This is a genomic window from Streptomyces sp. NPDC033177, from assembly GCF_055577715.1.
The window spans coordinates 1-57,671 of the sequence record NZ_JBVIPS010000003.1 but is presented as its reverse complement, the minus strand read 5'-3'; the positions used below and the strand labels follow the sequence as shown (position 1 = coordinate 57,671).

36 protein-coding genes and 4 pseudogenes (1 of these 40 running past the window's edge) are annotated in these 57,671 nt (G+C 68.4%); 16 read left to right on the top strand and 24 right to left on the bottom strand.

Annotated elements, in window-relative coordinates; translation table 11 throughout:
* The 5 genes in view from ACZ5U5_RS11365 to ACZ5U5_RS11345 are tightly spaced (at most 8 nt apart) and all read right to left on the bottom strand, a layout consistent with a single transcriptional unit that may run on beyond the window.
* On the bottom strand, positions 1-5,071 hold the 5' portion of the coding sequence (locus tag ACZ5U5_RS11365; RefSeq protein WP_469019509.1) for an amino acid adenylation domain-containing protein. Its footprint begins 743 nt before the window's first position; the window shows 5,071 of its 5,814 coding nt (coding positions 1-5,071); it begins with the start codon at positions 5,069-5,071; its stop codon lies off the left edge, out of view.
* On the bottom strand, positions 5,061-11,387 hold the full coding sequence (locus tag ACZ5U5_RS11360; RefSeq protein ID WP_469019508.1) for an amino acid adenylation domain-containing protein: 6,327 nt from the start codon (positions 11,385-11,387) through the stop codon (positions 5,061-5,063). The genes ACZ5U5_RS11365 and ACZ5U5_RS11360 overlap by 11 nt, the downstream gene beginning before the upstream one ends.
* The gene (locus ACZ5U5_RS11355; protein ID WP_469019506.1) at positions 11,380-11,760 is read right to left on the bottom strand and encodes a hypothetical protein; all 381 of its coding nucleotides are present in this window, start codon (positions 11,758-11,760) and stop codon (positions 11,380-11,382) included. The genes ACZ5U5_RS11360 and ACZ5U5_RS11355 overlap by 8 nt, the downstream gene beginning before the upstream one ends.
* Position 11,761: 1 nt before the next feature.
* Positions 11,762-13,945, bottom strand: coding sequence for a lantibiotic dehydratase (locus ACZ5U5_RS11350; RefSeq protein WP_469020802.1), 2,184 nt, complete (start codon positions 13,943-13,945; stop codon positions 11,762-11,764).
* Positions 13,946-13,953: 8 nt separating this feature from the next.
* Complete coding sequence (locus ACZ5U5_RS11345; RefSeq protein ID WP_469019505.1) at positions 13,954-19,278, bottom strand: type I polyketide synthase; 5,325 nt, start codon at positions 19,276-19,278, stop codon at positions 13,954-13,956.
* A gap of 177 nt (positions 19,279-19,455) precedes the next feature.
* Between ACZ5U5_RS11345 and ACZ5U5_RS11340 the strand changes: the two genes are divergently transcribed.
* Positions 19,456-20,289 (top strand): alpha/beta fold hydrolase, encoded by an 834-nt coding sequence (locus tag ACZ5U5_RS11340; RefSeq protein ID WP_469019503.1) that lies wholly within the window; start codon positions 19,456-19,458, stop codon positions 20,287-20,289.
* Between the two features lie 2 nt (positions 20,290-20,291).
* Here ACZ5U5_RS11340 and ACZ5U5_RS11335 read toward each other — a convergent pair whose 3' ends face one another.
* Entirely contained in the window at positions 20,292-21,041 is a 750-nt protein-coding gene (locus tag ACZ5U5_RS11335) for an aspartyl/asparaginyl beta-hydroxylase domain-containing protein (protein ID WP_469019501.1), read from the bottom strand.
* A 146-nt stretch (positions 21,042-21,187) separates the two neighbouring features.
* On the opposite strand from ACZ5U5_RS11335, the gene ACZ5U5_RS11330 reads away from it, so the two are divergent.
* Together ACZ5U5_RS11330 and ACZ5U5_RS11325 are read left to right on the top strand one after the other, a co-directional pair.
* The gene (locus ACZ5U5_RS11330) at positions 21,188-22,129 is read left to right on the top strand and encodes an ornithine carbamoyltransferase (protein WP_469019500.1); all 942 of its coding nucleotides are present in this window, start codon (positions 21,188-21,190) and stop codon (positions 22,127-22,129) included.
* Positions 22,102-27,105, top strand: a complete 5,004-nt coding sequence (locus tag ACZ5U5_RS11325) for an amino acid adenylation domain-containing protein (protein WP_469019499.1) — start codon at positions 22,102-22,104, stop codon at positions 27,103-27,105. Before ACZ5U5_RS11330 ends, ACZ5U5_RS11325 begins: the two co-directional genes overlap by 28 nt.
* 109 nt (positions 27,106-27,214) lie before the next feature.
* Here ACZ5U5_RS11325 and ACZ5U5_RS11320 read toward each other — a convergent pair whose 3' ends face one another.
* Entirely contained in the window at positions 27,215-28,159 is a 945-nt protein-coding gene (locus tag ACZ5U5_RS11320) for a transposase (protein WP_469020800.1), read from the bottom strand.
* A 101-nt stretch (positions 28,160-28,260) separates the two neighbouring features.
* On the opposite strand from ACZ5U5_RS11320, the pseudogene ACZ5U5_RS11315 reads away from it, so the two are divergent.
* Positions 28,261-28,417: pseudogene (locus ACZ5U5_RS11315) on the top strand (ISL3 family transposase); the annotation flags it as partial.
* 350 nt (positions 28,418-28,767) lie between these two features.
* Here the strand turns inward: ACZ5U5_RS11315 and ACZ5U5_RS11310 are convergent.
* Together ACZ5U5_RS11310 and ACZ5U5_RS11305 are read right to left on the bottom strand one after the other, a co-directional pair.
* Positions 28,768-29,524, bottom strand: a pseudogene (locus tag ACZ5U5_RS11310) (transposase family protein).
* A gap of 172 nt (positions 29,525-29,696) precedes the next feature.
* Entirely contained in the window at positions 29,697-30,551 is an 855-nt protein-coding gene (locus ACZ5U5_RS11305) for a helix-turn-helix transcriptional regulator (protein WP_469019497.1), read from the bottom strand.
* A 262-nt stretch (positions 30,552-30,813) separates the two neighbouring features.
* Here ACZ5U5_RS11305 and ACZ5U5_RS11300 point away from each other — a divergent pair.
* The 5 genes and pseudogenes from ACZ5U5_RS11300 to ACZ5U5_RS11280 all read left to right on the top strand — a co-directional run.
* Positions 30,814-31,606: pseudogene (locus ACZ5U5_RS11300) on the top strand (IS5 family transposase); the annotation flags it as partial.
* 617 nt (positions 31,607-32,223) lie between these two features.
* Entirely contained in the window at positions 32,224-32,766 is a 543-nt protein-coding gene (locus ACZ5U5_RS11295) for a helix-turn-helix domain-containing protein (protein WP_469019495.1), read from the top strand.
* Between the two features lie 188 nt (positions 32,767-32,954).
* A complete protein-coding gene (locus ACZ5U5_RS11290) occupies positions 32,955-33,422 on the top strand; it encodes a hypothetical protein (protein ID WP_469019492.1) in 468 nt (155 codons plus the stop codon).
* Positions 33,415-34,650, top strand: coding sequence for an MAB_1171c family putative transporter (locus tag ACZ5U5_RS11285; protein ID WP_469019489.1), 1,236 nt, complete (start codon positions 33,415-33,417; stop codon positions 34,648-34,650). The genes ACZ5U5_RS11290 and ACZ5U5_RS11285 overlap by 8 nt, the downstream gene beginning before the upstream one ends.
* 28 nt (positions 34,651-34,678) lie before the next feature.
* Complete coding sequence (locus ACZ5U5_RS11280; protein WP_469019487.1) at positions 34,679-35,467, top strand: oxygenase MpaB family protein; 789 nt, start codon at positions 34,679-34,681, stop codon at positions 35,465-35,467.
* 176 nt (positions 35,468-35,643) lie between these two features.
* On the opposite strand, the gene tpg is transcribed toward ACZ5U5_RS11280, so the two are convergent.
* The 6 genes from tpg to ACZ5U5_RS11250 all read right to left on the bottom strand — a co-directional run bounded on the left by tpg (position 35,644) and on the right by ACZ5U5_RS11250 (position 41,528).
* The gene (gene tpg / locus ACZ5U5_RS11275) at positions 35,644-36,138 is read right to left on the bottom strand and encodes a telomere-protecting terminal protein Tpg (protein ID WP_469019484.1); all 495 of its coding nucleotides are present in this window, start codon (positions 36,136-36,138) and stop codon (positions 35,644-35,646) included.
* Positions 36,139-36,186: 48 nt separating this feature from the next.
* Positions 36,187-37,164, bottom strand: coding sequence for a tyrosine-type recombinase/integrase (locus tag ACZ5U5_RS11270; protein WP_469019481.1), 978 nt, complete (start codon positions 37,162-37,164; stop codon positions 36,187-36,189).
* A 477-nt stretch (positions 37,165-37,641) separates the two neighbouring features.
* On the bottom strand, positions 37,642-38,334 hold the full coding sequence (locus ACZ5U5_RS11265; protein ID WP_469019479.1) for a helix-turn-helix domain-containing protein: 693 nt from the start codon (positions 38,332-38,334) through the stop codon (positions 37,642-37,644).
* Between the two features lie 229 nt (positions 38,335-38,563).
* Complete coding sequence (locus ACZ5U5_RS11260) at positions 38,564-39,886, bottom strand: DNA cytosine methyltransferase (RefSeq protein WP_469019478.1); 1,323 nt, start codon at positions 39,884-39,886, stop codon at positions 38,564-38,566.
* Complete coding sequence (locus ACZ5U5_RS11255) at positions 39,873-40,853, bottom strand: TRM11 family SAM-dependent methyltransferase (RefSeq protein ID WP_469019475.1); 981 nt, start codon at positions 40,851-40,853, stop codon at positions 39,873-39,875. Before ACZ5U5_RS11255 ends, ACZ5U5_RS11260 begins: the two co-directional genes overlap by 14 nt.
* Positions 40,854-40,865: 12 nt before the next feature.
* Positions 40,866-41,528: a hypothetical protein gene (locus ACZ5U5_RS11250; RefSeq protein ID WP_469019473.1), complete on the bottom strand. Its 663-nt coding sequence runs from the start codon at positions 41,526-41,528 to the stop codon at positions 40,866-40,868.
* Positions 41,529-41,908: 380 nt separating this feature from the next.
* Here ACZ5U5_RS11250 and ACZ5U5_RS11245 point away from each other — a divergent pair, with 380 nt between their 5' ends.
* From ACZ5U5_RS11245 to ACZ5U5_RS11225, 5 genes are all read left to right on the top strand, one after another.
* On the top strand, positions 41,909-42,664 hold the full coding sequence (locus tag ACZ5U5_RS11245; RefSeq protein WP_469019471.1) for a hypothetical protein: 756 nt from the start codon (positions 41,909-41,911) through the stop codon (positions 42,662-42,664).
* A 362-nt stretch (positions 42,665-43,026) separates the two neighbouring features.
* Positions 43,027-43,365: a pilin gene (locus ACZ5U5_RS11240; RefSeq protein ID WP_399397524.1), complete on the top strand. Its 339-nt coding sequence runs from the start codon at positions 43,027-43,029 to the stop codon at positions 43,363-43,365.
* Entirely contained in the window at positions 43,362-45,395 is a 2,034-nt protein-coding gene (locus ACZ5U5_RS11235) for a hypothetical protein (protein ID WP_469019469.1), read from the top strand. The genes ACZ5U5_RS11240 and ACZ5U5_RS11235 overlap by 4 nt, the downstream gene beginning before the upstream one ends.
* Positions 45,392-46,297, top strand: a complete 906-nt coding sequence (locus tag ACZ5U5_RS11230) for a PrgI family protein (protein WP_469019466.1) — start codon at positions 45,392-45,394, stop codon at positions 46,295-46,297. The genes ACZ5U5_RS11235 and ACZ5U5_RS11230 overlap by 4 nt, the downstream gene beginning before the upstream one ends.
* Positions 46,297-49,170 carry a VirB4 family type IV secretion system protein gene (locus tag ACZ5U5_RS11225; RefSeq protein ID WP_469019465.1) on the top strand — a complete coding sequence of 958 codons (2,874 nt, stop codon included), beginning with the start codon at positions 46,297-46,299 and terminating at the stop codon, positions 49,168-49,170. The genes ACZ5U5_RS11230 and ACZ5U5_RS11225 overlap by 1 nt, the downstream gene beginning before the upstream one ends.
* A gap of 14 nt (positions 49,171-49,184) precedes the next feature.
* On the opposite strand, the gene ACZ5U5_RS11220 is transcribed toward ACZ5U5_RS11225, so the two are convergent.
* The 8 genes from ACZ5U5_RS11220 to ACZ5U5_RS11185 all read right to left on the bottom strand — a co-directional run bounded on the left by ACZ5U5_RS11220 (position 49,185) and on the right by ACZ5U5_RS11185 (position 54,630).
* The gene (locus ACZ5U5_RS11220) at positions 49,185-49,379 is read right to left on the bottom strand and encodes a hypothetical protein (RefSeq protein ID WP_469019463.1); all 195 of its coding nucleotides are present in this window, start codon (positions 49,377-49,379) and stop codon (positions 49,185-49,187) included.
* Between the two features lie 660 nt (positions 49,380-50,039).
* Complete coding sequence (locus ACZ5U5_RS11215; protein WP_469019460.1) at positions 50,040-50,519, bottom strand: ATP-binding protein; 480 nt, start codon at positions 50,517-50,519, stop codon at positions 50,040-50,042.
* 491 nt (positions 50,520-51,010) lie between these two features.
* A complete protein-coding gene (locus ACZ5U5_RS11210) occupies positions 51,011-51,691 on the bottom strand; it encodes a class I SAM-dependent methyltransferase (protein WP_469019458.1) in 681 nt (226 codons plus the stop codon).
* Between the two features lie 40 nt (positions 51,692-51,731).
* Positions 51,732-52,550, bottom strand: coding sequence for a phosphotransferase family protein (locus tag ACZ5U5_RS11205; RefSeq protein ID WP_469019457.1), 819 nt, complete (start codon positions 52,548-52,550; stop codon positions 51,732-51,734).
* 86 nt (positions 52,551-52,636) lie between these two features.
* On the bottom strand, positions 52,637-52,774 hold the full coding sequence (locus ACZ5U5_RS11200) for a hypothetical protein (RefSeq protein ID WP_469019455.1): 138 nt from the start codon (positions 52,772-52,774) through the stop codon (positions 52,637-52,639).
* Positions 52,771-53,874, bottom strand: coding sequence for a radical SAM protein (locus ACZ5U5_RS11195; protein WP_469019453.1), 1,104 nt, complete (start codon positions 53,872-53,874; stop codon positions 52,771-52,773). The genes ACZ5U5_RS11200 and ACZ5U5_RS11195 overlap by 4 nt, the downstream gene beginning before the upstream one ends.
* A gap of 40 nt (positions 53,875-53,914) precedes the next feature.
* Positions 53,915-54,256 carry a hypothetical protein gene (locus ACZ5U5_RS11190; protein ID WP_469019451.1) on the bottom strand — a complete coding sequence of 114 codons (342 nt, stop codon included), beginning with the start codon at positions 54,254-54,256 and terminating at the stop codon, positions 53,915-53,917.
* Entirely contained in the window at positions 54,253-54,630 is a 378-nt protein-coding gene (locus tag ACZ5U5_RS11185; protein ID WP_469019448.1) for a DUF6415 family natural product biosynthesis protein, read from the bottom strand. Before ACZ5U5_RS11185 ends, ACZ5U5_RS11190 begins: the two co-directional genes overlap by 4 nt.
* A 582-nt stretch (positions 54,631-55,212) precedes the next feature.
* Between ACZ5U5_RS11185 and ACZ5U5_RS11180 the strand changes: the two genes are divergently transcribed.
* Positions 55,213-56,226 carry a DNA-binding protein gene (locus ACZ5U5_RS11180; RefSeq protein ID WP_469019446.1) on the top strand — a complete coding sequence of 338 codons (1,014 nt, stop codon included), beginning with the start codon at positions 55,213-55,215 and terminating at the stop codon, positions 56,224-56,226.
* Here ACZ5U5_RS11180 and ACZ5U5_RS11175 read toward each other — a convergent pair.
* Positions 56,223-57,251 carry an NAD-dependent epimerase/dehydratase family protein gene (locus tag ACZ5U5_RS11175; RefSeq protein WP_469019444.1) on the bottom strand — a complete coding sequence of 343 codons (1,029 nt, stop codon included), beginning with the start codon at positions 57,249-57,251 and terminating at the stop codon, positions 56,223-56,225. The genes ACZ5U5_RS11180 and ACZ5U5_RS11175 overlap by 4 nt on opposite strands.
* Before the next feature lie 156 nt (positions 57,252-57,407).
* On the opposite strand from ACZ5U5_RS11175, the pseudogene ACZ5U5_RS11170 reads away from it, so the two are divergent.
* Positions 57,408-57,671 (top strand): annotated as a pseudogene (locus ACZ5U5_RS11170) (hypothetical protein); the annotation flags it as partial.

Below are 57,671 nucleotides of genomic sequence, written 5' to 3'. Positions count from 1 at the left end.
GGTACCAGTGCGCGCTGCCACCGCCCGGGTGCACGCAGTGCAAGGTCGCGGTGCCGCCCGTGTCCCGGAACCAGATTATGTCGGCACCGGGCGCCGTGCGCACCAGCGACAGCATGCCGACCTGGGTCTCTTCGCGCGGAAGAGGTACCGGCACGCTCTCTGTCACGGCTTCCGGGCCGCCTTCCAGCCAGGCCACAAGACCCGCGATGGTGCGCTGTGCCAGCACGTCGGTCGGTGAGACCGTCCTGCCGATCCGCTTGCTCACCTTGGCGGCGATGCGCATCGCCGTCAGCGAGTCGCCCCCGGCCTCTACGAAGTCCTCCCCGACACCGAGCGCACCGGCGCCCAGCTCCTCCCGCCAGACCGCCACGATCTCCGCCGTCAGTTCAGAGTGCGCGAGCACGCCGAACCCGACCGGGGCACGTTCGGGCGTGGGCGGCCGCACAGCGCGTTCCGTCTGCCGCATGAGCTCGGCCGGCACCGGCAGCGGTTCTGTCGCCTTGCCGTCTACGTCGGACAGTATCTGGCGCAGCACCAGGCAATAGGCATCGGCCAGCCAGTCGAGCGGTTCCGGCCGCACCCGCTCCGGCGCCGCCGTGAAGTCGATCGCCCCGGGCAGCACGGTGACCTCGAGCGGAAACTCGTTTGGGCTGTCGTCGTCGGTGCGATACACCTGCACGCCGCTGCCTTCGAGCACGTAGTAGTCGAGATAGTTGAACACTGCCTCGACCAGCGGCCGCGTTGTGCCAGCGAGGCTTTGCAGATCGGCTAGCGGGAACCGCCGATGGGGCAGCAGGGACACCTCGGCGGCCGCTGCCGCGTGAATTAACTCGCGCCACGTGCCCGTCGGCCGGACGGCGGTAAGCGGTGGCGTATTGAGGTACATGCCGAGCACCTCGTCGCCGCCCGCGGCCTCGGGACGCCCGTTGGACACAAGCCCGCAGAGGAAGTGGCTCTTGTGTGTCAGCGAGCTCAGTGTCTTGAAGAAGACAGCGAGGTACACACTCTTGGCGGGCACGCCCACAGCAGCGGCAAGTTCCCTGACACGCTCCACGTCGGCGCCGATCAGTCGCAGCACCGTGTGGGAGGAACCCTGCTCGCCGCCCCACTCCCCGGGCAGCCGCAGACTCTCGTGGCTCTTGAGCACACCCCGCCAGTAGTCGCTCCCCGAGGCGATCGCGCGCCGCTCCATGGCGATGAACTCCGCCCAGCGGCGGGCCGGCGGCGTGGACGGCGTCGGCGCCGCACCGTCGCGCAGGGCCTGGTAGCGCCCCATCAGCTCGCTCAACAGCGAGTTGTGGCTCCAGCCGTCCAGGATGACGTGGCACTCCACCCATGCCAGACACCACGTCGCGAGTCCGGTCCGGTACGCCAGCAGCTTCCACAGCGGCGCCGCACCGAAGTTCATGGGCACCGAGCGCTCTGCCTGAGCAGCGGCCCGGATCAGCTCACTCTGCTCGTCCTCGGCCATCCCCTGCAGGTCCTGGACGACCGCGTTGACGTGGGCGGTCGCATGCACCAGTTGCAGGGGCTCACTGAAGGTCGTCAGGCTGAAGGAGGTACGCAGCACGTCATGGCGGCCGATAACCTGCTCGACCGCTCCGCGTAGGGCCGCTGCGTTCAGCGGTTTACCGTCGTCGACGTAGTAGAGAGTGACGTTCTGATAGGGTCGGCGCCGCTGATCGGCCATGAGCTCGTAGAACATCCCGGACTGCACCTGCGACAGCGGATACGCGTCCGTTACCCCCGACGGCAGCAGTGCCCGGTCTTCCTCCGCGATCTGGGCGAACGGCGCAACGGCCAGATCCTCACCGTGCTCCGTGCCGACGGCCGGCGTCCCTATCGCCGACGCGGCGACGAGCCCGGCGATGGAGCGGTACTGGAACAGGTCCTGCAGGCTCACGACGATGCCGCGCTCATGCAGCCCTCCCACAAGCCGGACGGCACGCATGGAGTCGCCCCCCAGCGCAAAGAAATCGTCGGTGACCCCGACCCGGTCCAGGCCGAGCGTGGTGGCCCAGACCGAGGCCATGAGCCGTTGCGTCGCGTCGCCCGGTGCCACGTATTCGTTCCCGGTCTCGCGCTGGGACTCGGGGGCGGGCAGCGCGCGCCGGTTCACCTTGCCGCTGCGGGTGAGTGGCAGCTCCTCGAGGAAGACGTACCGCGCGGGCACCATCGACGCGGGGAGCACCGCGGACAGGTGGGCACGCAGCTCTCCCGGCTCAAGTCCGGAGCTGGCGCGCGGAATCACGTAGGCGACCAGCTGTCCCCGGCGTATCGCCGCCGCGGCCGCGAGCACGCCTGGCCTTCCGGCGAGCCGTGACTCGATCTCGCCGAGCTCGATGCGCACACCGTTGAGCTTCACCTGGGCGTCGATGCGCTCCAGGAACTCCAGCGTGCCGTCGGCCCGCCAGCGGACCAGGTCGCCGGTGCGGTACATGCGGGCCCCGGGCTCCGCAGCGAACGGATCTGGGACGAACCTATCTGCAGTGGCCTCGGGCCGGTGCAGATATCCGCGGGCGAGCCCGATACCCGAGACGTAGAGCTCGCCCGGGCAGTTGATGCCCACACGGTTCAGGTGCGGGTCGAGCACGCGGACCACGATGTTGCTGATCGGAGCGCCGATCGGCACGGTCGCGCCAGTCCCCGGCGTGTCCACCCGATGCGCGGTGACGTCGATCGACGCCTCGGTCGGGCCATAGAGGTTGTGCAGCGCCGCCGCAGACTTGGAGGCGAAGCGCCGCGCGGTCTCCGTCCGCAGGGCCTCGCCGCTGCAGAGTACGTGGCGCAGCTGCGGGGGCACCGCGTCGATGGCGGCGAGATAGGCGTCCAGCATCACCGGTACGAAGTGCACATGAGTGACAGACTCGGCACGGATCAGAGCGTCGAGCTGCTGCAGGTCGCGGTGCGCACCGACAGGAGCGACGACGAGCGTGGCACCGGTGATCAGTGGCCAGAAGAACTCCCAGACCGACACGTCGAAGGTGAACGGCGTCTTCTGCAGCACGCGATCACCAGGACGCAGGCCGTACTCCTCCTGCATCCACTCCAGCCGGTTGACGATGCCAGCGTGCTCGACCATCGCACCCTTGGGACGTCCGGTGGAGCCGGACGTGTAGATGACATAGGCGAGATCGCCCGGGCCGACGTCTGGCAGCGGCTCTTCGCCGGTGGTCGGGTCGCCGTGGAAGTCGGTGCCGGCGTAATCTCCGGGCGCCACGGTCCTTGCCACCTCGGTGAAGAGCTCGGCCCGACCGGGGTCTACGACAACCACTGCCGCGCCGGAGTCGGCGACGAGGTCGCGCAGCCGCCCCGCCGGATCCTCGGGCTCCAGCGGCAGATACGCGGCCCCCGCCTTGAGCACGGCGAGTAGTGCGAAGACCAGGTCGGCGCTGCGCGGTAGGGACACTCCGACCACATCGCCGCGCACGACGCCCGCATGCCGCAGTGCGCGCGCCAGGCGGTCCGTCCGCTCGTCCAGCTCACGGTAGGTCCAGCTCACTCCCTCGGCGACGAGCGCACCGGCGTCGGGGGTGAGCGCTGCTCGTTGCCGCACGAGCTCGTGCAGGGGCAGCTCGTTCCTCGGCGTAACGTGCCCGCCCGCGGCCTGCTCGAGCCAGGCCCGCTCCTTGTCATCGAGCAGATCCACCCGGCACAACGGTTCGTCCGGATTGGCCACCGCGGCCTCGAGAAGCCGCACATATCGGGCGGCTAATTCCTCGACACTCGTCGCGTCGTACAGGGCGGTGGCGTAGTCGAGTGCACCCAACAGCTCGTCCGCGCCGCCCATGCGCAGGCCGAGGGAAAGGTCCACCTTGACGCCGGCGGGCGGCACCGGCACATCAGCCATTTCGAGCCCGTCGAACGAGGCGGGTGCGCCTCTGCCCGCCTCTTCGAGCAGGAACAGCGTGGACACCAGCGGATTGCGTGACAGGTCTCGCTCGGGGCGCAGCACCTCTACGAGGTGCTCGAACGGCACCTCCTGGTGGCTGACGGAGGCGAGCAGCGACTCACGGACCCGGCCGATCAGTTGGCGGAAGGTCAGCCCCCCCGGGCAATCACAGCGAAACACCAGCGTGTTGACGAACGGACCAACGATCTTCTCGGTCCCCGGACGGGTGCGGCCGCCGACGGGGGCGCCGATCGACACATCGGTCTGGCCGGACTGCCGGGAAAGTAGTGACGCGAACGCGGCCAGCAGAACGACATAGGAGGTCGACTTGTGCTCACGGGCCAGCCCCGCCACACCGGCCGCTGTCCGGGCCGGCACGGTGAACACGACGCGGGCGCCCGCCGGATCCCGGGGTGCCGTACGCGGCCGGTCCGTGGGCAGATCCAGCTCGGTGGAGTCGGACAGCCGATCCGTCCACCAGCTGACGGCCTGCTTCGCCTCCGGTGAGCCCAGGTAGGCGCCCTCGCGGCGCGCATGCTCGCGGAATTGGGCCTGCGGTGGCGGTGGCAGGGCCGTACCGGCGCGCAGGGCGGTGTATAGCCTGCCGAGGTCGTCGCAGAGCAGGTCGATGGACCAGCCGTCACAGACGATGTGATGCAGATGGCAGGCAAGCACGTGATCGTCGGTGTCCAGCCGCAGCAGCCTCGCCCTCCATACAGGGCCGGCGGCGAGGTCGAAACCGCGGTCGCCCTCCCGGGCCAGCAAGGCCGGCAGCTCGGACTCGTGCACTTCGGTCAGGGGAAGATCCACGTCGGACGGCGCTTCGGTGACCTGCACCGGTTCACCCGAGGACATGGGGTAGCGGGTACGCAGGACGGCGTGGCGTTCCTGCAGGGCCGTAAGCGCGCATCGCAGCGCACCGACATCGAGCGGGCCGCGGAGCCGCAGCACCAGCGGCACCAGGTAGTCCACGCCCTCGGGGTTGAGGCGATCGAGGAACCACATCCGCCGCTGTGCCGAGGAGAGGGGCACCGGGCCGTCGTCGGCGCCGCCGACCGACTGCTTCCCTTGTCCTGCGCCGCCACGTTGGCCAGCCAGGCGCCGCTCGATGAGGCGCCGACGCAGCTCCGCGCTGTCCGCCGTGGTCGGGTCCGGTGTCATGGGCGCCTTACCTTCCATCGATAGCCTCCTGTTCACCGGCGCTGCCCCCGGTATCGCCGAGCATCGCCGCCACGTCTTCGTCGCCGAGACGCGTCACGTCCTCGGTCACAGCAGCGATGACGAGCTTCGTCTGCTGCTGGAGAGTGGTGTTCTCGAAGACCTCTCCGAGCAGGACGGTGACGCCGAAGAGATCCTGGAGCCGCATGTGGATCCTCGTCGCCATCAGAGAATTTCCTCCGAGTTCGAAGAAGTCATCCCTGTCACCGAAGCGATCGGTCCCGAGCACGTCCTGCCAGACCGACCTGATCAGACCGGCTACTCCGTCGTCCGGCCCGCCCTGCCCGGCAGCCGGTCCCGGTGCCGCCGGTGTCATTGGCGGCAGGCGGCTGATGTCTACCTTCCCGCTGCCGGTCAGGGGCAGCTCTTCGACCCGGGCCCAGTGCCGCGGCACCATATACGCTGGCAGCCGGTCGCGCAGGTGCGCACGCAGCTCCGCATCCGTCGGTGCGGTGTCGCCCGGCACGACGTAGGCGGCCAGGCCCCCGTCGAACGCGGTGACGCTCACAGCTCGAACACCTGGGTGCGTGGACACATGAGCCTCGATCTCGGCCGGCTCGACCCTGTACCCATCGACCTTGGCCTGGCGATCGGCGCGCCCATGGAAGTCGATCACCCCGTCGGCACGCCGACTCACCAGGTCGCCGGTGCGGTACATGCGCGCGCCGGGCACCAGGGTGAACGGATCGGGTACGAAGCGCTCGGCGGTGAGCGTGGGGCGGTGCAGATATCCGCGCGCGAGGCTCGGCCCGCCCAAATAGAGCTCACCGACTTCTCCCTCGGCCACTGCGTTCAGTTCGGGCCCGAGAATGTAGCCGGTGGCCGGGGCGACTTCAGTGCCGATCGGAGCCACGGCCTGCGGCGCGAGCTGCCGTGCCCCGGCCGCCGACGGCTCGTGGAGCGTGGAGGTCACTACCGCTTCGGTCGGCCCGTAGCTCGCGATGAAACGGGGACCTTGGCTCGCGTCGCGCCCTGCGTGCTCCCAGAGTTCGAGCCAGTGTTGGATATCACTGCCGCGGACCACGTCGGTGCCTACATTGACCACCCGCAGCCGCTCGACGCGCGGATCCCCCGCGCCGAGCCGTTCCACCATGTCGCGCCAGGCGACCGGGGGGAGGTCGAGATACGTCACGTCCTGCGCAGCGATCAGGTCCGGCAGCTCTGCCGGGCTCCACGGCTCCGGCCCGGCGAGGACCAGGGTGGCACCGGCGACCAGCACCATGCCGAGATGTTCCAGCATGACGTCCACGAACGGTGGGCTGCTCATCAGCACCCGGTCCACGCCGGTCAGTCCGTACCGCTCTAGCACGCTCTCGCAGTGCTCCAGGTAGACCTCGTGCTCGACCATGACGCCCTTGGGTTCGCCTGTCGAGCCGGAGGTATGGACGACGTACGCGAGTCCGCCCGCCGTGGCAGCGGGCTCCGGCAGCACCGGCGCCACCAGGTGTGTCGCAGTGAGCACATGAACGCCGTCGGTCCTCGGGCCGGTGTAGCCGTCGGGCACGATCAGAGCCGCCGGCTGTATCCGTTCCAGCTGCTCTGCGAGGCGACGCGGCGGCGCGGCCGGATCGAGCGGCACGTAGGCCGCTCCGGCCCACATCGCTCCGAGCGCGGTGACCGCCATGTCCATAGAGCGTGGCAGGCATGCCGCGACGAGAGTTCCCGGCACCGCGCCCTGAGCGCGCAGCGCGCCCGCCAGCGCGCCGGCCCGCTCGGCCAGCTCAGCGTAGCTCAGCCGCTCGCCGCCCTGCGCGACAGCGATCGCCCCCGGTCGCTCAGCCGCCCGGTGTGCCAGGATCGCCGGGAGCGTGCGCGGCGGCGCCGACACCTCAGACAGAGCTAGGAGCCGGTTCAGCGGTGCCTCGGGAGCGTGCGCGAGCAAGGCGAGCAGCTCCACGTAGCGGCGCAGCAGGCGCTCGATGGACGAGCGTCGGTAGATGTCTGTGGCGAACTCGGCGATGCCCAGGTACCCGCCGTCCGGCTGTGGGACGAGTGTGACCGTGAGGTCATACATGGCGGTGGGCCAGGGAATCCTGAGAGACGCCGGATCGGTGCTGCCAGTCAGGTCGCGCAGGTATGACGGAGGTTCCTGCGCAACCTCGAACATGATCTGGAACAGTGGATTCCGCGATCGATCACGCTCGAGGCGCAGGCTGTCGACCACCCGGTCGAACGGCACGTCCTGGTGCGCGTACGCCTCGAGCGCGGCCCGCCGGGTCGACGCCAGAGCGTCGAGGAAGGAGCCGTCCGCATCGACCTGCGTGCGCAGCACGAGAATGTTTGCGAAGTATCCGACGAGGTCGGCGACTCCGGCGCTCGGGCGACCGGCGGCGGGCGTGCCGACCACGATGTCGGCGCGCTCCGTGACCGCCGTGAGCAGGCAGTTGAAGGCTCCGAGGAACGTTATGAACGGCGTCGCGCTCCGCGACCGGCCCAGCCGTTCCAGCTCGGCGGCCACCTCAGGCGCGATGGTGAATGCGAACGACTCCCCGTTTCCCTTCCATACAGTCGGCCGTTCCAGATCCGCAGGCAGTTCGGTGGCGTCGGCGCCAGCCAGCCTGGTGCACCAGTAGGCGAGCTCAGCTCCGTCCCGGCCAGTCGCTGGGTCCGCCTGCCATGCGGCGAAGTCGGCGTACTGCACTCGCGGCGGCTCGGCGTCGAGGGTGCCCGCGAGCGCCTGCTCGAACTCGGCCTCCAGCGTGCGCGTCGAGGCGCCGTCCCAGGCGATGTGGTGCACGAGAAGCACGAGGGACTGCCGGCCCGGCGCGGCTCTCACGAGCCGGCCGCGCAGCACGGGGCCCTTGGCCAGGTCGAAGGGGATCGCGGCAAGCCGCTCGATCTCCTCTGGCGCCGTCCCGGCGGCGTCCTCGACCTCGGGCTCGAAGGGCGGGCCGATCACCTGCGCCAGACCGTGGTCCTCCAGCGCGTATCGGGTGCGCAGAATCTCATGCCGGGCAACGACACGCCCCAGCGCGGACCTTACCTCGGAGAGGCTTGCGGTTGCTGGCACGTCCAGCACGACCGGGACCATCTGCGCCGGGCTGCCCGGCCGCAGCCGCTCGGCCATCCACAGCCGCTGCTGCCCGCTGGAGGCCGACAGCGCACCTGCGCGCGATATTCGCGGAATCCGGTCGTCCGTTGCTGAGCGCTCCTCGGCCGCACGCAGCAGACGCGCCTGGCCTGCCACGGTCGTCTCTGCGTAGAAGTGCGTCAGCGGCAGTTTCACGTCGAGACGGGTCGCCAGCAGCCCGATCTGGAGCGAGTGGCCGCCCAGCGCGAAGAAGTCGTCGTGCACGGACACTTCGTCCAGCTCGAGCAGCTTCTTCCACTCGTCAGCGATTGCCCGCTCCACGTCATCACGCGGCGCCACCTGTTCCGCACTCGGCGTCCCCGGCACTCCGCGCTCGCGCAGCGTGGCGCGGTCCACCTTGCCGCTCGACGTCAGCGGCAGCGCCTCCATCAGCACGAAGACCGCCGGCACCATCGCCTCGGGCAGTCTGCTCAGCAGGTGCGCACGCAGCTCGCTCTGGTCCGGTCGGGAATCGGCGGTCAGGTACGCCACGAGTTGCCGCCCACCGTCCGGCAAAGGACGGGGGATCACCGCGCCGGCACGCACCGTTGGGTGGGTCAGCAGGGCCCGCTCCACCTCGGCTGGCTCCACGCGTACGCCGTTGACCTTCACCTGCTCGTCGACGCGGCCCACGAACTCCAGCACCCCGTCGGCCTTGATCCGTACCAAGTCACCCGTGCGGTACAACCGTGCTCCCGGCGGGCCGGCCGGACTCGGGACAAAGCTCTGCGCGGTGCCGTCCGGCATGCCCGTATAGCCGCGGGCCACGCCCACGCCACCGGCATAGAGCTCTCCGACCGCATACGACGGGACCGGATTGCCCTCCGGGTCGAGCACGAGGACGCGCATGCCGGGCAGCGCGGTGCCGATCGGCACCGGCCCGGCCTCCTGCCGTGGGTCCCACCGGTGCGCGGTCACCTCGATCGAACACTCCGTCGGACCATAGCCGTTGATGATTCCGGCGTCGGATAGCGTGTGCACCCTTGTGCAGAGCTCCGCGTCCAGTGGCTCGCCCCCGACGTGGAGCAGCCGCAGCCGCGTGCACGCCTCCCAACCCTCGGCGGCGACGAGTTGTCGCAGCACCGAGGGCACCACCTGGAGCACGGTGATTTCCTCCGCCGCGACCGCGGCCAGCATCGCCTGCGGGTCCCGCTCCAACCCCGGCTGCCCGATCACGACGGTGGCGCCGGCTACGAGGGGCGAGGTCATCTCCCACACCGAGGCGTCGAAGGTGAGTGCGGTTTTGTTGAGCATCCGGTCGCCCGGTGCGAGATCTCCGGCCCTGACCGGCCACTGAGCACGATTGGCAATGCCGGCGTGCGCCACGACAACGCCCTTGGGCGCACCGGTGGAGCCCGACGTATACATGACGTACGCGGCCTGCCCCGGATCCACCGCCCGCGGCCGGGCTGTGCCTTCGGCCGGCTCGTCCACGCAGATGACGGGCGCGTCGACGCCGTTCAGCTTCCCGGCGTGGGCACGTATGGTCAGCACCGCCGCGACATCGGCGTCCTCCATGAGGTGCCGGGTGCGGGCGAACGGGTGCTCGGGGTCAAGCGGTACATAGCACCCACCCGCCCGCCAGATCGCCAGCACCGACGTGATCGCCTCGGCGCTGCGCCCGATGTAGACACCGACACGCGCTTCCGTGGGAAGCCGCAGCCTCGCGGCCAGCAGCTCCACGTCCTCCTGCAGCTGTGCATACGTCAGCGTCCGTCCGCCGTCGATGAGAGCGATCGCCTGCGGAGTGGCCTTCGCCTGTGCGGCGAAAAGGGCCGGCAACGTGGACTGGTCCCGTTGTTCCTCGGTGTCCCAGCCTTCAACCGGCTCGAGCGGTGGCCGCTTCACCTCGACGGAAGGATCGACAGTCAACGTGGCTACGAGCGATACGAAGTGTTCGAGGATGCCCGTAGCGGTTTCCTTGTCGAACAGTGCCGTCGCGTACTCGAGCTCGAGCCGGATACCGCCGTTCCCGATTGGCACGGCGTGCAGCGTCAGATCGAGCTGGGATCCCTGTGGCGTGATCGGCAGCGGCACCGAGGTCAGCGCTTCGGCGTTCTCGCCGAGCGGCATGTTGAACCCTACCTGCGCAAGCGGCGGGCGGTTGCGTCCGTATCCGGGCCTCAGCTCGCGGACCAGCGCGTTGTAGGGGAGGTTCTGGTGCTCCAGCGCCCCGGAGACTTGCTTCCGGAGCTGCAGCAGCAGCTGCCGGAACGTGGGGCTGCTGTGCAACGACGCCCGGATCGCCACCATGTTGACGAACATGCCGAGGAGGCGCTGCAGCTCCGGCCGGTTACGACCGGAGACACTGGCGCCGATGACCAGATCTTCTTCCCGGGAGTACTGGTGGAGGAGAACCGCGTATGCGGAGAGCAGGACCATGTATGTGGTGACTCCCTCATCCCGGGCCACCTCACGCACCCGGGCGACGGTTTCGGCCGGGAGTTCGCGCTGGACGGTGCTGCCGGAGAGATCACGCACGGCGGACCGCGGCCGGTCCGTGGGCATCTGCAGCGGCTGTGGCAGCTCGGCCAGCTCGCGCCGCCAGTAGTCCAGGTCGGCCCGAAGCGCGCCGCGCTCCACCTGATCCCGCTGCCATACGGCGAAGTCCGCAAAACCGAGGGGCAGTTGCGCATCGGGAAGGACACCGGTCACCTCTGCGGCGAGCAGCCCGAGGGAGCCTGCATCCAACACCATATGGTGGGCGCCGATCACGGCGAGCCGCGCTCCGGAGGGGACAGTCACGATGCCGGCACGCCACAGTGGCGCCTGGTCGAGCCGGTACGGACGGGCACCGAACTCCAGCGCCGCCTCCTGCGCCGCCGCGTCCGGATCCTGCCCGTCGGCGGTGAGCTCGGCGATCTCGACCTCGACAGAATCGGACACCGTGAGGCTGGGAACGCCATCGTCCGTGCGAAGTGCCATGCGCAGTGCATCGTGCCGGGTGGAGATGCGCCGTAACACCCGCCGGAAGTCCTCGACGGACGTCTGCGGGGGCATCCAGTCGGCCGCCACGAGATTGAACAGCGGGACTTCGTCGGCGAGCCGCTCGACGAGCGAGACCGCTTCCTGAGCGTAGGAGAGCGGCACCGGGCCCGTGGTTCCGCGCCTGGGGATCATCTCCGCCACGGGTGCTGCCGAGGCCGCGCCACCGCCTCGGATCAGTCGTTGCAGTAGCTGCCGCTGCAGCGTTGAGAGCTCAGACATGGCCGCGCTCCCCTGCCGGCAGAAAGTCCTTGACCTTGACGCCTGCGCCGGCTGTCGTTGCGACGTCGTGTACCCGAGAGGCCACGGCCAGAGCGGGGATGCCCAGGCCGAACGGTGAGAGGACCGTGCCCCGGCCAAGATCGCGCGGCTCGATTCTCTGCCCCGCGGCGGCGAGCCGTCCGAGCGTCTTCGTGTCGAAGTCGCGGTGCCCCTCCTGCTGCTCCACGAGATACACCGAGGTCGCCGCACGGAAGACGTGGTCAATGTCGTCGACGACGTGCAGCAGGGCGGTGTCCGTCGCGACATGGGTCAGGTAAGCGTCCTCCACGCCACGTAGCGACTCCTGTGCCTGATGTCTGCCGAGAATCGGCATGCTATGTCCCTCTCTTTGCATCGACCGATGCCTCGACGGCTAGTCCAGGGAGCACACGCGCCGCCCGATCGACCGCGACCATCCTGAACTCGCTGGTGTGGCGGCGGTCTTGTGCGTCTCGCAGCCATAGCTGCTCGGGCTCCGGAAGCATCTCCTCGATCCGGACCGGGCCATGCGTCTCGCGGCGCCAGGCCCGGGCGAGATTGCTGACCAGCAGCGGCGCCTGCAGGTCCACGTAAAACGGCTTGGGATCTCTGGGGCACTGCGCGAACACATGCCGGGGAGCTCCCTGATCCAGCAGCCAGTCCCGCAGGACATCCGGCCGGTACCCGCGCTTGCCCACGACGCCGGCGGGCAGCTCATCGGGCCGGAACGTCCAGGTGGCGCGTCGCACCACCAGACCGTCGATGCTGACGCGAGGGCCGGGGGACGGCATCCGGAACTGGTTGACCACCAGGGCTGAGAGGAATTCGCCGAAGTACTCACGTACCGGCAGCGTGTCCCCGCCAGCGGGCCCGGCCACGAGCTCGCCCGACTGCTCGCGCACGTCCAGGGCCACGGCCGGCAGAGCGGCGCTGTCGGCCGGTGCCCCCATGTCGTCGCTGTGCGACCAGTACCGGTACCGCTCCGGCACATGCACTGCAAGAGGCGGGTAGCGACGTGAGTCGATCTGCGGCGAGTAGGGGTAGCACGGGACGATCCGGCCTCCGGCCATGTCTGCCGCGGTGAGGTCATCGAGCCGCTGCGGATCGTCGGCGAGTGTCCGGAAGAAGCGCGACTCAAGCGTGTTCATCGCTACGTGGAGTTCTCCGAGCACCCACAGGGGCTCGCCATCCGTCACCGCGAGCATGAGATCGGGACTGTGCTGGCGTGCCGCAGCCCAACCGGGCTGCTGCGCTGGGAACATACGGCGCACCAGAGGCTGGACCGCGCTGCTGTCGACCCTGCCGGCCTTCGCGTCACCCAGCACCTCGGCCCAGCGCAACCGGAAGTCCTCGCCGATGTCATGGACGGGGGTGCCGGGCGCGCCGGCGAGTACGTCCGCAGACGCGAGATACAGGTCGTTCAGGGCCACCGCGTCGCGACGCCGTGCCAGCTCCGTGTACACCCGGTGGAGCTCCTCCTCAACGGTCTGGGCGAGCTGCGCGGTGAGCCAGCGCGCCGATTGCAGCAGCAGAGGCAGCGGAGCGCTGAGACGGTCGAGCAGCCCCCCGGGGATGGTCACATCGAGGTCGCGCCGGCAGTCGATATACGCGAGGGTACGGCCTGAGGCGGCTTCGGTCTTGGTGCGGGCGGCTGCCTCACCGGTCACGGCAGTGAACGCCCGGTCCAGCTCGTCGAGTGCTCCGGCCAGCTCTTCCGGTCGGTAGGCGAACTTCTCCGCCGCCCTGAGGCTCCGGTTCAGATCCTCCAGTTCGGAAAGCAGGGCTTCCCGCACGACCTTGTCCCGTATCTCGGCGACCTGGGCACGAAGAGCCTCCTCGGGGTGCTCACAGGGCGGCAGCGAGAAGCCGACGCTCAGCACCTCATGGTGCAGCAGCCCCTGGAGCGCCTGGCTTTGAGCGCCGACGGCATGCGGCGTGGCATTCCCTGCGACTACGCGGTCGAGGATGTCCCGCTCTTCGGGGCCGATGGGCAGGGGCGCACGATACGGCCGCAGGACCTGATCTCCGTCGATACTCATCGAAGGGTTGCGCCGCAGCGGGAGCTGCGGCCTCCAATGCTCGTGCGCCTCCCACGCCCGGGCGAGTGCCCGGGCCGCCCAGAGTTCGAGCGAAGCCTCGCCGCGGCGCACCCCACCCGAGCCAGAGATCTCCAAGCGGTCACCGGCGCGATCGCTCAACTCGGCCCAGCCCACCGGGCCGAAGAAGCCGACACTGTCGTTCTTGGCGCAGTACCGCTGCGCGTATCTAGCCAGCACACGGAGGCGAGTCGAGGTCAGCCGGGCGTTTGCCCGGCCGGCCCAGTTACCGACGACACCGGGATTCTGCCAGGTGAGCGCGGCGAGGAAGGCGGGCTGCCGCAGCAGCCACCGGGCCGTCGCCGTCTCGTCCGGCCTGTCCGTGTCCCCGTCTGCCGCCTGCTCCCGCGCGGCACCGGCGAAGCCGGCCAGCCAGTCGAAGGGCAACCCGGCGCCGCGCACGGGCGCCACCGGCCACAGGCCCCAGTCCTCGTCGAGCGGCACCAAGTGCTTCATCGTGCCCCTTGTTCCCACAGCAGCGTGCTCAGGGTGGCGATGGTCGGGTAATCGAAGATCGCCCCGATCGACAGGTCCACGCGGAATTCCTCCCGAACGCTGCCGATGAGCGTGATTGCCGTGAGCGAGTTTCCGCCGATCTCGAAGAAGTCGGCCTCCTCGGAAATCTGCGGATCACCGATCGCCTCGACCCACAGCGCCTTCATCCGCTCCTGCAGGGCCGACGGGCCTCTGCCCAGTGCCGAGTTCCCGTCCGCCGCCCGCGCGCTTGTGTCAGGCCCGGATGTCTTCGCAGGCTCCGTGCCGGCTGCCCCGGGAGCGGCACCGGCCGACCGCGCGCCGACCGCGGGAGCAGGCGTCGCCGTGCTCCGCCCAGTGCGCTTCGTGCCGGTGAACGCGCGGGCTTCCGGTTCCACCAGCACCTGTCCGGCATGGGCGGAACCTAGAATCGCCAGCATCAGCTCGACACCGTGCCGCGGGTCAATTCCGCGGCCTGTGCCGCCGGAGCCAGCGCTCGAAGATGTGCCCCTCGGCCCTGCGGTGACCGCCCCCGGCTCATCCACCTTGCGTAGTGCGTATCCCATGGCCCGGCACAGCACCCGACCGTCGGAGGCGATGAGATCGATGTCCGCGCGTACCACCCCGTCACCGCTGCGCTTGCGTCGCACATGCGCGAAGAGTTCGGCTGGCAGGCTGTCGTAGAAGACCATCGACTCGCAGCAGAACGGCAGGTAGAACGCGCCGTCGGCGCGGCGGAAGGACGTGGTCGCCGAGTCGAGCAGGGTCGGATGGACCAGGTATGCGTCGAGGTCACCGTGGAACTGGTCCGGCAACTTGAGCGAGAGCAGCAGGTCGTCGGTGTCTGCGGCGGAACGAGCCCAGGTACCGGCGATGTTGTCCCAACGAGGGCCGAGGTGGAACAGGTGCGGACCGTCCGCTTCGGCCTCGACCAGCGGATGGGCCATCGCTTCCCGCAGCGCCCCGAGGGACACCGGATTCACTGGCGCCCTGGCCGGTGCCACCTTCGCACTGGCGTGCAGAACCGGCTCTGCACTCGGGTCGGTGAGCGAGCGTGACCACGACTCAAGCACGCCATCTGGGTGCAGCCGGATCTCGAGTCTGCGCTGCTGTTCGGTCGCGAGCACCTGGTGGTAGACCACGTCGGTGAGGTGCACCGGCAAGGAGCTTCCCGTCAGTTCGCCGTACGCCCGCAGCATCAGGTCGAGCTGCCCGGTGCCGGGCAGCACAGCTTCGCCCTGCAGGCGGTGTTCGTCCATGATCGGGCTCTCTGCCGGACCCATGTCGCACGACCACGCGCGGACGCCGTACTCGGCGGCCATACCCACGCCCGCCCAGGACGGCCAGTTGACCGATACGGCTGCGATGCCGGTGCGGCGCAGCACGAGACTGATCGCGTCTTGAAAGGCATTGGCGGCGGCGTAATCGGCGCTGCCGACGAGCCCATCGACCGCCGCGCGGCTGGAGAAGCAGGCGAAGAAGTCCAGCGCGGCAGCCCCGCGCAACTCCTGCGCGAGCAGCACGGTTCCGGCGACCTTGGGCGCGAGCACGCGCCTGGTCTCCTCCGCGTCTCGGGTGCGCACCAACCCGTCGCCAGGGACGCCGGCCAGGTGGAACACGCCGTTGAGCGGGCCGAACCGGGCCGCCACCGTGTCGAGCGCCCGGCGTAGCGAACGCTGGTCGGCGACATCGGCGGCCAGCACCCGGACCTGGGCACCGAGGGCGGTCAGCGCGGTGATTTCGGAGCGCAGCCGCGCGGATCGCTCGTCGGTGGCATCGCCCGCGAGCCCGCTGCGGCTGAGCAGAATCAGGCGCGGGCGCACTCCGGTACCCGCCAAGCCGCGAGCCAGCGCCATGCCCAGCCCGCCGGTCCCTCCGGTGATCAGATACGAGCCCTGGCGGCGCAGCGCCGGCTGCGGCTCGCCGATGTGGAAGGCGGTCCGCTCCGCCGTCCAGCGGCGCGCTCCACGCAGAGCGACGACGTCGTGCGTGCGCCACTGGCCGACCTCGGCGGAGAGTTCACGTTCGCCGGCCACCGCGATGTCGACAACGCGGCAGCCGAGCCGGGGCGCCTCGGCCGCCAGCGACCGGGCGAAACCGGTGAGCATCGCGGCGGCCGGGTCGATGGCCTCGGCGCCGGTCACATCGACCGCACCGGAGGTGACTATCAGCAGGCCGGGGGTGGTCGCGCCCGGAGGCGAGCCGACCGCCTGCGCCACCGCGAGCAGGCTGTCGAAGCTCCGCTCGACCGCGCCCTCAAGCGTCGCGTGGGTGACCTCGCGCGGTCCGTCCAGGGTGAGCCCGTGCACGACGAGCGTCGCAGGTGTGCCGCGCCGGGAGAGCTCTGCGAGCAGCCTCTCGTAATCGGCGCGCTTCCCCGGGCGCACGCGGAACTCGCCGCCCGCCTCCCCGTATGCATCGCCCGGTCGGGCGATCACCACTCCGGCACCGGCCTGCAGCGCCGCGAGCACCAGAGGCAGGCCGGGCTCCGTCTCAGACGGGAGCAGCAGCAGACACGCTCCGTCCACCGGCAGCGCAGGAGGGTGTTCCGCGGGCATCCAGTCCACTTGCGACAAAGCTGTGGCCGGTACGTCGGCGGGAACCCGTACTCCGTTCCGGGCGGCTTCACCCGGCAACTGCACGCTGCGTCCGGCCGGCTCGAGGGCCTCCGCCGCCTGCTGCCGCCGGCGCATGTCGGGCGGCTCGACCCAGTGCTTGCGCCGCTGGTAGGGGTAGCCGGGCAACGGCACCCGGCGCAATGGCCCGGCTTCTGCCTCGTCCGCCCAGGAGACGTCGTGGCCATGGACCCACGCGTGTGCCACCGCGGCGAGCAGCCCCTCGCGGCCTACGTCCGGAGTGGGCAGCACCGGGACGAACACCGCGTCCGATGTGCTGCCCGTACGCCCCAGCCGGGTAAGGACCTGGCCGGGTCCGGCTTCGAGCACCAGCCACCGCCCATCGGCCGGCAGGGCGGACAACGCGCGGTCGAACCGGACCGGCCCCGTGAGCTGGTCGGACCAGAAGTACGGGTCGGTGGCCTGATCGGCGCCGATCAGGCCACCCGCCGCGGCGCTGTAGAAAGGTATCCGGGGCGCTGCGAGCGTCACCTCGTCGAAAGCCCGGGCGAAGCGCTCCGCCGCCGGGAGCATCAGCGGGCTGTGGAACGCACCCGCGGTCTTCAGCAAGGTGCACCCGACCTTGCGCTTGCGCAGCTCGGCCTCGGCAGCCTCGATGTCATACCGGCTGCCCGACAGCACGCACTGCCGGGGGCCGTTGACCACAGCCAGTGTCACACCACTTGGCAACTTCCGCCCCAACTCCTCAGCCCCGGTCGCCACGGCGAGCATCGCGCCCTCGGGAGCCTGGGCCATCGCCCGCGCCCGCGCGGTCACCAGCGCCGCACCGTCGGCGAGCGACAGCACCCCTGCGACCACCGCCGCCGCGAGTTCGCCGACGCTGTGCCCGATCACCGCCGCTGGTCGTATTCCTTGTGCCACCAGCGCTTGAGCCAGCGCATACTCCACCGCGAACATCAACACCTGGGTGGGAACCGTGTCCAGGACCCAGCCAGCCTCGTCGGAGCCCCAGTCGTCCCGCACATCGACCCCGCGCGCCGCGCACTGCTCCAGCGCCTCGTCCATGGCGGCCGCGAAGGCCGGATCCGTTCCATAGAGATCGTGGGCCATACGCGGTTGCTGCGAACCCTGACCTGGAAAGGCGAAAGCGATGTCACGCCGACCACCACCTGCTGAGGTGATAATGCCCTCTTCGGACTGAAGTCCACCGGCCGCCTCGGCCGCATCCGCCGCGATCAGCGCGGACCGGCGCGCATGTGGGCGCCGGCCCTGCTGCAGGACGTGCACAGCGGCACAAAAGGCAGGAGCGTGCTGCGGGTCTGCGAAATAGCCAGCGAGGTGCGCCCGGTACTCGTCGACTGCTTCATCGCTCTGCGCGGACCAGACCACAATCCGCGGCCGACGCGGCCCGGCCTGGGGGGCGCGTACAGGCGGCTCCTCCAGCACAACGTGCGCATTGGTGCCGCCGACTCCGAAGGAGCTCACGCCGCCGACCCGGGGGGCACCCGGCAGCTGAGCGAGCTCACGAAGCTTGTCCCCGATGAAGAAGGGGCGGTCATCCAGCTCCAGCTTGGGGTTCGGCTCGCCGAAGTTGACTGTCGCGGGCAGTTCGTGGTGACGCAACACAAGAATGGACTTGATAAGCGAGGCCATGCCCGAAGCATGCCCCAGGTGCCCGACGTTCGACTTGACAGAACCCAGCGCGATCGAGGCGCCCGCGACCGGGCCGATCGCCCGCAACGCCTTGTACAGCGCGGCCACCTCCATTGGGTCTCCCAGCGGAGTGCCCGTCGCATGGCACTCCACAAAAGACAGATCCCGCGCGGTTACCTCGGCCATGGCGAATGCCTCGGCCAACATGCCTGACTGTCCCTGTATCGACGGGGCAGTGAAACCAGCCTTTGCGGAGCCGTCGTTGTTGAGCGCGCTGCCCCGCAGCACCGCGTGGATGGTGTCGCCGTCGGCTAACGCGTCCTCGAGCCGCTTGAGCACCACAGCCCCCGCGCCGCTGGAGAAGAGTGTGCCGTCGGCCTTGACGTCGAACGGCCGTACGTGACCGTCACGGGTGAACGGGCTGCCCTCGGACCACAGATACCCATGGCCGAAGGGCAATTCCACCTCCGCGCCGCCTGCCAGGGCGAGATCACACTCTCCGTTGCGCAGCGCCTGGCTGGCCAGATGCACCGCGACCAGGGAACTGGAGCACGCGGTCGACACCGTGATCGCCGGGCCACGGAGGTTCAGCTTGTACGCAGCCGTGATCGCCGCATAGTCGGTGTTGTTGAGCGCGGTCAGCGCGAAACTCGCGCTCGCGGAGACATCAGCCGTGAAGTTCAGGTTGAGGTCGAGATATCTGTTGGCACCCGCGGAGCCGTATACCGCAATCGTCTCCGCGCCTTCGCGGTTTGAGTCGTATCCCGCGTGCTCGAGCGCGGAGTGCGCGCACTCAAGGAACATGCGGATCTGCGGATCGGTATGACTCGCCTCGCGCGGCGTGTATCCGAACAGCGTAGAGTCGAACTCCTGAATGCCCGGTGCATTCGCGAATGCCTTGACGTAGTCAGGGTGCTGGAGCATCTCCGCAGAGACGCCGTAGTCGCGCAGCTCGTTGTCGGTCGGAAAATAGATGCTTTCTACGCCGTCGCGAAGGTTCTGCCAGTAGCGGTCGACATCCGGCGCTCCCGGGAACCGGCCCGACATTCCTACGACGGCGATGTGGTGTGCCATAACTAATCCCTCCAAAGTTGCGCAGGGTGCCCGCATCCGCGTGGTTCGCACTGAAGCCCCGGGCCCACCGCGGTCCAGTCTCGCTCGGGAATACGCACAACAGGACGCTACGGGCCCAGGTTGGCGACAACTCGTCACCCGCTTGACCGCCCCAACTCGCCACGTTCTACTGGGCGAATGTCATCCCCTGCAGCCGCTGCCGGCAGCGTTTCACGCCCCTTTTCGGTACCGCTCGCCTGGCATTCGGCCGGCGATGGCTTCCCGGTGATAATGCTGCCGCCGGCGGCGACGCCGGGCGAGATCTGGAATGCCCATCAGGTGCCTGCACTGACGCGCTCCGGATTCCGGGTCATCACCGTGAATCATCGGGGCATGCCGCCTTCTCCAGTGCCGCCCGGCCCGTACCGCATCGACGGCCTGGTCGCGGACGTCGTAACGCTCATCAGGGAGCTGAAACTGGGCGAATGCCATCTCATCGGCGCCTCGCTCGGTGCATTCGTGGCCCAGGAAGTAGCATTGGCGCAGCCCGAGTTGGTGCGCTCAGCGGTGCTGATCGGCACCCGCGCCCGCACCGACCAGTACCGGCGGCGCCTGACCCGCGCCCTGGCGGTGCAGGCCCGCCACTCCGCCTCCCCATCCGAGTTGGATGCGCTGATGCATCTGGCTCAGCTCTTCGGTCCGCGGACGCTTGCCGACGATCGCCGGATGGCGGATTGGCTTGAGCTGCGGATGCGATTCCCGGTGAGTGATGCAGGCGCCGGAGCTCAATACGATGTCAGTGTTATAGGTGACCGACGCCAAGCCCTCACAGGCATCCGCCGCCCCTGCCTGGTCGTAGCATTTGATGCGGATGTCATCACGCCGGTACAGGATTGCCGGGAGGTGTTCGAGGCCATACCCGGAGCCTCCTACGAGGATTTCCCAGGGCTGGGCCACTTCGGCTTCCTCGAAGATCCCGACTTCGTCAATGCCAGCATCATCGAGTTCCTACGAAAGCACACCGGACAATAGCATCATTCGCCCATCAGCCTACGGATCTCTGTGATCAGCGCCGTGAGCGCCTTTCTCTCGGGCAGAGTTGTCTCCGGATGCCAGAGGTCCATGAGTAGGCAGGTGCGCGGTCGTTCCGCTCCATTCCACGCCTCGTGGACAAAGGAGTAGTCGAAGAGCAGGCACTTTCCTTCCTGCCAGGTCCGCGTCTCCCCGGCCACGGTGATTCCGCACCCGGCTGGGATGTCGATGGCCAGATGGAGGTTGATGCTGAAGTTCCACAGGTCACTGTGCGGCCGGATGGTGGCCCCGGGCAGCAGTGTCGAATAGTGGCACTCCAGCAGTGGGCACAGCAGCTCCGTCGCCACAGCGAAGTCATCCAGGACGCGGTAGGCGGTGGGCGCGGCGGCCGCCGACTCCGGCACAAGCGCACCGCCCCTGAACAGGTAGAGCGCCTGCCAGTTCTCCTGCCGCGTGAGGTAGTGCTGGTAGTCGGAGAACTGGTGGCGCTGGGCCACCCAGGTCGCCTCGTGATCCTTCTTGATCATTTCGTGCGATGCCTCGAGTTCGCGCACCAGAGGCGCCAGTTCAGGGTGACCATACGGGTTATGCCAAGGCTGCTGCGAGATGCCCGGAAGAATCCACTTGGCCCCCGTCTGCAACTTGTGCCGATCCCGGCTCCCCTCGTACACCATCTCCTCGACCCGGGATATGGATTCGCCACCGTACTCTCGCCTGATTTCGGAGAAGATTTCATCTATTTCCGGCGTCAAGATGGCTCCCTCGCTAATCAATTCCCTGAGTATTCGGAGATGATCGCGCGCCGGGCGATGCCGGTCAAGCGCCCTGTCGACTTCTCGCCAACTGGCCGCAGTCACCTTGTTACAGCTCAGCACCGCGGTATGTATTGATGCGATCCATGGCTGGCCTGGAGGTATCTTTCGTGCGTCACTTTCTTTCCTTGAAGGACCTGCGGGTCGATGCTACCGACTACACCCGCGGTGCAAAGCATGCTGGAGAAGCCGAGACCAATAGCACACTTTCCGGGCGTGTGACCGGGAGCTTCTTCCGTGTCACGTCTACCCGCACTCGCACGGCTTTCACCTTCGAGGCGCTGGCGCTGGGCGCCGGTCACATCTCCTACGGCCCCAGCGACCTCCATTTGAACACGAGCGAATCGGTGTGCGAAGCCCCCGAAATTCTCCCCCGCATGCTCGATGCCCTGGCCGTCTGCGCGACCGGCGACGCCGAAGAAGTCGAGGCACTGACCCAGCAGAGCCGAACGCCGACGATTAATGCCATGAGCGCAGACGAGCATCCAACCCAGGCGCTCGCCGAACTGACCACCCTGCGCCGTTACTTCGGCGGCTTCGAAGGGCGGCGCCTGCTGTGCGTCGGGGAAGGGGACAACACCGCTGCCGCACTGGCTCCCGCGCTGCGCAAGATCCCTGACGTCGAGGTGTTTTTCTGCACACCGCCCGAATACGGCCTCGATGCAGCCGTACTGGAATACGCGGAGGCGACCTCGAAGGCGCGGGGCAGCCGCACCGTCCAGTGCTTCGACATGTCGGAGTCCAACGATGACGCCCACGTCGTCTACACGACGCGCTGGCAGACCACAGGGACGTGCAGGATGGACTCAGACTGGCGACGGGCGTTCCAGCCGTTCCAGGTCAACGAGCAGTTGATGCAGCGGAACCCGCCGGCTGTCGTCATGCGCGATCTGCCCACGCACCACGAGGACGAGGTCATGGGAGCCGTACTGGACAGTCCGGCCAGCATCGTGTTCGAGCAGGCCGGGAACGAGCTGCACAACCCCAAGGTGGTGCTCGAATGGTGCATTCTGGGCCCGGGCGCATGACCGGCGACCACGGCATGCTCGCGCACGAGTGTTTCCGGGACGTGGTCAGCCGCTGCTGCGACAGACCTGCGGTGATCTTCGAGGAGCGGGTCGTCACCTATACCGAACTGGACGCACTGGCAGACGCCCTGGCAGCGCGACTGGCAGCCGCGGGCAGCGACATCGACCGGGTGACAGCGATCTTTGTGGAACGTTCGGTTGACCTCGTGGTCACCGTGCTCGCGGTCTGGAAGTCCGGTGGCGCCTTTCTGGCCGTGTCCCCCGAGACGCCCCGCGGGCGGCTGCGATCACTGTTCGACCAAGTCAATCCCTGTGCGGTGGTGACGCAGGCCGGGCTGCGAGACCGGCTGGAGGGATTCACAGGGCAAGTCATCCTCACGGACGGCGAGCCTTCGCCTCTGCCGCCCACGGCCCCGCCACAGCGGGCGGCGGCGCCCGACAGCCTCGCGTACGTCATTCACACCTCCGGAACGAGCGGCACACCCAAGGCAGTAGCCGTCTCCCACCGCGCCCTGGTGAGCTCCTACCTGGGCTGGGAGAAGGCGTACGGGCTCGGCGACGAGGTGCGGATACATCTCCAGGCGGCGGGGTTCGGCTTCGACGTGGCCACCGGCGACCTCGTCAGGGCTCTGCTGTCCGGTGGCACCCTCGTGCTCTGTTCGCGGGAGACCCTGCTCAGCCCTGCCGCCCTGTACGAACTCATGAGCAGGACCGGCGTCGAGTTCGTCGACATCACCCCGACGATGCTGCGACCTCTGATCGAGCACCTCGTCGAGTCCGGTCAGCAGCTGGACTTCATGCGCATCATCGTCGTCGGTGGTGAGAACTGGGTTCCAGGTGACTACCGTAGCCTGCGTCGCGTGGCCGGAAGCAGCACCCGGCTCATCAACTCGTACGGCGTCACCGAGGCCGCCGTGGACAATACCTACACCGACATCATCGGCGACGACCCCGAAGAGCTGCCGATCGGCGCACCTTACGCAAACTCCCAGGCCCTGGTGCTCGACACGGAGCTGCGCCCCGCCGACGAAGGGGAGCTGTACCTCGGCGGCCCCCAGCTGGCCCGAGGATACGTGGCAGATCCCGCTGCCACGGCCGAACGATTCGTGCCCTCGGCAGCCGGACCACCTGGCGCGCGCCTCTACCGGACTGGCGACCAGGTCAGCCGGACCCCGTCCGGCGAACTGGTTTACCGTGGCCGACTCAACAGTCAGGTGAAGGTCGGCGGTGTACGAATCGATCTGCTAGAGGTCGAGGCCGTGTTGAACCGGCACCCGGACGTGCAGAGCGCGGTGGTCACGACGAGAAGCCAGGAAGGCCGACTGGAACTCGCCGCCTACGCGGTCCCGGCGCCCGGCGCCCGGCGCCTTACCTCGCAGGAGCTGCGGCGCTGGGTGTCAGGCCCACTGCCCGCTGCCATGGTGCCGAGATTTGTCACGCTGGTCGCCGAGTTCCCGATGTCCCTGAACGGCAAGGTGGACAGGGCCCGACTGCCGGAGCCTGACATGGAAACTGCGGCGGCTCCGGTCGACCCGCAGCTGGGCCGCTCCGAGGAGAATGTGCTGGGCGCGATCTGGGCGGAGGAACTGCGCCTGCCGGCCGTAACACCCGACCAGGACTTCTTCGAGCTGGGCGGCAATTCGCTGCTCGCGGTACGGGTGGCGGCGCGAGTATCTCGGGAGACCGGAGTCTCGCTGAACTCCCGGGTGCTCTTCGAGGCCCCCACCGTCGCCGAGCTGGCTCGTATAGTGCGGGTCGAGCGGCAGGACGACAACGTGCGTGTCCCGGTCGACCCGTTCCGTATCCGTGCTCCACTCGCCCCTGGCCAGAATCGCCTCTGGATACTGGACCGTATGCACGGTGACCTCGCGTCGTACAACGTCCCGGTCATCGTCCGCATGACGGGCCCGGTCCACGAGAACCTTCTGCGACGCACGCTCGACCACGTCCTACACCGCCATGAAGTGTTGCGCACGGCCATCCGGGAAACCCCCTCAGGTGTCGTCCAGGAGGTGCGGCCGGCTCAGCCAGTCCCTTTCGAGCGCGTCGACTGCGCGGGTGACAAGGACCAAGCTGAGCGCTGGGCGGAGGAATTCGTCCTCCGGCCCTTCGACCTGGCAGCACCACCGCTGCTGCGGGCGGCTCTGGTCAGGATCGCGGACGAGGAGCACCAGCTCGTGCTCAGCGCACATCACATCGCGTTCGACGGCCGGTCGGCTCGCGTGGTCCTCTCCGAGGTCGGGGAGATCTACTCGACGCTCGCCGAAGGACGCGAGCCACGACTCACTCCACCACCGGTCCGCTACGTCGACTACGCGGTGTGGGCGGCCGAGCGGCTCGCGGCCGGCGAGTTCACCGAGCAGCTGGCCTACTGGGCTCAGCGTCTGGCCGACCCGCCCCCCGCGCTGGACCTACCCATGCGAGGGGCGACGGGCAGCGCGCCCGCCCGCCAGCAGAGGCGCCTGCTCGGTCCGGCGCTGTCGAAGTCCGTCCGGGGCCTGGCCCGTGAAAAGCGCACCACACTCTTCATCGTGCTGTTGGCCGCTTACTACTCCATGCTGAACCGGTGGTCACTGCGTGACGACCTGATCGTGGGCGTGCCGTTCGCCGAGCGGACCGCGCCGGGGACCGACGACGTCGTCGGCTTCTTCGTCAACACTGTAGGGCTGAGGGTCGACTTCACCGGGGAGCCTACCTTCGATGAGGTGATCAGGCGGACCCGCACGGCTGTCGCCGGGTCGTTCGCGAACCAGGACGTACCCTTCGAGGCCGTGTACCAGGAGCTGGGGCTCTCCGGGACCGGCGAAGGGCTCTTCAGCTCGTGGTTCAACCTGCTCGGCGCCCCCTATACGGCGCCGCAGCTCGACGGGATCGTCTCAGAGGTCCTCGCACCTCCCCCGGTCGGTGCTCTGTTCGACCTGAACATGTATGTCACTGAGCTCCCGGACGACTTGAGGATCGAGATCGTCTACGACGGCGACCGCCTTGAAGAGGCCGTGATCGGCGAGTTTCTCGAGCAGTACGCCCTGCTGCTGGAGCATGTCGTACGGTGCCCGGACCTCCCGCTGTGCGGGCACGCCCTGGTGAGCGAGAGCGCGCGGCGCGTCCTGCCGGATGCAGGCGCAGCGCTGCCACAGTCTGTGCCCGCACCTTCGTTGCCCCAGGCCGTCGGCGCATGGGCTGCGCGCGACCCGCAGCGCACGGCGGTCCGTGCGCCCGATGGGACACTGACCTACGGCGAGCTCACACAGTGGGCAGCGGGCATCGCCGCCCGGCTGACCGAGCGCGGCATCGGCCCGGGAGATGTGGCCGCCGTGCATGCGGAACGCAGTGCCGCACTGGTCGCCGCGCTGCTCGGCGTCCTGGAGAGCGGCGCCGCGCTGTGCGTGCTCGACCCGGCCTACCCGACCGCCCGGCTGGCCGCGCACGTGTCCGCGGCGCAGCCCAGAATCCTGGTCGGTCAGAAGGGAGCTGGCGAACACCCGCCCGGCTTCGGAATCCCGGTGCTGGACATCGGGAAAGCCACCGATCAGGACCAGCGTGACCTGGTCGGGCCCGGCGGACCTGTTGCCTACGTGGCCCTGACTTCGGGTACCGGAGGCGTCCCCCGAGCGGTGCTGGGCGAGCAGGCGCCGGTGACCCACTTCCTCCAGTGGTACGCCGAGCGCTTCGCGCTGTCGGAGGCGGACCGCTTCGCCATGCTCTCCGGTCTGTCCCACGACCCGCTGCTGCGGGATATCTTCGCCCCGCTGTGGGTGGGCGCCGAACTTCGTGTGCCGCCCCAGCAATTCCTGCGCGCGCCGGATCAGCTGCTGGACTGGCTCGCCGATGAGGGGGTGTCAGTGGCCCACTTGACCCCCCAGCTCGGACGGTTGCTGACCGCTGAAGGCCGCAGGTCGCACCTTCCCCGGCTACGGCTCGCGGCCTTCGGCGGCGACCTGCTTCGCTGGGACGACGTCGAGCGCATGAGGGACCTCGCAGCGGGGGCGAGGGTGCTGAACCTGTACGGGACGACCGAGACGCCTCAGGCGATGAGCTGTTACGAAGCCACCGAGGGTCCTCGGCGTGGGCGGTACGTCCCGGTCGGCACCGGCATCGAGGGCGCCCAGCTACTGGTCAGGAACCGAGCCGGAGATCCGACTGGGATCGGAGAATCCGGTCGGATCTTCGTGCGTACGCCCTTTCTCGCGCGAGGCTACGCCACCGGGGAGAACACCCGGTTCTCCCCCGACCCGGTCCCGGGTCACCGGAGCTTCGACACCGGCGATCTCGGACGCCGCCTGCCCGACGGGTCCGTTGAGATCATGGGGCGTGACGACGGCGATCTCATGATCGCAGGCTTTCGTGTCGCACCAGCTGAGGTGGACGCGGCGATCCGTCAGCAGAGCGGCGTCCGGGACAGCGTCACGGTCGGCCGGCCGACCTCGTGGAGCGAGACCGAGCTGGCCTCCTACGTCGTCTGGCGGGGCACCCCCAACCGGGAGAAGCTGCGCGGTCGGCTACGACGCCAGCTGCCGCAGCACATGCTGCCAAGCACAATCGTCACGCTGGAGCGGCTGCCCCTGACGCCGAACGGCAAGGTCGATCGGGAGGCGCTCCCGGACGCCGTACAGGGCGAGGACGAGCCGGCGCCCTCCGTACTGCCGCGCACCCAGACCGAGGCGGTGATCGCCGAGGTCTGGCGGGACCTACTGCCGGTCGTCGACATCGACATCGACTCGAACTTCTTCGACCTCGGCGGCTCCTCGATGTTGCTGACTAGGGTCAGGGCCCGACTGGCCCGTGAGCTGGGCCAGGATGTGCCGATGCTGAAACTGTTCGAGTCGCCAACCGTGCGCAAGCTGGCGGAACTCCTGGCGTCCGAACCGGAACGAGACCAGCAGCACAGCGCCGCTCGCCACTCATTAGCGAGGCTTCCGCACGCTTGGCCGGATAGCCCCCAGCGACTGGCCGTCAGACGCAATCTTCGGGGCTAGAAGAGTGTGCGGTTCCCTAACGATCTCGCCCGGTTCAAGCGAGCAATCGCTAACGAGCTCGTGCATGGTTGGCGGTGGCGCGTTGAGAGCCGCGGATTCGCTGCTTAGTTCACTTTCGCGGACTGCTTGCCCGGGCAACGGTCTGTTGGTGGGAGAGGAGTCCGGCGGCGGCTTGGACGATGTCGCTCATGTGCTCACGGCGGCCGTGATGGCGAGCGAGGGCTCGCCAGTTCTTCAGATGACCAATGCCGTGCTCGACCCGGATGCGGCGTGAGGAGTGTGCTTTGCGCTGCCGTTCGTGCATCTGCTCGTACCACTCGGGCGGGTTCTTCTTGAACTTTCGGTGCGGTGGCGTCACCACACGCCCGCCGGTCTGGGCGCCCAGTCCCTGGTAGCCGGCGTCGGCCAGGATCTCCACGGCGGGTCCGTCGGACAACAGTTTGACCAGGCCCAACTTCCGGGCATGCGTGATGTCTGCGCAGCTAGCCGGCTCGGCCGGGCTGCAGAACAGTAGCCGCCCCTCTGCGTCCGTGACGACCATGGACTTCACGGCGTTCTGTTTGTTCTTGCCGGAGATGAACTTGTCGCGGTCCTTGCGCCCGGCGGCCGGCCTGCGCACTCGGATCTCGGTCCCGTCGATGATTCCGGTCTGTCCATCGGTGCCGAGATGGTCGATGACGTCGGCGAGGGTACGCAGCCGCAGGCCGGGTGCGACGGTGCAGCCACGCTCGGCGAGCAGGGGCCGAACTTCGCTGATTGCGCGTGTGATGGTGGAGCGGTCGACACCGAACCAGCAGGCCAGCACGTCGTGGGTGGCGCCATGTCGGAGGTTGACCAAGGTGGCCAACAGCCGGTCGACGAAGACCAGTTTGTGCTTCGCTCCGGCGCCGACGGCGCGGCGACGAGGTCGCGCCGCCAGTCCGGCCTGATGCCGCTCGTGCCACAACGGGCCGATCTCGGCTACGAGTTCAGCAATCACCTCAGGGCTCAGCCCGGTGATCCGCTGGCTTCGGATGATCGCTGCACGTGCCCGGTTCCCCACCACACAGACCATGATCAACGATCAAAGTCTCAACGCGCCACCGCCACCCATGCACGAGCTCGTAAGGCAGGGCCGACACCGAAAGTGGTCCTGGAGGCCACACCCGGCTGGTACTGGAACGAGACCTCGACGCCGTGAACGCCGCACTCACGCTTCCGTACAGCTACGGTCCCACCGAGGGCGTCAAACACCAAGACCAAGCGGATCGCGCGCCAAATGCACAGCCGAGCAGGCTTCGCCCTGCTTCGCCATCGCATCCTCCTCGGATAGCGCCACCCTCCGTCACCACCGAATACGAGAGAGGACCATTGAGTTTACACACCCCAACCACAGACAACGGATCATGCAGCGGCATGACGACGCAGCCGACCCTCAGCCGCACCCTGTGCGTCCTCGCGGCGAGTGCCGCGGCGCAAGCGCAGGATTCGGATAGGTATCACAAAATGGGTGGAAGTGCCGCTCAGGCAGCCACACTGCCGGGAAATCATACTGATCGGCAAATTTTGCTGTCTCGAACAGAAGTCATGCTCCCACGAGCCGTCCACCGTCTCGTCATTGACGAAGTAGAGGAGACTGAAGTCCAAGTCAACCCCTCTTGGTGCCAGTGAGCGTTTTCAACTTCACGTTGAGGCGTGGTGAAGGACGACGACGGCCTTCACGATGTCGGTGATCCGGTTCGTGCTGCAGCGGAGCTTTCGCAGCAGGCGCCAGCCCTTCAGGACGGCCATGGCCTGCTCGCCGACGCACCGGATCTTGGCGTGGCTGCTGTTGTGCCGTCGCTTCCATCGCTTGAGCCGCCGTCCCCGGAAGGGGCACGCGGACAAGGCGGCCGGCACCTTGGTATGCCTTGTCCGCCCAGCATTTCAGCCCAGCGGCGGCGAGGGTGTTGATGATTCCGTGGCTGCGAGCGGCGGTCAGATCGTGGGTGGCTCCGGGAAGGGCAGAGGATGCCCACAGCAAGCGGCCGAATGGATCGGTGAGGACCTGGACGTTGATGCCGTGCCGCTTGTGCTTGCCGGAGTAGTACGGGGCGTCGGCGGCGATCCGGTCGATCGGCAGCAGCGTGCCGTCCAGAATCACGTATGCCTTCGCCGAGGCCGTCGTCATCACCTCGGCCAGGGTCGGCGCCATGGCGGCCAGTACCTCGATCGCTTCGCGTATGTAGCGGTAGACGGTCGCGATGCCGATACCGAACCCGGCAGCAAGCTGGGCGTAAGTGTCACCGCACCGCAGATGGGCCAGGGCGAGCAGGGAATGATGGCTGACGGGCAGACGCCGCCATCGCGTGCCGATCTCCCGCTGACGAGCAGCCAGTTTCCTGGTCAGGTGCCCCAGCGTGCGGCTGGACAGATCGATCGATGACGGGCAGACAAGCACGCGAAGCTCCTGGCGGACACGGGTGATCTTGGTCGAGAACCCGTCTACCAGGAGCTTCGTCGTTCCGTACAGCCCAAGCCCACCAACGCCCCGGCACTGCCATTAGGTTGGAAAGGGCTCAGTGCGAAATTCCGGCAAATCGGCTGATGTGGCGCCTTCGCACGTCGTGCGTCTATCCGGCCTGCGTAGTCTGATGAGCGTTCACTTCCCTGTGATGGCAGCTTGGTTGACAGCGACGAACCAGCACCGCTCCTCCCTGAAACCTGGTGCTCACTTCCAGGTGCTCGAGCAGTTCCGCGACGCGCCGGCTGTACGTGCGTGGCGAGATACCGAGCTTTCGGCTGGCCGTTTCATCCGTCTGTCCGGACAGGAGGGCTTCGACGATTGGGATCAGACATCGAGGCAGGTCAGTTAGGCCGCAGGGTGACACGCGCTGTTGGGATCGCTGCAACGCGTCCTGTGCGGAGACGAGACTCTCTGATGCCACCCTAGCGGAGTGCTGTTCTACCAGGTGGGGGGCTGCCGAGTACCCGGTGGTTCCGCGGGTTTTCCGCCAGGCAAGGTCACGGTCGGCACCGCTGGGGAGATCCAGGGAGGAGAAAAGCCCGATGAAGTCGGCATTCGCAAGGGCCGTAATGGCCGATCCGTAGACCAGGTTTACCTCGGCTTGTTGTCCGCTGTCGCATCCACCGCTGAGAGAAGGCGGTGGGCCGTAGGCGGTGACCGCGTCGCCGGACCAGTACAGCGGTGCGTGCGCGACAGTCACGCCAAGGTGCTGCGCCAAGTTGGTGAGCTGCGTGACATGAATGGATGGGGGCGGACCCATTTGCAGCCATAGTGTCCTGCGCCGGGCGGCGGGCAGGACATGGGGCACAATGACCGATTCGAGAATGTAGGGGTCATCGAATAGGGTGAGGATGGTGCTACAGCCATCCAGTTGCCGGTCCCAGGCCGGGACGGACCTGGCGAGTGCGCTGGCCTTGTGTGCCGGATGACGGCTGGGCAGTATCCAGCTGCGGACGGTCAAGCCGACGCCTAACAAGCCACGAGTGACCGCGTGCGCAATGGGCGCAGAGCCCAGAACAGCGACAACGGGTAGTGCCGTCAACGGATTTCCCTCCCGGCGCTCCTGCCACGCGGAGAATGGCGCATGGTGGCGATCGAGCCCGCACGCCTGACCGAAACGATCATTTCGTTGATCTCCACGGCCTTGCGGGGCAGAAAGCAGGCGCTGTTCAGCGTCCGCGATGTGCAGATCCAGCTAAGAACGATTATTACAATGAGGTGCGATGGCCCTGGTGGGCTTGCCTGGCAGGCGAGTTGGGCGTTGTCCGGGCCTGGGGACGTCACCGTGGATCGTGCCGGACGACTTGTGGGAGCGGATCGAGCCTCTGCTGCGGAAGAAGCAACGCTACTTCCGATATCCCGGCCGACTGCCGGTTCCCGACCGCCAGGTCCTGTGCGAGGTCCGCTGCGTGCTGCACACCGACATCCAGTGGGAACACCTCTGGAAGGACCTTGGCTTCGACTCGGGCAGGACCTGCTGGCGCCGCGGGGCTGGAACGAGGCCGGCATGTGGCAGCGAGCCGCTTCTGGTAGAGCTGAACGCAGCATCAAGTCTCGAATGGTCCCGCTGCGTAGCCGACTCCTCTCACGTCAGGGCCCTAAATGGGGGATCCAGGCAGGCCCCTCACCAGCCGCCCGCCGTGCCAGCTCCAAGCACCACCTGATAGCCGACAGCCACGGAACTCCGCTCGCGGTCCTTCTCACCAGCGGCAACCGCCACGACGTCACCCAGCTGGTACCGCTGATCGACGCCATACCGCCCATCCGCAGCCGCACCGCCACCCGCGCCGCAAGCTGGACTCGCTCTTTACCGACCGCGGCTACGACCACGCTGCGAACAAGTCCGCGCCCGCCAATGCCCGCCGAAATACCCGGCACAGCACAGGACATGGCATCTACCGATGCGTCGTCGAGAAAAGTTTCTCCCGGCTGCACGGCTTCCGACGACTCCGTGTCCGACGGGAACGCCGAGCCGACATCCACGAAGCCTTCCTCAAACTGGCCGGTTGCTTCATCACCCACCGGCAACTCCAGTCGTGCAGACAGCCATGCCGTCGCCAGCCCATCGAGTCCGTCCCCAGGCGTGAGAACAACTCGTCGTCACCGAGGGTGCCCTCCCCTTGACCCACCAATGCGGCAACCTCGGAGCGAAGCCATGTGGATACGCTTTCTGTCGTACCTAGATCAACACTGATCGGCGTTTCAGCGGTATCACTAAAGGACACCGTTCACCCCCGCCCTAACAGCGCAGGGCGCTGGGCGCCCGCATAGGAAATAGACGATGATCGAAAGTTCAAATCGATTGAAGCGTGAAATTTATTCATGGGAAACGAGAGGGCGATGGCCGGTCGGCCTCACCCCCAGCCCAGAAGGGGGAGCGGGGCTGGGGGCGATTGATCGATACGGACTCCCCTATTCCGAACCTCTTCCCGGGAGAACAGGCGGAGCGGTTGGGAGCCGTCCTCTCGGGGCCCGATCCTTCGCACCCGGCTGCACCATGTCAACCGATAGGGTGACCCTCCTCCGAACGTCGCAGGTGAGAGCCTCGACACGCATCTCCTGGAATCAACTATCGTGTAATTGGCGAAAATTGACGGTACCGCAGTTATGTTGATCGGACTTAAGATGCCGCCATGTCCACTCCAAACCGGGGCGCGCCCGCGTCGCCTCCTTCGCTGGGAGAAGAGGATGCTGCGCTGTTCGCCCAGCGGTTCCAGCGCTTGATCGACGTAATCTATCCGGCCTCGTTGGGGCGGCCGTACACGGACACCGAGATCGCTAAGCGCTGCGGGTTGTCCAACCAGTACATCGGAAAGCTCCGCAAAGGGGGGTCCGTCCCAAGCTTGGCCAACGCCGGGCGGCTGGCCAAGATATTCGGGGTCTCGACGGACTACTTCCTCAATGCTCAGGATCATCCCGTCGTCCGAGCCGTCGAGCGCAATCTGCAGATGATCGAGAACCATCGGGCAGGCAGAGCGCAACGCATCCAGCACAGGGCCGCCGGAGGAGGAGTGGAAGCCGATGATGCTGCGCTCCTCAGTGACGAGGACGTACGGCAGATCGCCGAAGGGGCTGCGGAACTGCCGCCGACCATGCGAGGGCCCGTTAGCGCGGTCATCGACCAGCTCCGCAAGGCGCTCGGCTTGGCGGGAGACAACGAGGCCGGGCGTACATGATTGCGGAGCCTATGTGTCGCAACCCTGCCGTCGCTCCGCGTCCCAAGACTGCGTTGCACGGTTGAGCGGCAACTTTCGGAGAGACCTAATCGGCCAGAGACGAGAGGACGCCCGTGAGTACGGCAGGTATGCCCTCGGGACATGTGGTGACTCGCTGGCGACTTCCTGGAGAACCGGAGATTGCTCTCGTGGGCTTAAGACGCGCCCGGCGCAAGTGCCGGGCTCTGCTGGCGCAGGTCAACCTGCCGCCCTACTCCACAGTGATGGAGCTGTGTGAACGTCTCAGTGATCAGCGGGGGCGTCCCATCGTGCTCATAGCGAGCGAGCCGACGCCCGGGCAAGTTTCGGGGCAGTACGAGCAGCACCTGTCCGAAGACAGGATCTACTATCCGCAACACACCAGCGTGTCCCATCAGGCACACATCATCTGCCATGAGATCGCGCATCTCCTGCTCGCCCACATTCCCGAACTCGACGCCCTGGAACCAGAGGTGGCCCGCCTGGTTCTAGGACGCTCCCACTACGCCGACCCAGCTGAGGAACAGGCTGAGGTACTCGGCACCTTGTTGTGGCAGCAACTCGACCTAGCACCAGATGAGTCGGCGAGTGCCGCAGTGGTCACCTCGTTGGAACACCGCAGGAGTCGCCATGTATGAGCGTGTTGCCAACTACGTCTACCTGTTCATCAGCGTCCTGTTGTTCGTGCTGGCGGCCTTCAAACTGCGGGCACGGCGACGGCAGCCTGGCCCAGCACTGCTGGCGATGGGGATCGTCTCACTGGTCTCGGCCATCTCGTTCTTATGCTCGGCACCGGTCATTGCCGACATGCTCAATCAGGCGTCGGGAATCAGCTTCCTCAGTCTGTTGCTCGTCTATGTCACCAGAATGCTGTTCGGCGCTGGTGTGGTGACGCTCGCACTGCTCTGGTCACCGCCTTCCCAGCGGGTGGACAGTAGTCGAGCATGGGCCATCTCCTACGACACGGTGCGTTCCAACGACATACGGCGCAAGGTCCTGTTTGTCTACGGGCCAGTCATCACTGCCATGGTGGCTCTGTTCGCGATCTTCCCTCCGGGCATGGACAGTTCGGTGGCCTTAGACACCACCTACGCAGACAGACCGGCAGTTCTTGCCTACCTGTTGATCTACCAAGCAGGGTTCATTTGGGCACTGTGGCAGTTGGGCCATACCTCCTGGAAGTACTCCACATCCCTAGCCGCCCCCAGTCTGCTGCGCCGAAATCTGAGACGCCTGGCCCTCGGGTGCGTGCTGATCGGCGGCTACTGCCTCAGCAAGATCATTGCCGTTATTGGCGCGGCAACGGGCCATCACGCCTTGGACTGGCTGGGGTCGATCGTTGGGCCTCTGTCGGGCTGCGTGGGTTGTCTGGTCCTCGCTTCGGGATGGGCGGGTGCCGCGGTCACAACGTGGCGTCAGCGTCGATCCGACTACCGTGCCCTGCGCCCTCTGTGGGCGGCTGCCATACAGGTCGACGGCCGTCTGGCCCTGGACAAGCCGCTGCGCCCCTGGGCGGAATGGCTGGCCACTCGGGACCTGGAGTGGCGCATCACCCGCCGCACCCGTGAGATCCGCGACGGGCAGCTCGCCCTGCGACCGTGGGTACCAGTGGACGTTGTCGAAATAGCCCGCCATCGTGCTACGGAGATCGACGGCCTCGCACCCGGAGAACTAGAGGCCGCAATCGCCGCCGCGGCCTTCGCCGGCGGCGTGCGCGCCTTGCGCACTCAACTGCGCCCGGCCCAACACTCCGAACAAACCCCGGGCGTTGATGTCGCCCCGGCCGATGAACGGAACCACCTAGTTCTGGTCGCCCGTCATCTTCACGGACCATTTGTGACCCGAGTCCTGTCCGAGACCAAATGATGGGCAGCACCGAGAAGGGAAGAGATGCGTGGAGTCCATTCCTGGTACACACACGGGATTGGCGCAGGCGGAGGCAATTTACCGACGTCTCGCCTTTGCCGAATTCAGCGAAGATCTCGCATTCGGCCTCAATATCGGATTTTACCGAACCTTCGCCGTGCCCGAAATTGCCAAGATCCTGTCAGGCACCGGCCGGATGTCCAGCCAAACAGAGCTGCGCGCCAAAACAACAGGCCAGATGATGTACACGCTGTTCCGCTACGGCCTGGAGAGCAGCCAGGGTATCCAGACCCTGGCGGCCCTCAATCATATCCATGCGCGCTGGCAGATCTCCAACGACGACTTCCTCTACGTACTAGCCTGCTTCAACATCGCCCCAATGCGCTGGTGTGACGCTTACGCTTGGCGGTCCACAACCGCAGCGGAAAAGGAAGCCTCCCACATCTTCTACCGCAGCCTCGCCGAGCGTATGGGAATCCGCGACGTCCCAGCCACATGGGAAAGCTTTGCTGCCTGGATGGACCGATACGAGCAGCGTCGCTTCACCCCTACCGCGGAGGCCGCCCAGCTGTGGGCCGCTACCAGCAATATCCTTGTCAACCGTTTCCCTGCGGCCCTTGCCCCGCTAATCCGCTCCGTAGCTGACGCGCTCCTCGACGAGCCGCTACGAAGGGCCTTCAGCGCCCGCTGTCCGCCCGCGCCTATTCGCGTACTCGTCTCTGGCAGCATGCGTATACGAGCTCGCCGTATACGCCGTTCCCATGCCCGGCCCGACTACCTTCCGGTCCTGCCGCCGTCTGTGCGTGAGCTCGGGTGAACCTGAGAGGAGGGCGAGCGGCCTGTTGGCCTCGCGGGCGTGGTGCCAGAAGTCGGCAGCGATGTTGGTCTTCCGGGCGAGCTGGAGGACGCCGATGACGAGGTTGCGCCAGGTTGCCCTGGCGCGGGGTGCGGAACTGGTCCACAGCTGGGAGGCGCTCTCGACGAACGTCACCGTCACATCTCGGACGTGGTGAAGGGCTTCGATCTTCCAGTGGCCACGGACCAGCCGGGCGAGCTAGGCGGGTGTTGCGTGCTCAGCGGTGAGGCTGGTGACCGCCTTCGCCAAGCTCTGTGGGGTCGCCCCACTGCCCTCCTCCTCCAGGCATTGATCTGCTCCACGTCGGTGAACTCCGCCCCGAGGCCGTGGGCACGGGAGTTGTTGGCGCGAAAGTACATCTGCGCGAGGCCGTCGGCAGCGATCTGCTGAAGCTGCTGCTCGTTGGCACCTTGCTCGTGAGCGGTGAACAGACGGTCGGCCCCCTGGGGCGGCAGGGCCTGGGTGATGTCGCGGTTCCGGGCGTCGTCGGCCGTGCCCGAGACGGCGGTGAACCCGAAGCGGGCGCGGGCTGAGACGACCAGACCGCCCGTGGGCGCCGTCTTCTTCCTCGCCTCCGCGCGGATCTGCTGGCTGCCACCGCTTCTTGACCTCGTGTGCGACAGCGCACCCACTGGTCCCGTCCGCCACACCTGCCCCCTCGGGTCGGCCCACGCCTCCCTCTACAGCCTTCGGGAGCCTCCGCTGCCGCGCTTGAGGGAGCGTTGCCAGCGGTCTTCGAGCACTTTGAGGATTCGGGTGTTGATCTTGTGTGCGACGTGGGAGTAGATGTCGTCGATCTCGTTGTTCATGGCGTGGCCGAGGCGGCGGGCTTGGGCGATGTCGGGGATGTTGTCCTCGATGAGCCAGGTTTTGTGGGAGTGGCGCAGGCCGTGGAAGGTCAGGCCGGGCTTGATCGGCTTCCAGACGGTGCCGTCGGGGAGGGTGCAGCCGGTTACGGCCGGTGCCCAGTAGCGGCGTTGTGTGGTGGAGCGGCGCAGGAGTTTGCCGGTGACGGTGGTGAAGACGTGGTCGCGGCGGTGGGTGGCGAGGTCCTGGGTGAGGAGCGTGGTGAGGAAGGGGGGCAGCGTCACGGTGCGTACGGAGGCGGCGGTTTTGGGCGGTCCGTAGGAGTGGTGGCCGTTGATCTCGTGGAGGGCGCCGTGGTCGGGGTGGATGCTGAGGGTTGCGGTGTTGAGGTCGACGGCGTCGCGGCACAGGCCGGTGAGTTCGCCCCAGCGCATGCCGGTGTAGGCGGCGGTGATGATCAGCAGGCCGAGGTTGGCGCTGCCTAGGTGGGTGATGCGGCGGGCGATATCGAGGACGTGGTACTCGTCGCACCAGGCGGCTTCTTCATGGCGGGTGCGGCCGCGCTGGCGGGGGATGCGCACGGGGTTGACCGGGATGAGGCGTTCGAGGACGGCGGTGGACAGGATGAGGCTGAGGAGTTTGCCGATCGCGGCGACGGTGGTCGGCTTGTAACGAGCCCGTAGGTGCTTGAGCCAGGTAGTGACGGCGGTGGGGGTGATCTCGTCGAGGGGCATCTCCCCCCAGGCGGGCAGGAGATGGTTCTTCAGCAGACTCTGGTATCCGGCGGCGGTGTTCGGGCCGACTTCGAGGCTGGCGGACCAGGACTCGGTCCAGTGCGCAAGCGTAGTCATCTGCGCGGGGCCGGCTGTCCCATTCGCGTTAGAGCGAGGGAGGTGGGTGGCGTCGCTGCCCTGCAGCTTGGGCTCAGCCACGGACTCAGCGTCGGAGGTTTCGGGCGCAGCCTTCTCGCCTACGGAGGCGGGTGGTTCGGGCAGTTGCATCGCGTCGGGTCCGGAGGGGCGGGGCGGGAGGTGAGACTCCGTGAAGTTGTCCGCGCATTTGGTCGCGTCGTCGCGGGTGTCGAATGTGGCGGCGGTGGCTGCTTTGCCGGATTCCGCCCAGTAGCGGACTCGCCATCGGTTACCTCGGCGTTCAACCCAGGCCATGGTGCTACCTCCTTGGAGAGTACGAGAACGGCCCCGTCGGGAACGTCGGGGAGCGCCACCCGCCGGTGCAGATGGGGCGGGCGGGTCCATGAACGCTCGGTGCCGGGTGAAGCGGAAGCCGCCATCGGCGAACGGGGCGCACCTCGACCCGAACGGGTGGCGTTATGACGGGTCGGTGGGCGGCTCAGCGGGTGGATGCTGACCTGCGTGCACGAGCGCGTGCAGATCAGCGGTCGAGAAGCGAAGGTGGCGGCCGATGCGGGTGTGCGCGATGGCGTGGTCCGCTGCCCTCTTGCGGAGCCAGGAGGCGGGCACCTGCAGCAGGCGGGCGGCTTGTTCGGGTGTATATAGGCGAGGGGCGCTGGCCTCCGCTTCAGGGCTCGGAAGGCCCAGATCGCTGTCGCCCTGCACTCCGCCAGGCACGTCGGCTGACTCGCCGGGATCGGAATTCTGGGCTTGCGCGGCGTCGACTTGTGGTGGGGTTGCCTGCCTGAGTGGGAAGGTGCGGGATCCGGCTTGGTGCTTCGGGATGGAAGCGTTGCTGAGAACAGGTGGAGCCGCTGAGGCGCCGATCGCGGGCGGTTCCCCCCTCCGGGCGGGGGCCGGCTTCTTGCGAGCGCGCTTGCCAGGACGGGGAGGTTCACCTGATGCGGGGTGGGCGGGTGAACGGCGAGCGGCGGGCTGTTCCAGTTGGTCAGCCGGTGACAGCCCCAGGACGTGGTGCAGATCTTCGCGCTTCGCGCGACGGCTCGTGACCCGCCGCGCAGCTCGCTGACCGTTGGTGCCGGTGCCGGAAGGTTCTGCACCACGCGGTACTGGGGTGCCCTCTCGGCCGCTCCGCCCGGGGCGGCTCATCGTTCGCCTGGAGACCGAGTGCGCAGGACCACGGCAGACGCCCGACTCCCCACGGCGTGGTCCCAGGGCGCTGCGATAGGTGCTGCCACTGCGCTGGCAGGCCTGTCCTTCCCTGCATTGCAGGCGGCGGTCTCCACCGCGCGCACGGCGGTGTGTGCACGGCGTGCGTACGTAGCCGGGCTCGAACGCCAGTGCCCAGAGAGACTGGAATGAGGACCTGCTGCCGGGGTCACGCCTCGTCTCCAGGGCAGCGACCGCCGTTTGACCCTGGCGCGTGCAACGGACAACCGTCAGGCAGCAGAGTCCCCAGGGCATAGGCGGCTTGCCGGGGTACGACGCTGTTGCCGAGCAAGCGCAGTTGGGCAGCTCTGGAGAGGCCTCCGGCAGTGACCCACCCTTCGGGCAGGCCCATCATCCATTCGACGAATTCGGCGGATAGCCGACGTGCGCCGGGCACGGTGGCCGTGGGCGCGGCGCGTTCGGTCACTCGCTCCCAGCGTCGGATGGCGGGTAGGTAGTCGCCCCACCAAGAGGCAGGTGAGTGACCGCCGTTCGTAGATTCATGCCGCCCTTGCGTTTCGGAGTCGTGCCCGCGCCGCCCCTCCCGTCCGACGTGGTCGGGGTGGGTAGCAGGCGCTCGATCTCCTGAGCCGGGGTGAAGCCATGCTCGGTGGCCATGCGGGTGGCGTTGGGCGCTGGCGTGACGGGCTGATGCGTTGGGGCAGCACCCGTCGCGATATGCAGCTCTGCGAGTGTCGCCGCGGTGGAGGCCAGGGTGAGGCTGCCGTTGCCGTGGCGCTGGTTCGGGGAGCCTTTGGCACCGTCGCTGGCGGGCGGGGTTGGCAGGAGATGTTCGACCTCGTCGGCAAGCGTGGGGCCGTGCCCGCCCGCTCTGCGTTTGGCAGGGTGCTGGGATCCGCCGATCACACCGAGGTTCGCCGTTGGTGTCTTCAGCAGAGCGCACGGGGGCCGCTGTTGTGGGCCAGGCGGTGACGAAGACCCGCTCGCGCCGGTGCGGGGCGCCGACGTCACTTGCCCGTACGCAGCGCCATGCTGCGTCATACCCGCGGTCGGCCAGGTCGCCGAGTAGCAGTCCCAGCGCTCGCATGGAGGGTTGTCGATGCATGTCTCCCAGCGGCGGCTTTCCGGGTTCCATCGGGCGAAGGGGGCTTGTTCCGGCGCGGGTTGAGAGCAGGCCGCGGACATTCTCGATCACCACCAGGCGGGGTCGCAGGATGTGGATGGCCTCGGCGGCGTACTGCCACAAGCCCGAGCGGGCACCGGCGAGTCCGGTGCGCGGCCCGGCCACCGACAGCTCCTGGCAGGGGAATCCGGCGGTGAGGACGTCGATGGGCTCGGCCCGCCTCCAGTCCGCTGCCCGGATGTCTCCCAGGTTCGGCGCCTGGGGCCAGTGCCGGGCCAGGACCTGTACGGCGAGCGGGTCGTTCTCGGCGTGCCAGGCGACGCGGCCGCCGAACGCGCTCTGCACCCCGAGGTCCAGGCCGCCCACGCCGCTGTAGAGCGAGCCGATCCGTAGCTCAGCGGCGGCCATCGCGGGCCCCCGCCGTGCAGGTGCGGGAGCGGACGGTGGCGGTGGCCGTGGCGGCCGGCTTGGTCCGCCGACCTTGCGGGCTGGCCGGGTGACGGCGCTCGCGAGGTGAGGAAGAGGGCGGGGGCGGGGTCGGGCGGCGTACGACGAGGGCGTCTTCGTGCACGATCAGCGCCAGGGGGACGCCTGCGCGGCGGGCGTCACCGACGTTCTTCATCTGGAAGAACGAGGGACGGGCGACGAGTTGCCCGTCTCGGACGCCGGCGAGGAGGGCGATGTTGCGCTCGACAAGGATAAGCCCGGCGGTTTCGGCGGCGGTCAGGACGGCGGAGGGAAGGTCGATGAGTTCGCCGCGATCGCGCCAGGGGCGTGTGGTGATCACGGCGTGGCCGCCGGGGCGCAGGGCGTGCCGGCACTGGATGAGGATGTCGGTGAAGGCCTCCATGAGGGCTTCGAGGCCGACGTGGGCGAGGTTATTGGGGTCGCTGCTGTAGCGGTAATCCCGTTTCGTCACGCCGCGTTCGCCGGATTCGCGGGTGGAGCGGACCTGGCCGTGCACGCTGGCCCCATACGGCGGGGAGGTGACGACGAGGTCGACCAGGCCGTGGAACGCGGCGGGGATGTGGGCGGTGAGCTGGCGGGCGTCGCCGCAGTAGACGGCTGCGGAGCAGGTGGCGCCCTGGCGTTCGGCGTGACGGAGGTTGGCCTGGGCGAGCTGCGCCCACTTGGGTTCGTACTCGGTGCCCAGGGCGTGCCGGCCGAGGTGGAGGGCTTCGACCAGGGTGGTGCCGATGCCGCACATCGGGTCCAGGACCAGGCCGCCGGGCTCGGTGTAGGTGGTGATCGCGTGGCGGGCGATCGCGGGGAGCATTTTGGCGGGGTGGGCGGCCGAGCCGGGCACGTAGCGATCGGCGCGCTGGGCGGGGGCGGAGGTGGGTGCGGTGTTCCACACCGAATCGGACTTCGGCACGGTGGCGCTCCTTTACTGCGCGCGGACGGCGGACAGCACGATGAGGTCGGAGTGGATCAACTCGGGCGTGGTGGCGTCGGGCGGCGCGGGCGCGATGCGGTCCTCGATCGCGTGGCCGTGGACGACCGCGATGTGCTGGAGGTAGCGGAAGCCCGCGGTGCGGGCGGTGGCGATGAGCAGGCCGAGCGGGTCCGTCAGATGCCCGGCGTCACGACGTTGTCGGGTGGCGAGCAGGAGCAGGCCCTCGGCTCGCAGGAGGCGGTGGGCCCGGTGGAAGAAGCCGGGCCAGCCGTCGTCCATCGCGCCGCGTTCCTCGGTCCCGTAGCCGCTGTGCAGCGGCGCGCAGGGCAGGGTGTCGGGGTGCAGCTCTGCGAGGATCACCGAGGAGCGGGCGTTGCCGCAGGGTCCGGCATTCGCGTCGCGGGGTGGGGTGCAGCGGGAGCGGGCGTCCATCCCGGCCCGGGTGTCATTGATCTCCAAGCGCAGGAGCGGAGCGGGCCGTTCGCCGGGCTGGGGGGTGAACTGGGCGCGGAGCTTGTCGAGGGCCCAGTCGGGCAGCACCCGTCCTGCCGGGGGATCGGCGAGGTCGTCGGGGGCGGGGAGCCAGATCGTCGTCGGGAGCTTTGCGAGTGTGCCTCGACGGGCGGAGGAACTGCTGCGGCGGGAGTGGGTCATGGCGGGTGCGCCGCCACGGGCCGGGCGCTGGTGGTTACGTACTGACACCTCTTAAGGAGGAAATCCCGGCTGATCGTGCCGCCTCCCGGTAAAGACGCTGATCAGCGCCCGATCCGTCACGCGCCGATCCGCGCCGTCGCGTGGCGGGAGCCAGGAGGACCGCGCGACGGGGCCAACGGATTCTCCCGGGCATTTTCGTGCCGCGCAGTGGTGGGTGAAAGTGCTGGTCAGCGGCTCATCCGGCACGCGAATTCCGGGGGTTGGCGGGCCGACGGCGAGGCTGAGGCGAAGGCGCGGCAGGCCGGTGGCGCGGTGGTGGCAGGGCGGCTTGGCGCTATGGGCGACGTCCCGTTTCGCCGTCGCCGGCAAGGAGCCCGCTCATGCGCCGCACCACGTCCGTCTCGCTCTCCGCCGTCTCCCCGTTCGACAAGGTCGATGCCGCTCTGCTGGATCTGGCCTCGGCCCCGCGCCCGCTGACCCTGCCGGCCGTACTGCTCTCGGCAAGTGAGCCGGGCGGAGCCTGGCCAGTCGACCTCGTCCGCGCCCGGATGGCGCACCCCTCCACTCCCGGTACCGCGCGGGCACGGGTGTGGGCCGAGATCTTGCGTCGTCATCTCGCGTTCGGTGAGCCGTGGGGCTCGGTCGCTGTCGCGATGACGGTGCCCGTGCTGCGCCGGGCGATGGCCCGGCTGCCCCGGCTCCGGGAGCTGGAGAGGGGCGAGTTGGAGCAGGAGGTCCTGACCGCGGTCATCGAGCAGCTCGCCGTTCTGACACCGGAGGAGGCGCCCGAGGAGATCGGGCTGCAACTGGTGCGGGCCGGTGACCGGGCAGCCCACCGCCTGCTCTACGCCACCCAGCGCGAACGCCGCCTCGGTCCCCTGCCCCTGGACGAGGGCACGGTCGGGCAGCCGCTGGTTACCGGCTCACAGGCGCAGGTGTACTTGGTCCTGGAGCGCGCTACCCGGGCCGAGGTCATCACGTCGGCAGAGGCCGAGCTGATCGCCGCCACACGGTTGGACGGGCAGAGCGCGAAGGAGTGCGCAAACGGTGCGGGCATCAGCGTCCGCGCGATGTTCCGGCGCCGGTCAGCCGCCGAACAACGCCTCGCGCAGTCCCTGCTCGCAGACGAGCTGTGAGACGAGGCAGGTAGCTCCGTCGGGCTGCTGGCACGATCGGCCGGCTTTTTCTCCTTAAGGGAGTAAGAGCACACGAGGCGCCGGCGCCTGACTGAGCTCCCATCTCACTGAAGGTCCCCAGGGTCCGGGTACGGCGCTTCGTGCTGACACCCGAAAACTCCCGCCCCTCGCGCAATGCGCCCCACTCCTCACAAGGAGGTGGTGCGCCACCGCGGGCCTGCCCGGCCCCTGGGGACGTATCTCGGCTCATATCCGGTGCCGCAGGCGCCGTCATCCCTCTTTCCCTGTCTGCTCTGCTGGAGGTGGTCTTCGTGCGTGCTCTGCCGTCATCCCGGCTGCGGGCAGGGGTCCTCCACCCCGGTCTGCGCCGCCTGGCCCGCATCGCGGCCCGGGCGCTCTTCGTCTTCGTCCTCGTAACGTGCACTCTCCTGGCAGACCCGCCCAGTTCGTGGGCGGTGGCGACCATCCCGCAGGTGATCACGAACCTGCGGAACTGGATCGTCGGGATCCTCGCCGCTCTCGCCACCCTGTTCCTGACCTTCGGCGGGCTGCGCTACCTGATGGCCGGGGGCGATCCGGGAGAAGTCGAGTCCGCCAAGCGGGCCTTGCGGGCCGCCGCGGTCGGCTACGGCCTGGCGATCCTGGCACCGGTCATCGTCACTGTCCTTAAAGGCATCGTCGGCGCCGGGGCGGGGCAATGATCAGCGCCCGCTGTCTCGCGCGCGCCCGGTTACTCCCCGCGCTCCTGCTGACCACAGGTGTCCTGGCCGTTGTGCCCATCGCCAACGCCGCCGTGCCTCCGGCAGCCATCGCGCATGCGCCCGCTGCTCCTTGGGAGCCGGAGCCGCAACCTCAGCCGCAGCCCGGCCCGGTAGTTCCGCCGCCGGAATCCGGGCCCGGCACCGCCCGGCCGGAACCCGCCCCCGGGCCCTCCCCCTCGCCGGGACAGCCCAAGCCTCCGCCGCGGCCCTCGGCGCCGGAGCCGACACCGGGGCCGACGCCGCCCGCAACGCCGTCGGATCCGAATGCGGAGGGGTTCTTCGGCAACCTCCTGGACCTCCCCGGCCTGGTCATCAATGCGATCACCGCGTTCCTCGGCATGCTCCTCGAAGAGGCCATGAAGCCTTTGCGGGAGCTGATTGCCGACACGCTGTTGGCAGCCCCGGACGTCACCAAGCACGCGGACATCAAGCGGCTGTGGACCGCCTCGATGGGCATCACGGCCGGCATCTATGTGCTGTTCGTGACGGCGGGCGGCGTCACCGTCATGGGCTACGAGACGGTGCAAATCAGCTACGCCCTCAAACAGATCGTGCCGCGGCTACTGCTGGGCATCGCCGCCGCGGCCTCCTCGCTGACCGTCATGGGCAAGACGATCAGGCTGGGCAACTCCCTCACCCACGCGATCATGGGTACGGACATGGCGGACGCCGGGCAGGGGCTCGTCGAACGGGCCCTGCCCTTCGCTCTGTTCGGCCCCACCGGCATCGCGATCTATCTGCTGTTGCTCGCCGTCGTCGAACTCGTCCTCATCATTGCGGTGCTGATCGGGTTCATCGTGCGGGTCGCGCTGATGGCACTGCTCGCGGCGCTCGCGCCGCTGGCACTGGCCTGCCATGCCCACCCGCTCACCGACCCCGTCGCCCGGCTGTGGTGGCGGGGCCTGGGCGGTTGTCTGGTCATCCAGATCGCACAGTCGATGACGTTCATCCTCGCGCTGAAGCTGTTCTTCGCCCCCGGCGCCACCGTCCTCGGCATCCCCAAGGCCGATCAGCTGGGCACGCTGCTGGCCGGAGTGGCCCTGTTCTGGGTGCTGTTCAAGATTCCCGGCTGGACTCTCCAGGTCGTCCTGCGCGGCAGCCCGATCCAGCAGCCTCACGCACCAGCGCCGGTGCGCATGCTGCGGCAACTGGCCATGTACCAGCTGATGGGCCGCTACCTGCCCGGCGGTGGGGGTGCCGCCCGCCGACCCCGGCGGGGTGCCATCCCTCCGGGCAGCGGTGGAGGCGGAGGCCCGCGCGGCAGGGGCGGCCCGCGGCCCGGCCGCGGTGGCGGTGGCGGTGGCGGTGGCGGTGGCGGTGGCGGTGGCGGTGGCGTCAGGCCACCCCGGCCCGGGCCCGGCGGTGCAGCCGCAGGCGCTGCTCCTCGCCGCGCCCCTCGCCCCGGTGGCGCCCAGCCCGCGGGGGCAGGTCCGCCCGCCGCAGGTGGAGGCCCCGCAGTCGGCGCCGCGCCGTCGCCCCCAGCCCCCTCCCCAGCCGCTCCTCGCGGAGCTGGCACCCCAGCACGACCCGGCGGCGGCCGGGGAGCTGGCCCAGGTCGACGTGCCGGCGCAGGTCAGCGTGCTGCTCCCCGCCCGCGACCAGCGCAGAGTCCACCTGCCGTCCCCCACCCCGCCCAGGCCCGGCGCCAGCAGCAGTTGGCGCTGCCCATACCCGTTAACCGCACCCCAGCCAACTCAGCCCGCCCAGGTCAGACCTGGCTCCCCATCGCCGCTCCCCACGTCCCCCGCCCTGGCCCCATACTCCCCACCGCTCCACCAGCCACCCCCGTTCCGCCAGCCACGCCCGCCCCCGCTACCCCCGCCGTACGCGCCCCGGCGCCTCGGCGCCGACAACTCGCCCTGCCCATCCCAGCCCCTCGCGTCCGCGTACGTCCCGCCCGCCCTGTGCAACTGCGCCTGCCCCTCGAACCGCCCACCCCGCCGCGCACCCCCCGGAGGCGCACGCCGTGACCGAGCCCGCCGACGACGACGTCCTCACCCCCGCCCGCATCCCCGCCGACGTATCCCGCGAGGACCGTATTCTCGGGCCGTTGACCGCGCGGCAGACCGCGATCCTGACCGTGGCCGCGCTCGTGCTGTACGGCGGTTACTGGGCCAGCCGACCACTGATGGGCCCTCTCGCCTACGTGGCCCTCGTCTCCCCAGTCGCCCTGATCGTGACCGTGGTCGCGGTGGGGCGACGCGATGGCATCGGCATGGATCAACTCCTGCTCGCCGCCCTCCGCTTCCATTCCGCACCCAAGCGGCGGGTGCCCGCCCCCGAGGGCGTTCCCGCACTGCCCGCCATCACGCCCGCCCCTTGGAAGAAGCAGGCCTCTGGGCAACCGGCGGCGCTGCGTCCGCCGTGCCGGGAGGTCGCCGAAACGGGCACGCTCGATCTCGGCGCCGACGGCCAGGCGGCGCTGGCGGTGTGTAGCACGATCAACTTCCACCTGCGCACCGGCGGTGAACAGCAGGCCCTGACCGAGGCGTTCGCCCGCTGGCTGAACTCCCTGACCGGGCCCACCCAGATCCTCATCCGTGCCCACCGCCTCGAGATCGCCCCGTTGGTCGACGAGCTGGCCCAGACCGCGCCCGCCCTCCCCCACCCGGCGCTGGAACGGGCAGCACTCGCCCACGCCTCCTTCCTTGACGAGCTGGCCGCCGAGCGCGATCTGCTCACCCGCCAGGTCCTGCTGGTGGTCCGCGAGCCCTCGGCCACCGGCGCAGCCCGGGCCGGCCACCGCCTCACCGAGGCTGCCCGCGCTCTGGAGACCGCCGAGATCACCGTCTCGGCGCTGGAGGCGCCGGCCGCCGCCGAGGCCCTCCGGCTGGCAGCCGACCTCGATGCCGCGCCCCTGGCAGGTGTGTGATGTTGCGACTGCTTCGCCGTGGCTCCGTGCCGGGCACGTCCGTCGACGCCCGTGACGTGCTGGCCCATCACGGCCCGGACGGGCTCGAAGTCCATGCCCGCACGCTCGCCGTCGGCGGGCACCTGGCCGCCACCCTGGTGGTGACCGGCTACCCCGCCGAAGTAGCACCCGGGTGGCTGGACCCGCTGCTCACCTACCCCGGCCGCTTGGACGTGGCCCTGCACATCGAACCGGTCCCCAGCTCGCTGGCCGCCCAGCAGCTCAAGAAGCAGCGGGCACGCCTGGAATCCTCCCGCCGCACCGGCATGGACCACGGCCACCTGGACGACCCGGACACCGAAGCCGCCGCCGCGGACGCGACCGAACTCGCCTATCGCATCGCGCGCGGGGAGGGGAAGCTCTTCCGCCTCGGCCTGTACATGACCGTGTACGGGGAGAGTGAGGAGCATCTGGCCGACGAGGTGGCCTCGGTCCGCTCGATCGCCGACTCGCTCCTGGTGGCCACCGCGCCGGCCACCTACCGGGCGCTGCCCGGCTGGCTGGCCACCCTCCCCCTGGGTCTGGACACGCTAAAGGTACGGCGCACCTTCGACACCGAAGCCCTCGCCGCCTGCTTCCCCTTCGCCTCCCCCGATCTGCCCGCCGACATCGCGCTGGCGCCCGGCGGCGTGCTCTACGGCATCAACACCTCCAGCGGGTCACTGGTGTTGTGGGACCGCTTCGCCCAGGACAACTACAACTCCATCACCCTGGCCCGCTCCGGGGCCGGCAAGTCGTATCTGACCAAACTCGAACTGCTGCGGCAGCTTTTCACCGGCACCGAAGCCATGGTCATCGACCCTGAGGACGAGTACGTCACCCTGGCCGAGTCGGTGGGCGGCACCGTCATCCGCCTCGGCGATCCCGCCGTGCGGCTCAACCCCTTCGACCTGCCGCCGACGACGAGTGGCGAACAGGATGTGCTCACCCGCCGCGTGCTGTTCCTGCACACCTTCCTGGCCGTCCTGCTCGGCGGTGAACTCTCCTCCGCCGAGCGGGCGGTGCTGGACCGGGCGGTCCTTGCCACCTACCACCACGCCGGGATCACCACCGATCCCGCTACCTTCTGCCGTCCCGCACCGCTGCTCGCCGACCTGGCCACCCAGCTCGCTGCGATGAACGAGCCGGCCGCGGGCGAACTGGCCGTGCGCCTGGCCCCGTACGTGGAGGGATCCCACCGGCAGTTGTTCTCCGGGCCGACCACCACCCGCCCCGCCGGGCATTTGGTCGTCTTCTGTCTGCGGGAGGTACCCGACGAGCTGAAGACGGCGAGCATGCTCCTGGCGCTCGATGCCATCTGGCGGCCGCCCCACCGCACTGACCACGCCAAGGACCGGATCGGGAAGCTTCGCATCCTCGTCCGCCACCGCACGCCCGCCCGGCTCGATGCCCGGCACAACAGCCACCCGCTGCCCGGCCGCCAGACCGGCAGGCAGCATGCCCGCCTCCACCCCGACCACAGCCAACGCCAGCCCCGAAGGAGGAAAGCCCGCCCTATCCCCCACCTGCCCGGGCGCCAGCAACTGTCCCGCCGTCAACGGCACCACGGCCCGCCGCCCGACCACCGCCGCACGCCGCCCGGCCGGAACAACCTGCTGCGCGTCATCCACGCCAAGCCGCACGACGCCGACATCACGCTCCTCGATCACCTCGCCCGCAGCGACCGGCCCCACCACGGACAGCACCGGCTTCCGCTCCCCCGCATTGCCCACCATCCACGCGGCCCCGCCCGCACACGCGACCGCTCCCGCCACACCCAGCGCGACAAGGCCCGGCCGCCAACGCCGTCGCGCCCCCACCAGCCCGTCACCGGCAGGCGGCACATCAACCGGCCGCCGAGACGGATGCAGCCCCGCCCACCCACCGTTCACGCCCGCAGCCCCGGAAGAAGACATAGAGGTACCCACACTCCATCCCATTCGATCAAAGAGAGACTCAGCGCCACCGGCCCCGGCGCCCTATACACCCGCCCTGCCAGAAGGTCAGGACATGACCAACGCCTGCGCCTCAGCCACCCGCAACGCCATCTGCGCCTGCGTCTCAAGCCCCGGAATAACCCCCTCCTCGCCCCCGCCGTGCCACTCCACATCCCAGGTGACGGTCACCGAAATCGTGAACGCCTCCCCCGGCTGGCCCGCCGACGACCGCATGTAGGTGTGCCCGCAGTCCGGGGACTCGGAATCGGCCGCGTACTTCGCCGAGTACGCCGTCCCCGCGCCCTCGCACACCACGGTTTTGCCGTCACCCATGCGCCACGTCGCGCTCCGCGGTATCGCCGTGGCCGTCACCGACACACCCGGGACCTTCGCAGTTTCCGACACCGGCTTCCACATCACCCGGTCCAACCACATCCACGTCGGCACCCGCACCAACTGGGCGTACGTCTCATCGGGATTGGTCCGAATTTCCGGGTCAGGCAGCACCAACTCCCGCACCGCCTGCTGCGCCACGACAGCAGGCTCCGGGCGAGCACCACCACCCCTCTTCCTAGCCGTCGGCTCCTTGTCATCCAGTTCAGCGAAATTCTGGCCAGGCAGGGGAACACCGCGCGGACCGTACATCTGGCCCGGCCGACGCTTCCACTCACTCGCGCCACTACCAGAATCGGCACTTCCACCCGTCGCCGCCGTGCCCCCGGAAACAGGGCCACCACCCAGGCGCCCCGGAGACGGAGGACGCGCCTTGGACACCGCACCGACACCGCACTTGCCTGCATGGCACTTCACGCCAGATGCGTGGCCCCAGGTCGAGTCACCATCGGTCGCCCAGCCTTGGCTTGCCAGCGCCCAGAAGAAGCCCACCGCAACTGCCGCAGTGGCAATGCGAAGTGGTGAAGTACGAGTACGCCTCACTCCATACATGTGCCGGCCTCCGCTGAGTAGAGCTCGGAGACCATCCACTTGCCGGACTTGAGGACGACTGTCGCCTCCGTACGGTAGTGCCCGCCGGGGACGCCACTCGCGGAACTACTAGGCTTGACCTGCATCCACTTGGACCCGTCGAGGCAATCCAGCAGTTCGACCTTGGTTTTGCTCGCCTTCACCGCCCTCGGTGCCACGCTCGCCGCGCCCTGACTGGTCGCCCCTGACTTACGCGATTCCTTCATCACGTACCGCAATAGGCTCAGCGCATCTCCCTTGGCGTGGTCGTTGAGCCGAGGGTGCTTAGGGTCGGACGTGCGCGAGGCAGCCGCGGCGTCCTCCCACATCGCTCTGTACGTCGCGATCGCCTTACTCTCCCCTGCGCGCACAGGGGACGGCGACGAAGATGGAGGAGGCGATGTCGTTGCTCTGACAGCCTGCGAAGCGCTCGCGCCCTTCGGGCCGGGGGTGTCTGCCGCGCACGCGCTCAGACCGAGCGCCAGCCCGACGGCGCAAATAGCTGTCGCCGCCCCGCGCATTCTCTTCATTGTTGTCATACGCCCCCGCTCTCACCAGCCACGCATTACACGGTGTGCACGCATGGTCACCAGGTGGTGGACCCGTCATGCCCCAGGTTTACGGTGCGTTAAACGCACTGCGGAGGGATCGCTTCCCTTTCACTCTTACGGTGTGGGTCGCGTCAAGGGGAGCCCGGTGCTGTCACCCCAACCAGGCTGAAACGAAGGCGAGTTCGCGGTTTCAATCGACTCGCGACAAGCCATAGAGAGTTGGCACCAAGCAAGAGCGGCGAACGTCAACATCACAACGTCCGCCGCTCTCGCTCAGCTATTGCACGAACGCACGTCCACCCAGATGCACTTACCTCCCGAGGTCCGGCGAACGCCCCAGCTCCCCCGGCTGAGGTAGTTCACAATCCCCAAGCCCCGCCCGCGCTCAGACAGTGCCTCGCACAGGGCATCCAGCCCGCCACCCCGGTCAACCTCCCGGGGCTCGAACGGCACGGACGAGAGGGCCGAGGTCACTACGGGCATCCGGCAACACCCGTCATGTACCTCGCAGAGCAGTTCACGCCCCGTTTGCCTCAAGCTGACCACGTACGGTCCACACGCATGCTCGACGGCGTTGGCCACAAGCTCCGAGACCGCAAGCACAGCATTCTCGGCGACATCTCCCGGTACGCCCAGCCTGGCGAATTCGGCACACACAACGGCACGCGCCTGCCCGACCGGATTCTCGACACCCGTGCCCCAGCTGTAGAGCTTCCGAGATTCGGGCGCACCGTGCCCCACTCCTGGCTTCATCGCGCACCTCCACGCTGTGCATGACGACCACTTCCCACGCGGCGGTGACGGCCGGACCCACGGCGAAAGCACACTCGTACGTCATCCAGCGCGCACGCGGCCGAGACAGACAGCGCGCTCAGCAAGAGCGCCCCGGAGAGTGGCAGGGACAGAATCATGGCGGCCTCCCGAGGTCGCGGCATTGGACCGCGACCACCACACCGCCCGCTTGGACAAGAGCGGAATGCCCTGATCCGAAGTGATCGACACTGCCGAAGCCCTCACTGACCAGCTACGAAGAAGCACGAAGTGCTCTCCGACTCCGGCGCTATGGCAAAGTCCCGTGGTTCGGCGCGGGGCTCATCACTGGCGCCCAAACTCGTGCCGCGGTCGCACCCGGGTAGTTCACGGTGAGATTCGGCTTTCTGTACCCAACGAGAGCAACAGAAGCCGCCCAAGGGCAGCGATGAGGCCCGCTTCAACATCGGCGCCGGTGATCTCGGCGCCGCACGTCAAGGTCGCGGGGCAGTGTGAGCGGCGAATACGGTGCTGCGAACACGTCGGTTTCGCGGGTCGTGGGACTGATCGATCGTGTCGACGCGATACCCGTGCTCGGACAGGATCCGTAACCACCCCTGGATCGAATACATCCACCGCACGACGGGAACGCGGCCGGTGGCCGGGGTGTAGACGATCATCTGTCGGCGGCCTTCAGGGGCGCCGGGGGCGCGGGTCATGCAGGAGAAGACGAGCCGCCCGCCGGGCTTGAGGCGCTGGCGTAGGGCGGGCAGGAGTTGGTGGGGGTCGGCAAACCAGAGGCCGCCGAACACCGAGAACGCCGCGTCCAGCGGCGGCAGATGCGGGGCGATGCGCACGGCGTCCCCGAGCCACCACTCCAGCGTTTCGTGCGCGGCGTGCTGCGTGGCGGCATGGTGAATGCGCACCGGCGAGACATCGTTCCCGATCCCGCGGTCGATACCGTACGCCGCGAGATGGGCAAGGTGGTGGCCGCTGCCGCATCCCAACTCAGCGATGGTCGCGCCGCTCAGGGAGCCCAGGAGCTCGACGCCCGGCCCCGGCGCGTCGCGAAAATGCCAGTACAGGGCGGCCACTTGGCCGGTGCGCGTGGTGGTGAGCGTGTCCCAGGCCTTGCGATTGAACGCGGCGTCGTACTCGGTGACGGTGCTGGGCATGCGTGCGCCTCCCGAGGACGAGGGCAGGGCGGTGAACCTGTCACGCTCTGGCCGTGCGGTGGGCGGCCCAGGCCTTCGCGGCCTGGTGGACGCTGTGCGTCCAAGGATCGGGATCCTCTTCTGAGATACCTGCCCATACACTTTCGTTGGCCACGACGAAGGCGTCCACAGCCACGGGCGCGGCATCGCGGAACGCGGTGATGCGGGCGGCCCACTGCTCGGCGTCTGCGGGGGTATGACCACCCTCGGCGATCAGCCAGATCACCCAGTACCCCGCGTCCAGCCAGGCGGCGCCCCTGGTGGCCCAGGCCCAGTCGACGAGACGGGCTCGGTGCTGGTCGACGATGACGTTGGTTGGGTTGGGGTCGGTGTGGCAGAGGGCGTCCCCCGCGAAGTAGGAGAGCGCTTTGGCGGGGGCGTGATGCCGCAGACGGTCTTCGGCATGCTTTAGCTCGATACCGTTCGGGGCACGCTTGACCGACAGCCACAGCAATGACTCGGCGACGCGCGGCAGGTCGGGGCTGTGCGGCTGGTAGCTGGCGTGGTGGCCGTCGAGTGCCTCGAAGGCGACGAGGTTCCATCCGGCGGCTTCGGCCTGCCACAGGACACGCGGGGCGATGTCCTGCACGTGCGCGCCGATCTGCATCTCGCGGGTCTGGGTCCACACGCGTGGATGGTCGGTGGGCAGGCCCTTGAGGAACAGGTCTCCAGACACCGTGGCCAACCGCACCGAGATGGGCGAGTTGAACCCTGCCTGGATGGGGGCGCTGCCAATGATGGGACCGGTGCGCTCCTCAATCGCGGCACGAAGTTCGCGATCGGCGGGCAGGTAGTCGTGGGAGGGGCGGTCGGTCGACATGGGCGGCACCTTTCCAGAGAACGGGTCGGGACATGCCGCGCGCCCGTCAGCAGGCAGGGCGCGCGGCGCGCTGGCGGGATCCGGGTTCAGCGGTAGGGGTTGTCGTCGTTGCAGCCCGGTGTGGCATCGGCTGTCAGGGCTTCCAGGTCCTCGACGACGAGCGGGGCGGTGGGCTCCTCGGGTTCGGCGGGGCGGGGTGTGATCTCTACGGCGACTGCGGTCATACGGCGGCTCCTTGTCCGTGTTGGCAGTAGGTGTGCAGTGGGGCCTTCGCCTCCTGGTAGGCCTTGGCGAGCGGGCGGCATACCCGGCAGGTGCCGGAGAGGGTGCAGCCCGTGCAGCCTCCGGTGCGAAGCATTTGGGTGTCGGCGATGGACGGCAGATTCCGGAGTCCGTCGAGGCCGGTTTCGATGAGGTTGACGGGGTTTTCCCGGCCGACTTTGCACATGGTGGCCAGGCCGAAGGGGTCGACGTGGAAGAAGGTGTGCCCGGCGGGGCAGCCGCCGAAGGCTGTGGAGCGGTCCAGGAAGTCGGGGGCCTGGGTGGCGAGCGGATCGGGGTTGCCGTCGTAGGTGGGCGAGATGTTTGCGTACTCGGTGAACGACGTCCCGTAGGTGCTGGCCAGCTCGCGCATGGCATCGATTTCGTGAGCGTTGTGCCGGGTGATGATCAGCGCGATCTCTACCCGTATCCCGGCTTCCCGCGCGGTTGTCAGGCCCTTGAGGACCCGGCGGAAGGCGCCCGGGGTGCGCGTGAGGGCGTCCGCCGCCTGCTCGCTGGCGCCGTAGAGGGAGACGGTGACCTTGTGCGGCGGCATCACCGTCAGCAGGTCCTGGAGCGGCGGTAGATGCAGGCGGCTGCCGTTGGTGAGGATCTCCAGGAGCATCCCTTGTCGGTACGCGTGGGCGTAAGCGGTCAGGAAGTGGCGGTCGATGGTGGGCTCGCCGCCGGTGAACTGCAGCCACAACACTCCCGCATCGCGCAGCATGTCGATCAGGCGGATCTTGTCAGACAAGGACAAGCCCTCGAAGCGGCGCTGGGCAAGGTAGCAGTGCTCGCAGTTGAAGTTGCAGCCCTTGTTGATCTCCCAGGTAGCGCGGGAGTAGCCCAGGACGGTGCGAGGGCGGACGAGAACGGCCGGTTGCATGGACTGCCCGTCCAAATCCATGTCCCACACGCTTCGGGCTGTCTCAACGAGCCAGCCCGGAATCTTCGCATCCTCCCAGGCGGCGCGGGTGAGCTCGTCGTATCGGACAGTGGGAATTTGAAGGCCGCGCTTGGTGCCGGGCCGGGCAATCAGGTGAGTCTTCTGCTGCGGGCTCACAACCAGCTGGTGCACGATGGCTGCCCTTCGTAGAGGTTGCTCAGGGATGGGAAAGGACAGTGGCCAGCAGCACGCTGAACGCCACCACGACCAGCGCGACGAGCATGGTCGCAACGATCGTCTCGACCAGCTGAGAGCGGGCCGGGCGACGGGTACGCCGACGCTCCCACCACGAACGTGCTACGCCCCTCACCCCCGCGCCCCGTCGCTCTGCTCCCGCTTCTCTGTGGAGACGCCTCCAGTGCCGGCGGGTGTAGGCATGGAAGTGGTCGCCCCGGTGACCGGCCGACTCGGTGCAGTGCAGCACCGTGTCGCCGTCGGTGTAGACCTCCCAGCACAGTGCAGCGAGTCCGCCCGTCCCCCAGTCCGAACTGATACTCACGACCGTCCACTCCTTCCCCACGATTCGACGTGCGGCAGGAGGAGCCGACAAGCCCCGGCCAGGAGGTGCAAGCGCGCAGCAGGACTCATGCGGCCGCCGTGGGTGACGTCCAGGTAGACGTGGCGGGCGTGCTCGACGGTCACGCGCAGCACGTCACGAGAGGGGCTGTCGCCGAGCGCGGCGAGGCGGTGTTGCGCCGGCCGGATCAACGCTTTGAGATGCGCGGTCAATTCGTCGGCGACGGCGTCGGCGACCTCGCCCACGGGCTGGGCCTGGGCGAGCACCTGCCCCCGCTGGATGCTGTTGGTTATGGCGGCGAAATCCGGTCGGCCGTGTGCGATGGAGCTCCGAGGCTTGGCACTGATCGTGGACACGGGTCCGCCCTGATGTGGTCGGGTATCTGGCGTGGTCCAGAATCACGTCCCCAGCCGGACGTATCCATGCCGCGCAGGTGCCTTCTGCGGCACCATCGGGTGACAGCAGTGACCGCGGGCGACATGGACCGGACATCTGCCCGCCTTCTTCTCTGCACCTGCCTGTGACGCCTGCGACAACTGGTAGTTGGTAGAGGACGAGCCGTGCAAGGCAAGACGAGGGAGCAGCCGATGGACGTCCCGGAAACGCTTCTGCGGCTGCTGGCCAAGCAACGCGGCATTGAGGCATTCGGGGCCTTCCGCCCCGAGTTCGAGCGCGCGGCACGTGCACTGAGCGAGCAGGACAACGACCCCGACGTGCGCGGAGCGACGGTCGGCGAGCGCCAGTACAACCGGTGGCTCACTGGCCAGGTCAAGAAGCAGCCCCACCCGGTGGCTTGCAGGGTAATGCGAGCCATGTTCGACCGGCCGGCTTCCGAACTCTTAGGGCCCCCACCTCCGTGTCCGCCCCCACAGCGGGCTCGGACGGCGGAGCGGGGGGATGTCCTGCCACAGCCCCACATCACGGAAGAAGAACTGCTGATGACAGCAAACGACGCCGCCTCCCATGCGGGTGACGCCGCCTCTCAGTTCCTGGCGCCTGAAGCCGTAGAACTCTTGCGCCGGTCGATCACCTCCCTGGCACGCGACTACCACCGCACATCGGTCCAGCGCGTGTTCACCGAAGCCCGTCTGGTGCGTGCGCAGGTCCAGCGCCGGATGCCTTTGACCCACCGCCCCGACCAGTCCTCCGCCTTGTACCTGATCGCGGGACAGTCCTGTGCCCTGATGGCCTCAGCAGCCTTCGACCTGGGCAGCCGCCAGGCCGCCGAGACCCTCACCTTCGCCGCCCTCGCCTACGCCCGCCCCATCGACCACCACCCGCTCATGGCCTGGGCGAGCGGCAACCTCGCCCTCCTGGCCTACTGGGACGACCGGCCGGCGCAGGCAGTCGACTACGTTCAGGCAGCGCAATCTCTGGCGCGTTCGAGCACCGCGCAGAGCCGTCTGCACGCCATCTCCGCCCGCGCTCACGCTCACCTCGGTGATCATGCCGAAGCGGCACGGCAGCTGGCAGCCGTCGGCATCACCGACGGGCACGTACGCGATGACCTGCACGACGACATCGGCGGCGAGTTCGGCTTCACGCCCGAGCGCGCCGCTATGTCCGCCGGTACGTCCTGGCAGGTCCTTGGCGAAAGTGCCCAGGCAGTGGCGGCTTCACAACGCGCCCTGGAGCTCGTACGCGGGCGCCCTCAGGCTCTGCGGTCGGCGAAGGTAGAAGCCGAGGCCGCCGCTGACCTGGCCGGCGGGCTCCTGGCCGCCGGAGAGCTGGAGGCCGCCGCTCATGCCATAGAGCCGGTGTTCACGCTGCCCGCCGAGCAGCGCGTGGACGGCCTTATGAGCCGCCTCGCGCAGGTACGCGTACGACTCGCAGCACCTGAACTGCGGCGGACCGGGCAGGCGATCTCGCTGGCTGAACGAGTGGAGGAATTCATGCTCGTCTCAGCATGCAGCCTTGCTGGGGCCCCCGGTGCCCCCGAACTCGACAGCTAGGCCCAGCCCGGCCGCGCGGCCCAGGCGCCGAGCACCGCCTGCTCCTTGCAGGAATCGATGCCGTGCAGGGCCGCACGCTCGTTGTGTACAGGCTTATTTCCCCCCTGCATCCACGCCCACGTATCCGCCACCGTCTGCTCCAGAGGACGGCACAGGAACCCAGCCCTCCGGGCCCGTTCTGCTTGAACCTGCCAGGTACCGGGATGGGTGCGCCACAAGGGGAGTTCGGTCCACTGCCGGACCCCCTGCTCTACCAGGAAGAAGCTGTCGACCCAGATCAACTCCGCGCGGGCTGGGTTCGTGACCTTCAGGCAGTCGGCTAGGAAACCGCCCATCGTGGCCGCCTCCTGCGGCGCGGCAATGTTGAACGTTTCACCGCCCGTAGCGGATTCAGCACGGCGGCAGGCAAACGCCGCCAAGTCCCGTACATCCACTGGCTGGATGGCCTGGTCCGGGCGACCTGGAGCCAGGATCTGGCCCCCTCGGACGGTACGGGTCAGCCACCAGGGAAGACGGCCTACGTATTCGCCGGGGCCGAGGATGACGCCGGGTCGCAAAATGGTCAATTTCTTGTCCAGATGGGTCCGGGCAAGCCGTTCGCAGGCGGCCTTGTCCCGCCCGTAGGCAACATTCACATCAGCGGGCACACCGTCGGCCGGGGCCGTCTCGGCAAGCGTGGGCAGTTCTTCGTGCAGGGGGCGAAGCGGCCAGTCGGCATATACCGAGACAGTCGACACGTACACGTAGCGCCCCACCACCGGAGCAAGCGCGGCCGTCGCCGAGTCCACGGCCTCGGCATTCATCCCCGACGTGTCCACCACTGCATCCCACACACCGAGCTCAGCGAGCCGGGCAAGGTCGACGCTGCTCGTCCGGTCCCCGGTCAGGACACGGACCCCGGCAGGATTGGAACCAGTCTTGCCCCGGTTAAATACCGACACCTGCCACCCATGATCACGGGCCTGATCAGCGATCTCACGGCCCAAAAAATGAGAACCGCCCATTACCAGCATCGACATCGACATGCCCGCGATCCTGCCCCATTCCACTTGCCGCTTGCCACACCTGCGCGATCAACGGCTGTTCTCAGAGTCGACCGGGATCTCGATGCGCGTCCGGATCCTCGACACCACCGCCCACCCCACCGCAGTCTGGGTGACCCCGGCCGCCGAAATCTGGCCATGGACCTAGCGGACGCCAAAGCCACCGTGGCGTATCTGATCAGGGACCGGGACGCGAAGTACCCCGCCCTCTTCGACGAGATCCTGAGCAACGCCGGCATCCGGGTCGTGCAAACCGGCGTCCGGATACCGCGCATGAACGCCACCACGGAGCGGTGGGTCCAGACCTTGTCCTTGCCGATTACCTCATCCACCCTGGTCAGAGCGGATACACCTGATCACCGAGTTGCTGCCTCCGCAGGTGTGGCCCGGGGCTCTGGCGGC

Bases quoted from the DNA above. Each gene is read 5' to 3' on its own strand.
- ACZ5U5_RS11355 (WP_469019506.1), bottom strand. From the start codon at position 11,760: ATGCCGATTCTCGGCAGACATCAGGCACAGGAGTCGCTACGTGGCGTG.
- ACZ5U5_RS11200 (WP_469019455.1), bottom strand. From the start codon at position 52,774: ATGACCGCAGTCGCCGTAGAGATCACACCCCGCCCCGCCGAACCCGAG.
- ACZ5U5_RS11215 (WP_469019460.1), bottom strand. From the start codon at position 50,519: ATGAAGCCAGGAGTGGGGCACGGTGCGCCCGAATCTCGGAAGCTCTAC.
- ACZ5U5_RS11235 (WP_469019469.1), top strand. From the start codon at position 43,362: ATGATCAGCGCCCGCTGTCTCGCGCGCGCCCGGTTACTCCCCGCGCTC.
- ACZ5U5_RS11205 (WP_469019457.1), bottom strand. From the start codon at position 52,550: ATGTCGACCGACCGCCCCTCCCACGACTACCTGCCCGCCGATCGCGAA.
- ACZ5U5_RS11340 (WP_469019503.1), top strand. From the start codon at position 19,456: ATGTCATCCCCTGCAGCCGCTGCCGGCAGCGTTTCACGCCCCTTTTCG.
- ACZ5U5_RS11225 (WP_469019465.1), top strand. From the start codon at position 46,297: ATGTTGCGACTGCTTCGCCGTGGCTCCGTGCCGGGCACGTCCGTCGAC.
- ACZ5U5_RS11285 (WP_469019489.1), top strand. From the start codon at position 33,415: ATGTATGAGCGTGTTGCCAACTACGTCTACCTGTTCATCAGCGTCCTG.
- ACZ5U5_RS11210 (WP_469019458.1), bottom strand. From the start codon at position 51,691: ATGCCCAGCACCGTCACCGAGTACGACGCCGCGTTCAATCGCAAGGCC.
- ACZ5U5_RS11345 (WP_469019505.1), bottom strand. From the start codon at position 19,278: ATGGCACACCACATCGCCGTCGTAGGAATGTCGGGCCGGTTCCCGGGA.
- ACZ5U5_RS11265 (WP_469019479.1), bottom strand. From the start codon at position 38,334: ATGAGCCGCCCCGGGCGGAGCGGCCGAGAGGGCACCCCAGTACCGCGT.
- ACZ5U5_RS11260 (WP_469019478.1), bottom strand. From the start codon at position 39,886: ATGGCCGCCGCTGAGCTACGGATCGGCTCGCTCTACAGCGGCGTGGGC.
- ACZ5U5_RS11175 (WP_469019444.1), bottom strand. From the start codon at position 57,251: ATGTCGATGTCGATGCTGGTAATGGGCGGTTCTCATTTTTTGGGCCGT.
- ACZ5U5_RS11330 (WP_469019500.1), top strand. From the start codon at position 21,188: ATGGCTGGCCTGGAGGTATCTTTCGTGCGTCACTTTCTTTCCTTGAAG.
- ACZ5U5_RS11250 (WP_469019473.1), bottom strand. From the start codon at position 41,528: ATGACCCACTCCCGCCGCAGCAGTTCCTCCGCCCGTCGAGGCACACTC.
- ACZ5U5_RS11270 (WP_469019481.1), bottom strand. From the start codon at position 37,164: ATGACTACGCTTGCGCACTGGACCGAGTCCTGGTCCGCCAGCCTCGAA.
- ACZ5U5_RS11320 (WP_469020800.1), bottom strand. From the start codon at position 28,159: ATGGTCTGTGTGGTGGGGAACCGGGCACGTGCAGCGATCATCCGAAGC.
- ACZ5U5_RS11325 (WP_469019499.1), top strand. From the start codon at position 22,102: ATGGTGCATTCTGGGCCCGGGCGCATGACCGGCGACCACGGCATGCTC.
- ACZ5U5_RS11360 (WP_469019508.1), bottom strand. From the start codon at position 11,387: ATGTCTGAGCTCTCAACGCTGCAGCGGCAGCTACTGCAACGACTGATC.
- ACZ5U5_RS11295 (WP_469019495.1), top strand. From the start codon at position 32,224: ATGTCCACTCCAAACCGGGGCGCGCCCGCGTCGCCTCCTTCGCTGGGA.
- ACZ5U5_RS11245 (WP_469019471.1), top strand. From the start codon at position 41,909: ATGCGCCGCACCACGTCCGTCTCGCTCTCCGCCGTCTCCCCGTTCGAC.
- ACZ5U5_RS11180 (WP_469019446.1), top strand. From the start codon at position 55,213: ATGACAGCAAACGACGCCGCCTCCCATGCGGGTGACGCCGCCTCTCAG.